Annotated in this window: 28 protein-coding genes, 1 pseudogene and 2 riboswitches; of the genes and pseudogenes, 15 read left to right on the forward strand and 14 right to left on the reverse strand. The window is 71.8% G+C overall.

Features of this window, described 5'->3' with window-relative positions:
* The first annotated feature begins 159 nt into the window (after window positions 1-159).
* The 10 genes from G6R24_RS02125 to G6R24_RS21790 all read left to right on the forward strand — a co-directional run bounded on the left by G6R24_RS02125 (window position 160) and on the right by G6R24_RS21790 (window position 15,794).
* Window positions 160-1,164 carry an AAA family ATPase gene (locus tag G6R24_RS02125; protein ID WP_374628380.1) on the forward strand — a complete coding sequence of 335 codons (1,005 nt, stop codon included), beginning with the start codon at window positions 160-162 and terminating at the stop codon, window positions 1,162-1,164.
* A gap of 569 nt (window positions 1,165-1,733) precedes the next feature.
* Window positions 1,734-3,320, forward strand: a complete 1,587-nt coding sequence (locus G6R24_RS02130; RefSeq protein WP_225438026.1) for a DUF58 domain-containing protein — start codon at window positions 1,734-1,736, stop codon at window positions 3,318-3,320.
* On the forward strand, window positions 3,317-5,836 hold the full coding sequence (locus tag G6R24_RS02135) for a transglutaminase-like domain-containing protein (protein ID WP_163547482.1): 2,520 nt from the start codon (window positions 3,317-3,319) through the stop codon (window positions 5,834-5,836). Before G6R24_RS02130 ends, G6R24_RS02135 begins: the two co-directional genes overlap by 4 nt.
* 20 nt (window positions 5,837-5,856) lie before the next feature.
* A complete protein-coding gene (locus tag G6R24_RS02140; RefSeq protein ID WP_163547483.1) occupies window positions 5,857-6,066 on the forward strand; it encodes a hypothetical protein in 210 nt (69 codons plus the stop codon).
* Window positions 6,067-6,144: 78 nt separating this feature from the next.
* Window positions 6,145-6,894, forward strand: a complete 750-nt coding sequence (locus tag G6R24_RS02145; protein WP_225438027.1) for a PIG-L deacetylase family protein — start codon at window positions 6,145-6,147, stop codon at window positions 6,892-6,894.
* A gap of 144 nt (window positions 6,895-7,038) precedes the next feature.
* Window positions 7,039-7,134: riboswitch (glycine riboswitch) on the forward strand.
* Window positions 7,135-7,264: riboswitch (glycine riboswitch) on the forward strand.
* Window positions 7,265-7,324: 60 nt separating this feature from the next.
* Window positions 7,325-10,327, forward strand: coding sequence for an aminomethyl-transferring glycine dehydrogenase (gene gcvP, locus G6R24_RS02150; protein WP_163547485.1), 3,003 nt, complete (start codon window positions 7,325-7,327; stop codon window positions 10,325-10,327).
* A 513-nt stretch (window positions 10,328-10,840) separates the two neighbouring features.
* Window positions 10,841-11,593, forward strand: a complete 753-nt coding sequence (locus tag G6R24_RS02155) for an FkbM family methyltransferase (RefSeq protein ID WP_163547486.1) — start codon at window positions 10,841-10,843, stop codon at window positions 11,591-11,593.
* A 678-nt stretch (window positions 11,594-12,271) separates the two neighbouring features.
* A complete protein-coding gene (locus G6R24_RS02160; RefSeq protein ID WP_163547487.1) occupies window positions 12,272-13,342 on the forward strand; it encodes a glycosyltransferase family protein in 1,071 nt (356 codons plus the stop codon).
* A 141-nt stretch (window positions 13,343-13,483) separates the two neighbouring features.
* Window positions 13,484-14,761 carry an MMPL family transporter gene (locus G6R24_RS21785; protein ID WP_225438029.1) on the forward strand — a complete coding sequence of 426 codons (1,278 nt, stop codon included), beginning with the start codon at window positions 13,484-13,486 and terminating at the stop codon, window positions 14,759-14,761.
* Entirely contained in the window at window positions 14,694-15,794 is a 1,101-nt protein-coding gene (locus G6R24_RS21790; RefSeq protein WP_225438030.1) for an MMPL family transporter, read from the forward strand. The genes G6R24_RS21785 and G6R24_RS21790 overlap by 68 nt, the downstream gene beginning before the upstream one ends.
* 104 nt (window positions 15,795-15,898) lie before the next feature.
* Here the strand turns inward: G6R24_RS21790 and G6R24_RS02170 are convergent, their stop codons facing one another.
* Genes G6R24_RS02170 through G6R24_RS02195 form a run of 6 tightly spaced genes read right to left on the reverse strand, consistent with a single transcriptional unit; the run spans window position 15,899 to window position 25,988 of the window.
* On the reverse strand, window positions 15,899-17,425 hold the full coding sequence (locus G6R24_RS02170; protein WP_163547488.1) for a glutamine synthetase family protein: 1,527 nt from the start codon (window positions 17,423-17,425) through the stop codon (window positions 15,899-15,901).
* The gene (locus G6R24_RS02175) at window positions 17,422-19,410 is read right to left on the reverse strand and encodes an IucA/IucC family protein (protein WP_163547489.1); all 1,989 of its coding nucleotides are present in this window, start codon (window positions 19,408-19,410) and stop codon (window positions 17,422-17,424) included. The genes G6R24_RS02170 and G6R24_RS02175 overlap by 4 nt, the downstream gene beginning before the upstream one ends.
* Window positions 19,407-20,978 (reverse strand): lysine N(6)-hydroxylase/L-ornithine N(5)-oxygenase family protein, encoded by a 1,572-nt coding sequence (locus G6R24_RS02180; protein ID WP_476727346.1) that lies wholly within the window; start codon window positions 20,976-20,978, stop codon window positions 19,407-19,409. Before G6R24_RS02180 ends, G6R24_RS02175 begins: the two co-directional genes overlap by 4 nt.
* Complete coding sequence (locus G6R24_RS02185; RefSeq protein ID WP_225438031.1) at window positions 20,975-22,846, reverse strand: IucA/IucC family protein; 1,872 nt, start codon at window positions 22,844-22,846, stop codon at window positions 20,975-20,977. Before G6R24_RS02185 ends, G6R24_RS02180 begins: the two co-directional genes overlap by 4 nt.
* A complete protein-coding gene (locus tag G6R24_RS02190) occupies window positions 22,843-24,465 on the reverse strand; it encodes a pyridoxal phosphate-dependent decarboxylase family protein (RefSeq protein ID WP_163547490.1) in 1,623 nt (540 codons plus the stop codon). Before G6R24_RS02190 ends, G6R24_RS02185 begins: the two co-directional genes overlap by 4 nt.
* Entirely contained in the window at window positions 24,462-25,988 is a 1,527-nt protein-coding gene (locus tag G6R24_RS02195) for a diaminobutyrate--2-oxoglutarate transaminase family protein (RefSeq protein ID WP_163547491.1), read from the reverse strand. Before G6R24_RS02195 ends, G6R24_RS02190 begins: the two co-directional genes overlap by 4 nt.
* Window positions 25,989-26,528: 540 nt before the next feature.
* Here G6R24_RS02195 and G6R24_RS02200 point away from each other — a divergent pair.
* Window positions 26,529-27,977: a type III PLP-dependent enzyme domain-containing protein gene (locus G6R24_RS02200; protein WP_163547492.1), complete on the forward strand. Its 1,449-nt coding sequence runs from the start codon at window positions 26,529-26,531 to the stop codon at window positions 27,975-27,977.
* Here the strand turns inward: G6R24_RS02200 and leuS are convergent.
* The 3 genes from leuS to G6R24_RS02215 form a co-directional block, all read right to left on the reverse strand.
* Entirely contained in the window at window positions 27,940-30,444 is a 2,505-nt protein-coding gene (gene leuS / locus G6R24_RS02205; protein ID WP_163547493.1) for a leucine--tRNA ligase, read from the reverse strand. The two genes, G6R24_RS02200 and leuS, sit on opposite strands and share 38 nt — an antisense overlap.
* A gap of 336 nt (window positions 30,445-30,780) precedes the next feature.
* Window positions 30,781-31,869, reverse strand: coding sequence for an ATP-binding protein (locus G6R24_RS23570; RefSeq protein ID WP_338083876.1), 1,089 nt, complete (start codon window positions 31,867-31,869; stop codon window positions 30,781-30,783).
* 174 nt (window positions 31,870-32,043) lie between these two features.
* Window positions 32,044-34,257 (reverse strand): SpoIIE family protein phosphatase, encoded by a 2,214-nt coding sequence (locus tag G6R24_RS02215; protein WP_163547494.1) that lies wholly within the window; start codon window positions 34,255-34,257, stop codon window positions 32,044-32,046.
* A gap of 174 nt (window positions 34,258-34,431) precedes the next feature.
* Here G6R24_RS02215 and G6R24_RS02220 point away from each other — a divergent pair, with 174 nt between their 5' ends.
* The 3 genes from G6R24_RS02220 to G6R24_RS02230 all read left to right on the forward strand — a co-directional run bounded on the left by G6R24_RS02220 (window position 34,432) and on the right by G6R24_RS02230 (window position 41,437).
* Window positions 34,432-38,811: a hybrid sensor histidine kinase/response regulator gene (locus G6R24_RS02220; protein ID WP_225438032.1), complete on the forward strand. Its 4,380-nt coding sequence runs from the start codon at window positions 34,432-34,434 to the stop codon at window positions 38,809-38,811.
* A 171-nt stretch (window positions 38,812-38,982) separates the two neighbouring features.
* Window positions 38,983-39,621 (forward strand): response regulator, encoded by a 639-nt coding sequence (locus tag G6R24_RS02225; protein WP_163547495.1) that lies wholly within the window; start codon window positions 38,983-38,985, stop codon window positions 39,619-39,621.
* 460 nt (window positions 39,622-40,081) lie between these two features.
* Window positions 40,082-41,437, forward strand: coding sequence for a serine/threonine protein kinase (locus G6R24_RS02230; protein WP_163547496.1), 1,356 nt, complete (start codon window positions 40,082-40,084; stop codon window positions 41,435-41,437).
* On the opposite strand, the gene G6R24_RS02235 is transcribed toward G6R24_RS02230, so the two are convergent.
* On the reverse strand, window positions 41,422-42,087 hold the full coding sequence (locus G6R24_RS02235) for an alpha-ketoglutarate-dependent dioxygenase AlkB (protein ID WP_225438033.1): 666 nt from the start codon (window positions 42,085-42,087) through the stop codon (window positions 41,422-41,424). The genes G6R24_RS02230 and G6R24_RS02235 overlap by 16 nt on opposite strands.
* 207 nt (window positions 42,088-42,294) lie before the next feature.
* Here G6R24_RS02235 and G6R24_RS02240 point away from each other — a divergent pair, with 207 nt between their 5' ends.
* Window positions 42,295-42,765 (forward strand): MarR family winged helix-turn-helix transcriptional regulator, encoded by a 471-nt coding sequence (locus G6R24_RS02240; protein ID WP_163547497.1) that lies wholly within the window; start codon window positions 42,295-42,297, stop codon window positions 42,763-42,765.
* Window positions 42,766-42,828: 63 nt separating this feature from the next.
* Here the strand turns inward: G6R24_RS02240 and G6R24_RS02245 are convergent, their stop codons facing one another.
* The 4 genes and pseudogenes from G6R24_RS02245 to G6R24_RS02260 all read right to left on the reverse strand — a co-directional run bounded on the left by G6R24_RS02245 (window position 42,829) and on the right by G6R24_RS02260 (window position 46,795).
* Window positions 42,829-43,110, reverse strand: a complete 282-nt coding sequence (locus G6R24_RS02245; RefSeq protein ID WP_163547498.1) for a metal-sensitive transcriptional regulator — start codon at window positions 43,108-43,110, stop codon at window positions 42,829-42,831.
* A gap of 34 nt (window positions 43,111-43,144) precedes the next feature.
* Window positions 43,145-45,097, reverse strand: coding sequence for an allophanate hydrolase (gene atzF / locus G6R24_RS02250; protein ID WP_163547505.1), 1,953 nt, complete (start codon window positions 45,095-45,097; stop codon window positions 43,145-43,147).
* Between the two features lie 9 nt (window positions 45,098-45,106).
* Window positions 45,107-45,978: pseudogene (biuH, locus tag G6R24_RS02255) on the reverse strand (biuret amidohydrolase).
* Between the two features lie 37 nt (window positions 45,979-46,015).
* Entirely contained in the window at window positions 46,016-46,795 is a 780-nt protein-coding gene (locus G6R24_RS02260) for a GntR family transcriptional regulator (protein WP_225438034.1), read from the reverse strand.
* Window positions 46,796-47,003: the final 208 nt, after the last annotated feature.

Raw genomic sequence — 47,003 nt, forward strand, 5'->3', positions numbered from 1 at the left:
GTCCCCGCCAGCCTCAAACTCCCGCCAGTACCGGGTTCCTCCAACGCCTCACCCGTCACCTCGACCGCAGCCGGATCCTGACCAGCTCGCCTGGTCCTGCCCCAAGGAGCGCACGGTGATGAGCAGTCAGATCTCCTCCGATCCGACCGGCGGTACGGGGTGACGGGGCATGGCGATGGCACCGGTCCACTGCGCGGTGACGAGTTCGGGATAGCGGAGTTCGCCGCGGTCTTCCGGGACGTCGTCACGAACGTCGAAAAGGTGATCCGGGGTAAGCGTGACGTTGTTGAACTCGCCACGATCTGCCTGTTCGCCGAAGGCCACCTGCTTGTGGAGGACGTTCCCGGGCTCGGCAAGACATCGCTGGCTCGCAGCCTCGCCGCCTCGGTGAACGCCGGCTGCCAGCGCATCCAGTTCACCCCTGACCTGCTGCCGGCCGACATCACCGGAACCATGGTCTACAACCAGCGGACCCAGGAGTTCGGCTTTCGGGCCGGTCCGGTGTTCACCAATATCGTGATCGGCGACGAGATCAACCGTGCCTCCCCCAAGACGCAGTCGGCGTTGCTGGAGGTGATGGAGGAGGGCCGGGTCACCTCCGACGGCACAAGCTATCCGGTGCCTCAGCCGTTCATGGTCGTGGCCACGCAGAACCCGATCGACATGGACGGTACCTACAGCCTTCCCGAGGCCCAGCTGGATCGCTTCCTCATGCGACTGCGGATGGGATACCCCTCCCTTGACGCCGAACTGGAGATCCTCGAGGGCAGGCAGGTGGGCCGCGCGGTGGACGACCTGCAGCCGGTGATGCGGGCCGAGGACGTCCTGGCCCGATCGGCCCAGACACTGGCCGTGCACGTCGCCCCCAACCTGCGCCGGTACCTGGTCCAGCTGGTCGCTGCCACCCGGACCATCCCCGACATCGTCCGGCTGGGGGCGAGCCCACGAGGCAGCATCGCGCTGCTGCGCGCGGTGCAGGTCCGCGCGGCCGCACACGGGCGGGTCTTCGCCACGCCCGACGACGCCAAGGCGGTCGCCGGTGCCGTGCTCGCCCACCGGCTCGTGCTGAGCCCGGAAGCGGAGCTACGGCGTGTGGTGGCCGAGGACGTGGTCGACGAGATCCTGCAGTCCGTTCCCTCGCCGCGTCGGCTGCTCGGGATCTGACCGTGCCATCCCGGGGACGACCATCGCGTCCCGACGACCAGACGACCACGATGCGCCGCGCCAGCAGGACCGAGGCGGACACCCGTCCACTACGCGCCGACCGGGCCGACCGGGCCGACCGGGCTGGGCACTCGGGGCCAGAACGTGGCCCGTGGCGCACCCCGCGGACGCCGCCGACCGGACCACTCGCCCGCGGGCTGGGCGAGCGGCACCGGCCGCGACCCACCGATCCGGTCGATGACCCTGCTACGGGTCCGGCCGCGGCACGCCCAGCTGAGATCGCGTCCGGATGGCGATCCTCCCTCGCCCCGTATCCCACGTCCCATCCCGTGCCCGGTCCTGACCCCAGCCCCGGACGCCCGCCCGGTCCCGCCATGCGGGCCGACGACCCGCCCGCATGGCGACCCGCCCGAGAACCGGCCAGCAGAGAGCTGGTCGAGGCCGGAACCGAGGGCAGAGCCCGGACGAGGACCCACCGCCGGACCAGCGCCGAGTTCGAGACCACCACCGGGATCGGTACGACGACCGAGACCACGACCGGGACCGGGACCGATACCGCACAGCCGGCGGTGGGCACGGTTACGCCGGGGAGGGCACGGGCGGGCCGCTCACGGCTGCGGCCGACACCGCTGGGATGGGGCCTGCTCGCCACAGCGGCGGTGCTGCTGGCCGGGGCACGGCTGGTGCACTACCCCGAGGTCGCGGTGCTCGGCGGGACGGCCGCCGCCGCCGTGGCGCTGTCCCTGATCGTTGCGGTGCGCCAGCCACGGGCGTCCGCCGAGCTGCGGGTGTCGCCGCATCGGGTGGCGCGGGGCGAACCCGCCACCCTGATGATCACTTTGCGTAACCACTCCAGGTGGACGGCACCTTCCTTCGTGCTGCGCCTGCCGCTGACGACGACCATCCCCCGTTCGGAGCAGGACATGGCTAGCGCCCGCCCGTATCCGTCCGATGACGGGTCCGCCGCGCCGGCGGGAGACTCGCTGGCGTCCGACAGCGAGCCGTCCGACAGCGAGCCGTCCGACAGCGAGCCGTCCGACAGCGAGCTGTCCCGTGGCGAGCTGTCGGATGGCGAGTCGTCGCGTCGCGATCGCGCCTCCGCGCGGGTGCTTGTTCCGATCAGCCGACTGCCTGGCGCTGGTACCCGCACCATCGACGTGGTCCTGCCGACCGAGGAGCGCGGGATGATCATGGTCGGGCCGGTCGAGATAACCCGGTCGGACCCGTTTGGTCTGGTCATGCGTAGCCAGCGGCTGCCCGGCACCGCGACCCTGCACGTCCGGCCCATCGTCGCACCGCTCGCACCGCTCGCCTCGGCTCCCTCGCGTGAACCGGACGGTCAGACCGGGCATGGCACGGCCGGGGGACTCGAGATCCACACGCTGCGGCCGTACGCGACAGGCGAGGACCTTCGCCTGGTGCACTGGCCCTCGAGCGCGCGGGCAGGCGAGCTGATGGTCCGCACGCACATGGACCCCACCGAGCCCGCGGCCACCGTGGTGCTCGATGTCCGACGTGACGCGTACCCCCCCGGTGGGGCTGGACGGGCGGCGTTCGAGGCGGCCGTCGATGTGGCGGCCGCCGCGGTGATGACCTGCGCGAGGGAGGTGTTCGGCGTGCGCCTGGTGACCACAGCCGGACTACGCGTCCTCGGCCGCCGCCGACGGCGCGACGCCGACCTGCTCCTCGACGAACTGGCCACCGTCGAGTGGGCCGACGACGCCACCCTGGACGTTCTCGGGACGCTGCGGCGCGGCGGACTCGGCACGCTCGTCCTGGTGACCGGTGGTTTCGACCGGGCCGCGGTGGCTGCCCTCACCCCGGTGGGCCATGCCTACGGCCGGGTGGTGCTGGTGCGGGTCGGGCCGAGATCCGAGGCGACCGCCCGAGCGGTCCTGCGACGTGACTCGGGTGAGCGGGCCCGGCTGCGGCCGGTGTCGCCCACACGGGCCAGCGGGGTTGTCTCCGGCCGGTCGCTGGTCGCGGGCGCGGTTGCCGCGCGGCGCGGCGCGGCGCACCTGAGCCGGGTCGGTGCTGGTCCGGGCCGGGCCGGGCGACTGACCGTCATCGATGTTCCCGACGCGGCGGCGCTGGCCGGAAGGTGGCCGGCGACCTGGCCGCGAGGGTTCGGTGTCGCGGGGGAGCGACGTCGATGAGCGGGCGTCACCGTCTGATCGCCGTGCTGCTGGCCGGTGGGCTGTCGTTCGTCGGCGGCCTCGGCTGGCGTCGGGTGATCACCGGGCCCGAGGTCCTGGTGGATGTCGCCGCCGCCGTGATCATTCCGGTGGTGCTGGTCGCGGTCCTGAGCGGCCGACACCAGCCGCCGTCACCGATCGTGACGGTGGTCGCGTGGGGCAGCGGCTTCGTCGCCTGGGCCGCGGCGACCGTCGCCGCTCCGGCGGGCGGGGTGTGGTCCCGGTTGCATCTGGTCGCGGTGGGGATGGTCACCGGGTGGGCACGTCTGCTCGACACGGCAGTCCCAGCGCCGGCCGAGCCGGAGCTGCTGATGGGACCGGTCGCGTTGACCTGGCTGGCGACGGCGATCGGCGCCGAGCTGGTCATCCGCACCCGTACCCGGTTGCTGCCCGCGCTACCCGGACTGGTGCTGTTTCTGGTCACGGTGAGTTATGCCGCCGCGTCGGGCGGCTCGGATCTGCCGTCCGCCGCCGGGTTCGCCGCGCTCGCCGCCCTGCTGGTACGGGTTCGTCACCCCCGGGTCGAGCTGCCCTGGCCCGGTCGGGTCAGGGCCGGGCGGCCTGAGCCCGGCAGCGTGCTGGAGGGCCCCGGCCGCCCGGCCGGCCGGTTGACCACGCTGGCCCGCACGGGGGGTGCCGTGATCGGTGTGGTCGCGGTGGGGATCGGACTGGCCGGCGGCCCGCTGCGGGTCGACGACCGCCCGCGCATCGATCCGCGCGCCTATCGTGCGACCGCCGCCACGGGCACGGGCACGGTGGAGCTCAGCCCGTTGAGTCGGCTCGCGGGCTGGACCGCCCATCCGCAGCAGGTCCTGTTCCAGGCCGCGCTGACATCCGCGACCGCCGGGCCGGCGGCGTTGCGGCTGGCCGTGCTCGATGACTACGACGGCGCCACCTGGACCTCCAGCACCCGCTACCTACCGGCGGGCGCAAGTACCGCCGGCTGTCCCGAGACCACTGGTCCGGCCACCCCCGGATCGGGCCACAACGGCGCGCGGGTCGCTGGCGCCGCGTCCGCGCCGGTGACCCAGGAGCTGACCATCGCCGGACTGGGCGGTCAGCTCGTCCCGGTGCTGGCCGAGCCCAGGCAGTTCGTCGTGCTCCCGGGCACGCCCGATCCGGGCACGCCCACCACCGACGGCGCGGTGACGGGCGGCTCCGCGGTCGCCGCGGGCCAGGCGACGCGGGGACGATTCGCGGTGGCGGCCTGTGACGGCGTGCTGGTGCGGACCGAGCCGCTCACGGCTGGTACCCGGCTGTGGGTGCGGTCCTGGCCGCAGGCCGTGCCCACAGCGGGCCAGACGCTCACCCTGGCCGCCTCCACCACGCCCGCCGACACCCGTGCGCGCGCACTGCCAGCCGGCGTGCCACCGGTCCTGCGCGGCCTGGCCACGATCGCCACCGCCGGTGGCACCTCGCCCTACCAGCGGGCCGCACTGCTGCGGCAGTACCTGCGGACGAACTTCGTGTTCGATCCGGCCGCCCCCGCGGGACACAGCCTCGCGCAGGTCACCCACTTCCTCGAGCAGACCAGGCGCGGGACCTCCGAGCAGTTCGCCACCGCCTTCGTGCTCGCCGCCCGCCTGCTTGGTCTACCCGCCCGGCTCGTCGTCGGTTTCAGCGTGTCCGGGGCGGAGACCGCCGCCGCCCGCCCGGTCCGCGGCGCCGACGCCCTGGCCTGGGCCGAGATCCACTTCGCCGGCGCTGGCTGGATGCCCTTCTTCCCGACGCCGATGGCGGCCGACGCGCGTGGCGCCGTTGTCGCCGGCGCCACGCAGGGTGAGTCCACGGCGCAGGCCGAACTCGTCAACGCGGTGCTGGGTACCACGGTGGACGTCCCCACCGGCCCACCGCGGCCCGACACCGGGACGGCGGCGCACCACCACCCGTCCGGGCCCTCGCCGGCCTGGTCCGACCGGGGACGGGGCATCCGGGTGGCGGGGACGGCGACCCTGCTCGTGCTGACCGGCTATCTCGGCCTGGCCTTCGCGCTGCCTGGACTACGCCACCGCCGGGCCCGGCGGCGCGGCACCGAACGGACGCGGATCGTCGCGGCCTGGCGTCACGCGCTGGATCTCCTGGCCCGATCGGGCCAGCCGATGCCGGCCGCCGCGAGTCCCGTCGAGGTGGTGCACGCCGCCAGCCAGACGGGTGAACCGGCCGGGACAGCGCTGCGCGGACTGGCGGAGCTGGCCACCGTCGCCCTGTTCGGTGATCCAGGCGACGATCGGCGACGGACCGTGACCGGCCGTGGCGCCGCCGCCGAGGCCTGGCGGCTGGCCGACGCGCTGGACCAGGCACTGCGCGCATCCGTGCCACGCCGTCGCCGCGTCGCCCAGCGGATCGCACCCGCCGCGGTGGCCGCCGAGATCCGTGCGGCCGCGGGCCGGCACCGGGCCGGTTCCGAAGATCAGAACACACCCCACCCGATAGCGAATGGTTCTCAGTCGATTACATCGGGTATTGCAGCTCGGTAGGTGACCTGGGAGGAGCAGTCATGGTCCAGAGACCGAAGCGAACTGACGCACCCCTGGCCTGGCCGGGGCACACCCGGCCCGCCGGGGCGGATACGTCCAACGAGGAGATGGCCCGACAGGTGGCGAGCCAGACCTCGTCCGACCGGATGGCGGAGGAGGTCTTCCGGCGGGAGCACGACGGGGCGCTGACCGACAAGGAGGCGGCCAAGAGCGAGCTGCTGCATCGGTGACCAGCCGCGTCGGCGAGCTGCGGGGCCGGTGGGGTGTTCGTCCGGCGTGGCGGGCCGCGGTGCCGTATGCAGGAAGGCATGGGACTCGACGCAGAGCGGCCGTTCACCGATGCCGGCACCCCCGCGTCGGTCTGGCAGCAGTGGGAGCCGGGCTGGCCGGAGTTCGACCTGACCGACCCCCCGCCGCGGGTGGTGGTCGTCGCCCCCCATCCAGACGATGAGGTGCTCGGCGTCGGGGGGCTGCTCGTGCGGCTCAGTGAGCTGGGCGCGCGGATCACGGTGGTGGCGGTGACCGACGGGGACGGCTCGCATCCCGGCTCGCCCACCCTCTCGGCGCGCCAGCTCGCCCAGCACCGGATCGCCGAGCAGCACGCGGCCCTGACGGCGCTGGGCCTCGGGCAGGCGCCGGTGCCCCGGGCGGAACTGCCGGACGGCCAGGTCACCGGGCACGAGGCCGCCTTGGCCGCGTTCGTGGAGCCACTGCTGACCGCCGATACCTGGGTTCTCACCACCTGGCGCGGCGATCGACATCCCGATCACGAGGCGACGGGACGCGCGGCGGCGCTGGCCGCGCGGCGCGCCGGGGCCCGGCTGGTGGAGTACCCCGTCTGGACGTGGCACTGGGCGGTGCCGGCTGATCCGGCGGTGCCCTGGTCGCGGGCGAGGTCGGTGTCCCTGCCCGAACGGGTGGTGCGCGACCGGCGGCGGGCCGTCGACTGCTACCGCACGCAGATCGCCCCGCTGTCGCAGCATCCCGCCGACGCCGCCGTGCTTCCCCCGCCGTTTCTGGCGCGGTTGCTGCGGGCGAGCGAGACCGTCTTCGTCTGAGGGCACCGGCGGCGGTGGCTACCGCGGTGGCTGCCGCAGCGGTAGCCACGGTGGCGGTGGCGGGCGTGGGAGTTACGGAGACGGGTGGCCGCGGGTCGCCATCGCGGTTAGTCTTCGACGTACAAACTGCATACCGCTGCCGCTCACACCCGTGCGGGAGAGTCCCGGTCGCTCTGTGCCGGGACGCCGAAGGAGCAAGCTCTCCCCATAAACTCTCAGGCCCCCAACCGCCGGGTCAGGCAACTCTGGAAAGTGGACGTCCAGGCGTCCCGCCGACGGTGAAAGTCGCCCCCGACCTCGTGCGCCGCCCGTCAGGGCGAGCTCGCGACCGAGGCGCGGCGAAGCTCTCAGGCCATATGACAGAGGGGGAGGCCCGTCGCGGCGCCGATGCGTCTCTGTCGGTTCCGCCTGACCTCCGGAGCGGCCTCTCATGCATGACGGCAGCGAGCAGAACGTCCCGCCGGTGGCGGTGCCACCCGGGTCCCATCCGCGTTTCGCCGACCGCCACATCGGCCCGGACCACAGCGCCCGTAAGGCGATGCTGGCCACGCTTGGTCACGACTCGCTGCGGTCCCTGACGGATGCGGCCGTGCCCGCGCTCATCGCCGACCGGTCCCTCGAGCTTCCGCTTGCGCTCGACGAACCGGCCGTGCTGGCCGCGTTGCGGGCACTCGGTCGGGCGAACCGGCCGGTGCCCTCGATGATCGGCCTCGGCTTTCACCCGGCGGTGATGCCCGGCGTCATCCAGCGCAACGTGTTGGAGAATCCCGCCTGGTACACGGCCTACACGCCGTACCAGCCGGAGATCTCCCAGGGCCGGCTCGAGGCCCTGCTCAACTTCCAGACCATGATCACAGATCTGACCGGGTTGGCGGTGGCCGGCGCGTCGCTGTTGGACGAGCCCACGGCGGCGGCCGAGGCCATGCAGATCGCGTTGCGCCGGGCCAAGGGCGGACGGCGGGTCTACCTCGTCGACGCCGACACACTTCCGCAGACGATCGCGGTCGTGGCGACCCGCGCCGAGGCCCTGGGCGCCACCGTCCACCTCGTGGACCTCTCGGACGGCTCGTCCGGCGGCGACGGGCTTGCGGCGGTGCCGGCGGAGCTGCTCGACGCGGCGTTCGGGCTGCTGGTGTCCTACCCGGGGCCCAGCGGAGCGCTGCGTGATCACCGGGAGGTGTTCGCGCGGGCCCGTGAGCGTGGCCTCATCGTCACCGTCGCCGCCGATCTGCTGGCGCTCACCCTGCTGCGCTCACCCGGCGAACTCGGCGCGGACATCGCGGTCGGAAGCACCCAGCGGTTCGGTCTGCCGCTGTCGTTCGGTGGGCCGCACGCCGGCTACCTCGCCGTGCGTTCCGGCCTCGAACGCACGCTGCCCGGTCGGCTGGTCGGGGTGTCCATCGACGCGGCCGGTGACCCGGCCTACCGGCTCACCCTGCAGACCCGGGAACAGCACATTCGCCGGGAGAAGGCGACGAGCAACATCTGTACGGCCCAGGTGCTGCCCGCGGTGCTCGCCTCGATGTACGCGGTCTACCACGGCCCGCAGGGCCTGGCGGGGATCGCGCGGCGGGTCCACGGGCTCGCGGTGCGCCTCGCCGAGGGGCTGCGCGTCGGTGGAGTCACCCTCGGTGACTCGTCGTTCTTCGACACGGTCATCGCCGCGGCGCCGGGCCGGGCCGGCGAGGTGGTGGCCGCGGCGCTGGAACACGGGGTGAACATCCGTCTCGTCGATGACGACCACGTGGGCATCTCCTGCAACGAGACGACGGTGGAGGCGGATCTGCGGGCCGTCTGGGCCGCCTTCGGGGTGCCGCCGGCGGTGGCGGCCGAGGTGACGGCGCAGGCCGAACTGGACGGGCCGATCCCGACGACGACCGCGGTCGCGCTGCCCACGGAGCTGGTGCGCACCGACAGGTACCTCGAGCATCCGGTGTTTCACGAGCACCGCTCCGAGACGGCGATGCTGCGCTATCTGCGCCGGCTGTCCGATCTCGATCTCGCCCTCGACCGCGGCATGATCCCGCTTGGTTCCTGCACGATGAAACTCAACGCCACGACCGAGATGGCCGCGGTCACCTGGCCGGAGTTCGCCGACATCCATCCGTATGCCCCGCTTGACCAGGCCGCCGGTTATCTCACCCTGATCCGCGATCTGGAGGAATGGCTCGCCCGGATCACCGGATATGCCGGTGTCTCGGTGCAGCCGAACGCCGGCAGCCAGGGCGAACTGGCCGGGCTGCTGGCCATCCGCGCCTATCACCGGGACCACACACCGGCCGGTGCGCCCGTGCGTGACGTGTGCCTGATCCCGTCGTCCGCCCATGGTACGAACGCGGCCAGCGCCGCGATGGCGGGAATGCGCGTCGTCGTCGTCGCGTGTGACGCTGACGGAAACGTCGATCTCGACGATCTCGCCCGCGCCGCCCGCACGCACACCGAGGTCCTGGCCGCGCTGATGGTCACCTATCCGTCGACGCATGGTGTGTACGAGGAGGGCATCGGTCAGGCCTGTGCGCTCGTGCACGAGGCGGGCGGTCTGGTCTACGTCGACGGGGCGAACCTGAACGCGCTGGTCGGTCTGGCCAAGCCCGGGCAGTTCGGTGCTGATGTCAGCCATCTGAACCTGCACAAGACCTTCTGCATTCCGCACGGCGGTGGCGGTCCGGGGGTCGGGCCGGTAGCCGTCGGCGAGAAACTGCTGCCGTATCTGCCGAACCATCCGCTGCGCGCCGAGGCCGGTCCGGCGACCGGGGTCGGCCCCATCTCCGGGTCGCCCTGGGGTTCCGCCGGCATCCTCATGATCCCGTGGGCGTATATCCAGATGATGGGGGCGGACGGTCTGCGGGAGGCCACCTCGGTGGCCGTGCTCAACGCCAACTACATCGCCCACCGGCTACGCCCGCACTATCCCGTCCTCTACTCCGGACGGGGCGGCCTCGTCGCACACGAGTGCATTCTTGACCTGCGGCCGCTGACGCGCGCCACCGGCGTCACCGTGGACGACGTGGCGAAACGCCTCATCGACTACGGCTTTCACGCACCGACGATGTCCTTTCCGGTGGCCGGCACCCTGATGGTGGAGCCCACGGAAAGCGAGGATCTGGGCGAGATCGACCGCTTCTGCGATGCGATGACTGCCATCCGGGCGGAGGCGGACAAGGTCGGCGACGGCACCTGGCCGCTCGAGGACAATCCGCTGCGCAACGCGCCGCACACCGCGGCGATGGTGACCGCCGACGAGTGGGCGCACCCGTATCCGCGTTCGGTCGCCGCCTATCCGGTGGCCACGCTGCGTACCGGAAAGTACTGGCCGCCGGTGCGGCGTATCGACGGGGCCTACGGCGACCGCAACCTGATGTGCACCTGCCCGCCGGTCGCCTCCTTCGCCGAACCGGTGGACGAGCAGCCGACGCTCGCGACCGTCGGCTGACACCCGACCGGTCGTCCCCGGGCGGTGGACGGAGGTCCCTGTGACCGACGCCCCCGCCGGGGATCGCCGTGCGGGCATGTCAGCTGCCCGCACGGCGATCCGCGCGTCGGCGGGCGCGCTCCGCCCGGGTGTTGGCAGGTAGCTGACCCACGGCGGGTTCTGTCCGGGTGGGGACGCAACGAGACCGGCACGCGTCCGTCCCGTCACTTGTTATTTTTTGCGTGATGCCGTGGTGCGTTGACGTAGTGAATCCTCGCGGAAAGTAGCCGAATTTGCGGCTCAGTGTCATTTCTGGTTGTTCTCGGCAACTCTTCCCCAGCGTGAGGTATTGCTCGCCGGCTGGCGTTCCGTGGTCGAGGAACCGCCCTGCGGAAGGGCCTGCGGGTCCGTTGGGCCACCCTGCTGTTGACCACGGATGGACCGGCGCCAATAGTTGGACCCACCCGTCCGGTGGAAATCGGGGTCTGCTGCACTCGGGCGGGTCGTAGCTGGGACAACGGAAGGGCGGGGCCAATGGATCCGCGAATGGAGAAACAGCTTGCCGCACTCCGCCGTAAGGCGGTGGATCTGGGGCTCGGGCCGGCGCTGAAGCTGGTTCGAGACAATGTTGTGCCGACTGCGCGGCGTAACCGAAACGATGATCGACATCTGGCGTTGCTGATGTCGTTCGTGCTCACCGAGACGTCGAACTGTATTGATGTGGGTGCGCACCGTGGCGATGTGCTGCGGACGATCCTGCGGCACGCGCCGCATGGAACCCATGTCGCCTACGAGCCGCTGCCGCACATGGCCGCCACCCTGCGGGCCGACTTTCCCACCGTCGACGTGCGTCAGGCCGCGCTATCCGACACGCCGGGCGTGCTGCCCTTCACCTATGTGCGCAGCCGGCCGGCCTACAGCGGGCTGCGCGACCGGGTGCCGGACACCGAGGATGTCGAGCAGATCGAGGTCACCGTCGAGGTCCTCGACGACGTGCTGCCGGTGGACTACCACCCGACGCTGATCAAGGTGGACGTCGAGGGCGCCGAGTACGGCGTCTTCCGTGGCGCCACCAAGCTGATCGCGAACAGCCGTCCGCACCTGGTGTTCGAGTTCGGTGCCGGGGCCCGCGACTACGGGACGTCGGCGGACGACATGTATCTGCTGATCGACGGTGATCTCGGCCTTCGGATCTTCGACCTCGACGGTGAGGGCCCTTACACCCTGCCGAAGTTCCGGGACACGTTCGAGACGGGGCGGCACTTCAACTTCGTCGCGCACCCCTGAGCCGGTACGCCCGGGTGGGCGCACGAACCCACCTATGATGTGATGAAGATCACATAAGTTCCTTCGTGTGGTGCTCCGCTCGTTCCCCCGCTTCGGGTCGCGCCGTGGCCGGCGCGCCTCCTGGGCGGGGGTGCGACCGGGACGGGGCAGGTCCGGGCGGGCTCATCTCGGCGATGCCGGCCTGGCATCGCCGGGTCGATGTGCGGGTAGTTCTCTCCCACCCACCCAGATGGTCCTGACGCCAAGTGTCCGCTCGGATGCTAATGGTGCCGATTTCGCCGAATCCGCCGCTCGCGGACGGCGCGGCGTGATCGCCACCTGCCGGGACGGCAGCGGCGGATACCAGCCGGTAGATGGGGGGAGTGACGGATTCGGTCGCAACACCGATACTTTGACGCTCCGGTACATGTCATGTGTCGGAGCGGTCGTACCCGGGAGACCGTGAAGTCGACGCGGCGAACCCGGCGTACGGGAGGTACTGGAAACGGCCAGGTCACCGGAATCCAGGTGATGGTCGGACCGTAGCGGACGGAGGTGGCTAATCCACGGTCGGCGGCACGACCGGAAATTCCGCCAGGCTGTGTGATTCACCCCGCTGTCCCCCGACGGATCCCCACCCCACCCGCTCCACTGCCGGGCGATCCGTACCCCCACAAAGGTCACGAGAGAGGGGCGTCCGTGCGAACGCTCGAACCCACCGGCCTCGACCTCGACGCGATCGAGGCGGACAAGCTTGCCAAGGGCATCACCCTGAGCCTGCTGATCCCTGCCCGTGGCCCGGAGGCCGCCCGAACACTCGGCGATATCATCGCGCGGGATCGGCAGCACTGGATGCAGGAACGCCGGGTCCTGGACGAGATCGGCGTGGTCGTCGATCCCACCTCCGACGGCGATGAGCATGATCTGATGCGCATCGCGACCGAAGCCGGCGCGAGCTGGGTCGTGCGGGGAAACTCGGTGCTGCAGCGGCATGCCGGCCGCGAGGACACGACGACCGGCGGAAAGGCCGGGGCGATGCGTAGCCTCGCCTATCTCGCCTTCGGAAACCGGCTGATCTTTCACGACGCCGACCTGGAAAGTTACGATCCCGCGACGGTGGGGGTTCTCGCCGCGGCCACGACCGCCGGCAATGCCCCGCTGTTCGTGAACGGTAGTTCGCGACGGGTGACCGGTGACGGCCAGCCCGGCGGACGCACGACCGAGATGCTGCGGTCGTTGCTGTCGAAACAGCTCGCCCGCTACGTGCCGTCGATCACCCGCACGCTCCAGCCACTGATCGGCGAGTTCGTCATCGACGCGGATGTCTTCGCCTCGCTGGCCTTCTCGCGTGGCTATGGGGTCGAAACATCCCTGAAGGTACTGGCCCTGGATCTGTTGGACTTCTCCGACAGCCTGCAGATCGAACTGCCGATCAAGTACCAGGTCGGCCAGCATTACCACGCGCTGGTAAAGCAGTTCCATGAGATCAGTTTCACAATCGATGTTCTTGAGGCCTACTTCCAGCGGCGTCGGGTCGACCCGCATGTGGCGATCTGGCAGATCGCCGACAACTACGACCTGTTGTTTCCGGGCCGTACCTACTCCCTGCACCGTCCGTCGGGTTACGACGACGCGGACTTCGTGCCGCGCATGGGGTTCTACCAGCCACTCGCGACCGCGCCGGCCTACCAGGCCCGGCTCCCCGAGATCAAGAGCTCCCGCCGACAGGCCCTGGACACCCTCGGCCGCCAGCTGCGGGCCTCCGCCTGACCCTGCTCGACGTGACCGGTCCGATCTCCCGAGTCAGGCACTGACAGGGGGACGGACCGGTCATTGCGCGCACAAGCGACCTTGACGTGGCGTACCGGTCGCGAACAGTGTCTCCCTGAGAGCCCGATCGAGGAGGACACCGTGTTCGCGATCCTGGTGGCGTTGACCACGCGACGGACGCGGCTGGTGCTCGCCGGCACGGCGGTCCTGGTGGTTCTCGGGGCGCTGCTGGGCAGCACCGCGTTCGGCAAGCTGCAGACCGGCGGGTTCGACGACCCCCGTTCGGATTCCAGTCGCGCCGTCGACGTCCTCGACGCGCACTTCCACGGACGAGCGAACGTGCTGCTGCTCGTCACCGCCCGGGTGGGCGAGGTCGACGACCCTCGGGTGGTCGCCGCCGGTCGGGTGGTCGCCGCGGACCTGGCCGCCCAGCCCGGCGCCCGCGACGTCGTGTCCTACTGGTCCGGCGCGGGCAGCGCGCTGCGCTCGCAGGACCGCCGTTCGGCCCTGGTGGTGGCCAGCGTCGCCGACGACGATGACGCGTCGGACGTGGTGAAGCGGTATGCCTCCCGGGCGTTCGACCCCCCCGAGGTGACCGTCGAACCCGGGGGCGCGGCCGCGATCAACAACGACATCGGCGATCAGGTCTCCAGCGATCTCGCGGTGGCCGAGTCGATCGCCATCCCGATCACCCTGGTCCTGCTGGTCGTGGCGTTCGCCGGGGTGGTCGCGGCGCTGCTGCCGCTGGCCGTGGGTCTGCTCGGGATGGTGGATGGCCTCGCGATCCTCGCGGTCATCGGTAGCGCCACCGATGTCTCGATCTTCGCGGTGAACCTGACCTCCGCGCTCGGCCTCGGCCTCGGCATCGACTACTCGCTGTTGATGGTCAGCCGATTCCGCGAGGAACTGGCCGCGGGCCATGACCGTGCGTCGGCGGTCTCGATCACCGTGCGCTCCGCCGGTCGAACCATCTTCTTCAGCGGCGCCACGGTGGTCGTGAGCCTGGTCGTGATGTTGCTGTTCCCGCCGTTCTTCCTGCGCTCCATGGCCTATGCCGGCATCTCGGTCACGGTGGTGGCGGTGCTCGCCGCGGTGGTCGTGCTGCCCGCGCTGCTCATGGTGCTGGGTGAGCGGGTGAACGCCTGGCACGTGGGTGGCCTGATCGGACTGGTCCGTCGGCGCCGGCAGAAGGCGCCCGAGGCCGCACCCGAGGCCGCGGAGTCGGCGTTCTGGCGGCGGGTGGCCTCGACCGTCATGGCCCACCCGGTCCTGACCGGACTACCGGTGATCGTGATCCTGCTCGTGCTCGCCACCCCGTTCCTGCACGTCCAGTTCGGCACGCCGGACGAGGGTGCTGCGGCCGGGAGCCGCCGCCAGCCGCACGGTCGGCGACGCGCTGCGCGAACGCTTCCCCGCTGACCTGTCCGGATCGATGGAGGTGGTCGTCCAGCAGGACGGGCGCGGCGCGCTCGATCCCGCCGCGCTGTCGGCCTATGCGAACACCCTGTCCCGGCTGCCTGACGTCGCCCGGGTGGACTACGCCCTCGGCACCGTCGTCCGTGGGAGCCGGACCGCACCCCCCAACGCGACCAGTGTGCGTTTCCGCGCCGCGGGTGACGACCTGTTGCAGGTGGTCCCCGCGGTGGACTACGCGTCCACCCAGGCCCGGGCGCTGGTCCATGCGACGCGTGCGCTGCCCGCGCCCAGCGGCAGCACCGTCCTGGTGGGGGGTGCGCCCGCCGTCCTCGTCGATGGCCGGTCGGCGATCGGTGATCGGCTGCCGCTGGCACTCGGGCTCATCGTGCTGGCGACGTTCGTCCTGCTGTTCCTGTTCACCGGCAGTGTGCTGCTGCCGGTGAAGGCGATTCTGCTCAACGGACTGTGCACCTGCGCGGTGTTCGGCGCCGCGGTCTGGATCTTCAGTGACGGCCATCTGTCCGGTCTGCTCGACTTCACCCCGGGCCCGCTCGACACCTCCATGCCCGTGCTGCTGTTCTGTATCGCCTTCGGCCTGTCGATGGACTACGAGGTGTTCCTGCTGTCGCGGATCAAGGAGGTGCGTGACACCGGGGCGAGCAACGTCGAGGCGGTCGCCACCGGCCTCGCCCGGGTCGGCCGGATCGTCAGCACCGCCGCCGCCCTGCTCGCGGTCACCTTCGTCGCGTTCGCCACCTCCTCGGTGCGCTTCATCCAGATGTTCGGGGTCGGCACGGCGCTGGCCATCGTGCTTGACGCCACCCTCATCCGGGGGGTGCTGGTCCCGGCGTTCATGCGGGTCGCCGGCGGCGCGAACTGGTGGGCGCCCGGCCCGCTGCGGGCGCTGCACCGCCGGTTCGGACTGCATGAGCATGTCGAGGACGTCCCCCAACCGGTGGCTCCGCCGCCGGCGCCCCGCGACAGCGCCACCGCCGACACCCCCGTCCGCTCGTCAGACCCAGCCCACCAGCCCTGACCCGCCCGCCCTGACCAGCCCGCCAGTCCTGACCCGTCCGTCCGCTCGTCCGCTTGGGTGGTGCTCGGAGCCGTCCGTCCGGGCCACGCCCGGAGCCGGCGGGGTCAGCTGCGCTCGAAGCCGCGCTGGCGCTCCCGGTCGGTGACGGTCCGCTCGTGGCCGGTCAGTTCGACCTCGGCCGCATGGGCTAGGTGGGCGACGACCCGTTCGCCGAAGGCCGCCCGGGCGACGGGGCTGGACCGCCACCGGTCGACGGCGGCGCGCAGCGTCGTCGGCAGCGGAGGCAGGCCGGGCATCGTGAACGCGTTACCGACCCGTCCGGGCTCCAGTTCCAGCCCGTGGCGAACTCCGTACAGGCCGGCGGCGAGGATACCGGCGACGGCCAGGTACGGGTTCGCGTCCCCACCGGGCACCCGGTGCTCGATGCGCAGGCCTGCCCCGGCACCGACCACCCGCACCGCGCAGGTCCGGTTGTCCCGGCCCCAGCTGATCCCGGTCGGGGCGAACGCCCCGGGAGCGAGGCGCTTGTAGGAGTTGACGTTCGGTGCGAACAGCAGCGTGAAGTCGGCCAGGCAGGCCAGCTGCCCCGCCACGAAGGAGCACATCAGGGGTGACATGCCGACGGTGTCCGTGCGGGCGGGCCGTCCGGGTCGGTGAGGAGGCCGCCCGGTCCCAGCGCCGGCTCCGTCACCGGGTGCGTCGTGCTGGTCGGGGGCGGCCGCGAAGACGGGTTCCGCGCTGGTGACGTCGCGCAGGGACAGGTGGATGTGGCAGGAGTTGCCCTCGCCCTGGTCGTACTTCGCCATGAAGGTCAACGCCTGCCCGCCGGCCGCGGCGATCCGCTTCGCGGTGATCTTGTACAGGGCGTGGATGTCGCAGGCCGCCAGCGCCTCGGCGTACCGGAACACGATCTCGTACTGGCCCGGATGGACCTCCCCCCGGGCCGATTCCACCGCGATGCCGGCCTCGCGCATCGCCAGCCGGATGCGCCGGGTCAGATCGTCCAGCCCCTCCGTGCCGAACAGGGCGTAGTCGATGTTGTAGCGGCTGGCCGGGGTGAGTCCGGCCCACGAACGTCGGGCCGCGCGGTCGTAGGACTCGCGGAAGGCCAGAAACTCCAGTTCGGTGCCGACCAGGGCCTGCTGGCCCGCCTCGCGCAGCGCGTCGAGCTGACGGCGAAGGATGGCCCGGGGAGAGACGTCCACCACCGTCCCGTCGGGCCAGTAGGCGTCCGCGAGGACCACCCCGCACGAGCGGCGCCACGGTGCCCGGCGAAGACTCGTCAGATCGGGGCGCAGCCGCAGGTCCCCGAAACCACCGTGCCAGGGGGTGTGCGGAAAGCCGTCGTCGGTCCGCATGTCGACGTCGACGGCGTGCAGGTAGGTGCAGGCCCCGAGCCCCTGGGGGAGCACCTCGTCGGCGAAGTGCTCCGGGGACACCGCGCTGCCGACCAGCCGGCCCTGCAGGTCGACGGTGGCCACGACCATCTCGTCGATCGGGTCGTCACCGTGCATCAGTTCGTGCAGCGTCTGGGTTCCTCGACGGTCGGTCGCCTCGGCGGGTGCGGCGGCCGGGGGGGTGAGCTCCTGCCCCGACCGGGCGGGTGGAATCGGCGCCGGCAACGACGTCATGTGCTCTCCGTTCGTCCCGTCCATCTGGGCGGCGCCGGTGGGATGGGGCGGCCGGGCACACTGGCCACCGGATTGGCGACGGTACCCCGCATCAGGTCGAACCCGCCGTCACGTGCGGGTCGGTCGTGGAACCCGGCACCGGCGAACTGCTCTCGGTTCAGACAGACCCGGTCGAATCGGGGGATGAGCAGGTCGACCTCGCCGAAGCGGGCGGCGAGCTCGGGGAAACGGGCGTGGTAGTCGTCCATCGTCGCGCGGACCAGCCCCCAGAACTCCTCCTCGTCGACCTCGAGATGATCGGCGACGAGGACCGAGAAGTAGCGGAAGTGCCCGGCGAAGACGGCGGAGAGCACCGCATGTGCGAGCTCGCGGCCGGGCCAGCGACGGCAGTGCTCGTCCACCGCCGCCGGCAGCGGCCCACGCTCGGGGAAGTGGCCGTCGACCAGTTCGACGTCCGCCCCGAAATCCTTGATCGCGATGCGCCGGGGGATCTGCTCGGCGTCGAAGACACACAGCACGTTCTCGCCATGTGGGGTGAACGCGACGCCGTAGCGGTACAGGAAGTGCAGCAGGCCGGGGAGCAGCGCGGTGAACAGCGCCCGTAGCCAGACCCGGGGTTCCTGGCCCGATCGGGCCACGAGTTCGGCGAGCAGCGATCTCCCGTCCGAGCCGATCATGAGCAGCGACGCGAGGCTGCGGGCCCGCTCCCCCTCGGCCAGGTAGGCGTCCACCGGCTCCCGCCAGATCACCCCGAGCAGTTCGTGCAGGCGATACGGCGCCGCGGGCAGGGCCTCGTAGGCGCTGTGGCTGACGGCGGCCCCGGCGACCTCGGGCAGCGGCTGGAGACCGCTGACCTCACGCAGGAACGGGTCGGCGGCGCACAGTGCGAGCAGCCAGCGGGACACCGGCGGCCCGGCGAGGGCGTCGGCGGCCGACATCCCACGCCAGACCAGCGTGTTGCGGATCATCAGGGCGAGTTTGACGTTGCGCCGCCTCGGCCGGTCGACGTTGGCCAGGGTGCGCACCGCCTGCATCGGGACATAACGGTCCGGCGCCTCGCCCAGATGGACCAGGCGTCCCGTGGCCAGTTCCGCCGCGAACAGCGCGACGACCACGTTCTCCCACTGCCAGGGATGCACCGGAAGCCACACGTACACCGGCCCGGCCGGATCAGCGGCGGCGGCGGGCCGCGCGCTGCCCGAGGACGCCAGCTCGGCCAGGGTCGCCCTGAGCACCTCGGCGAACCGCAGCCGGACCGGCTCGTCGAGTTCCTGTGCCAGGAACCCGACCTGGCTCGGCTGACCGGAGAGTTCGGACCAGACAGCCAGGTCCGGATGGGCGGCGACCCACACCAGCCGGAAGGGACGATGGCTTTCGGGGCTGTAGCGCTCCACCGCCGCGGCGAAGCCGATGCGCCCCTTGTTCGCGACCAGGCAGGGGTGGCCGCTCTGACATCCCTCGAGGGCGGTGAGGGACAGGTCCGCGAGCCGCGCCGCGGGCCGTGCGCCGGCCAGCAGCCGCGCATCGGCGGCCTGGGTCGCGAGCAGGTCCCGGATGACATCGGCGAGGACGGGATCGGACCAGCCGAGCAGGGACTGCGCCTCCCGCAGGAACATCACCGGATCGTCCGCGGCCTGGTCCGCGCCGGCGGTGGGAGTCCGCGCCACGCTGGCGGATTCGATCCACCAGGAACCGAACGTTCCGCGCCGGGCCTGGAAGCGGTAGTCGGCGTGGGCGGTCGGCACCCGGTAGGCCCGCACCGGACCCCGCCCGATCGCGGCATCCGCCGGTCGGATGTCCGGGGGGCTCGTCACCCGGCCCGACCGGCCGGCCGCTGGCCCGATCTCCGGTTCGGCCAGGGGGGCGATCAGCTCCTCGTAGGCCAGCTCGGCGAGAAGTCGGACCAGCAGGGCCCGGCCGGCCTGCCGCCAGCGCGCGGCGGTCTCGCCCGCGGACGTCGGAGGGCACTCGACCGGGCCCGTCACGGTCGTACCCGATCGAGGATCCCCGGATCGGGCCGGGTGGCACCTGGGACGTCGGCGGTCCGGATGCTGGCCGCGGTGTCGGTGTCGGTGGCGGTGGCGGGGGCAGCGCCGGTGCCGGGGTGGGTGGCCGCTGGCGGTGGCGCGGGCGGCGGGGCGCCGAAGGTGGTGAACGCGTTGGGCGGCGGGAGCCGGTGGGCGCGCCCACCGGTCAGGTCGTCGAGGATCACGGCGGATCGCCACGCACCGAGACCCAGATCGGGGGCGCCGACCCCATGGGTGTGCAGCTCGGCGTTCTGGACGTAGATGCGTCCGGTGACCTCGGAGGTGGTCGCCACGCGATAGCGGTCGTCGACCACGAACCGCCCGTTGGCGTCGAGCTCGAGCAGGCCCGCGATCGGACCCAGCAGGCTGGGGCGACGGGCGGCGTACCCGGTGGCCAGCACGACGGCGTCCGCGGCCAGCGCGAAGGGGACGTCCTGCTCCCGATGGCGGCAGGCGAGGGTGATCTCGTCGCGCTCGTGGCACTGGCTCGCCGTCTCGACCGTGACACCCGGCAGCAGCGTGGCCCCAGGCTCGCCGCCGTCGATGGTGCGCTCGTAGAGCAGGTCGTAGATCTGCGCGATCGTGTCCGTGTCGATCGCCTTGTGCAGCTGCCACTGCGCCGGCACGAGGGCGTCCTTGCGGTGCTGGGCCAGACCATGGAAGTAGCGCACGTGGTCGGGGGTGAACTGTTCGAGTCCGAGCTTGGAGTACTCCATCGGGGCGAAGGCGGGGGTGCGGGTCACCCAGGTCAGATGACGGCCCGCCGGCGCGGGGCCACGCAGCAGGTCGGCGACGATCTCCGCCCCCGACTGGCCCGATCCGACCACGGTGATCCGGGGCCGGTCGGCCAGTTCCGCCCGGCGCTGCCGGTAGTGCGCGCTGTGGAAGGCCCGATCGGGGGAGACACCGGTGAAGGCGGCCGGAACGGCCGGTTCGGTGCCGATGCCGAGGACCAGATTCCGGGCGTGGATCACCCGAGCGGACCAGGCCCTGGTCGGTTCGGGGGACGCGTCCCCATCCTGGGGGGAACCGCTGCGGCGCAGCGTGACCCGGAACAGGCCGGCGGTGGCGTCCCAGTGGACGGCCTCGGCCCGGACACCGAAGTGCGTCGAGGGCAGACCGCGGGCGACCCAGCGGCAGTAGGCGTCGTACTCCCGCCGCGGAATGTGGAAGCGTTCGTAGAAGTAGAAGCGAAACAGCCGGTCGTGGGCCCGCAGGTAGGACAGGAACGACCACCGGCTGGTCGGATCGATGAGTGTGACCAGATCGGCCAGGAACGGCACCTGCAACGTGGTGCCGTCCAGCAGCAGCCCCGGATGCCAGCTGAAGGCCGGCGCCTGGTCGACAAAAACGGACCGCACGGCGGGCAGGCCGTCGGCGAGCGCGGCCAGCGACAGGTTGAACGGACCGAGCCCGATCCCGACGACGTCGTAGACGGTGTCCTGCGGCCGGGACGGACCGGACCCGGCCGGCTCGCTGGCCGGCACGCTCCGGTCACCGCCGGCGGTCGCAACGGGGGATCTCACGGGGCGCCCTCCAACAGCGGATTCGGAATCTGCACGTAGACCGACTGGGTGGTCACCGGCCCGATCAGTTCGTCACGTCCGTCGACCAGGGTCCGCAGATTGCCCTTGCTGGGCAACGTGGTGGCGCCGAGCAGAGCCGACAGCAGCCGGCGACGAGCTCGCGGCGGGCGGTGGTCAGCCTGGCCCGTGCGGGCGGTGCGGTCCAGCCGCGTGAGCAGCGCGCGGACCCGGCCAAGGAGGCGGTGTTCGTCGGCGACACCGGCCGCTCCCAGCGCGCCGACGACCGCGAACACGTTGTTCACGAACAGGTAGTAGATGATCCGATCGATGATCAGCGTGTCCGGGAACACCACGTCGAGCCCGGTGGCGAAGCCCGGGAGCAGACGGCGCGTGGTCTCGACGGCCGACTCGCCGATGTAGTAGCCCTGGCTGTCGCGGTACCAGCCGGCCACCGGCCAGCCATCGTCGTCCAGGCTGACCAGGGTGTTCTGCAGATGCGCCTCGATCCCGACCCCGTGGTGCAGGTAGAGGTCCAGCACGGGGGTCACCAGGACGGCCAGGTACCGGTCGAACCACGCCTCGGCGAGGCTCCCGAGCGACTCGGTGTGGCGGGTGTGGCGGGCGATCAGCAGTGCGGGAAGCATCGCGGCGCGGGCCCGGCCGAGGCCGTCCACCGCCCGATCGGGCCGGATGGTGAGCAGGGCGGACAGGCACACCGCCCGATCGGCGGGCCCGAACGGATTGGTCCGCAGGGCCGTCTCCAGGCCCGGTGCGTCGACGGCGACCCAGTGCGGCTCCCCGATCAGATGGAAGGCGGGATGCCGGGCGGCGAGGGCGGCGCCGAGCCCGGCGTCGACCAGCCGGGTGATCGTCTCGGCCAGGCGCAGCTCGTCACGCAGCAGGACCCGCCGGGAGTTGGTGATGCGCAGGCCCAACGACAGTTTCAGCATCACCGCGCGGTCCGGCCGCCAGACCGACCGCACCGAGGTGGTGGCGTGCCAGGCGGCACCGGCGACGCCGAGGTCGACCAGCCGGCCGTCCGCGAGCAGCGCGCCGACCGGCCCGGCCGGGTCGGAAAGCAGCTCCCGGGCCTGCCAGGGGTGCGCCGGGATCGGCACGAACCCAGCCGGCGGTGGGCCGCCGTCGTACAGGTCGGTGAGCAGCCGGATCAGGTCCGTGTGGGGGGCGGCACCGGACATGGCCAGAACGGTGGGGTGCGCGGCGAACCAGTGCAGGGCGAACGAGCCCCCCCGTTCGGGGGAGTAGCGGGCGATCGCCTCGTCGGAGGCGCCGTGGCGGCTCTGCGCCGCCGGGTGGAACGGATGTCCGGTGAGGGATGCCTGCTCCGCGACCAGAAAGGGCGCTTGGCGGACCGGCAGGGCCGACGCCGACGCTGCCAGGGCCGGTGCGGGCAGGGCCGACGCCGGGTGCGGGGATGCGCGGCGGGCCTGGAGATGGCCGGCGATCCGGGCGGTCGCCTCGGTGATGCGTTGCAGGGCGGTCAGGCTCGCCGTCGACGGGCCCCGCTCGCCGGTGATCTCCTCGACGATCAGCGCCGCGAGCAGGCCGGCGCTGATCGGTCCGGCCGAGGTCCCGTCCGCACCGACCAGTTCGGGCTGGTCGAAGCGGTGCCAGCCGGTCGGTGAGCGATAGGTCAGTCGAAGGCGCACGCGCAGCCCCGAGGCCAGCAGCGGCACCCAGACGGTGTCCGAGTCGGTCCTGGCCGCCGGCAGGAGATCGCTTTCCCGCAGCCAGCAGCGCAGCAGGGTCTCCGCGGTGATGTCGGCGGCGACGACAGCCACGTTCGGCTGTCCACCGAGCGCGCCATCCGCACCCGTGCCCACGTCCGCTCCGGCCTGGTGGCTCACGGCGCGGTTCTCCTGGGGGGCGGCTCCTCGTCCGTGGCCTGGCCCGGTTGGGCCAGCAGATCACCGGTCGTGGCGATCAGGCGCAGCAGCGCCGTCACATCCGCCTGGGTGGCAGCCGGGTTGAGCAGGGTGAGCTTGAGCTGGACCGATCGTCGCGGCCCGGTCCGGGTGCGGCCGATGACGGCCCGACCGTCATGGAGCAGCCGGCGCCGGATCCGCGCGTTCACCTCGTCCGGATCGCCCGGGCCGGTCGGGCGGTAGCGAAAGACGACGGTGCTCAGCGTGACGGGGAAGGCGAGTTCCAGCCGCGGATCGGCGGCCACCTGCCGCTGCGCGTGCAGCGCGAGCTCGTGGCAGGCGTCCACCCGGCTGCCCAGACCGCGACGGCCGAGCGCGCGCAGGGTCACGGCGATCGGGAAGCTGTCGGGTCGCCGGGTGGTGCGCAGTGAACGGTCGAGCAGGCTCGGGTAGCCCGCCGCCTCGTCGTCGTCCGCCCGCAGGTAGTCCGCGTGGGCGGCCCGCAGGCTGGGCCAGCCGTCCGGACGGGGGGTGAGGAACACCCCGGCCGGCGCCGGCTGCCACCCCCACTTGTGCAGGTCCAGCGCGACCGAGTCGGCCTCGGTGAGGCCGGTCAGCAGCCCGGCCAGGCGCGTGGAGAACAACGCCCCGCCGCCGTAGGCCGCGTCGACGTGCAGCCAGCCGCGGGTGGTGGGATCGACGGGGGGCACGTCCGGGCGATGCGCCGCCGCCGGCCCGCCGGTGGCCCAGGGCCTACGGCGGTGCTCCGCGAGCGCCGCCGCGATCTGGGGCAGGGGGTCGATCGCGCCGGCGTCGGTGGTGCCGGCCGTGGCGACCACCACGGCCGGCCCCTCGTGTTCGGCCAGCGCCTGACGCAACAGGTCGACCCGCATCCGGTCGTGCTCGTCGGTGGGAATCTCGACGACCCCCGGGTCGGGCAGGCCGAGCACGGCGGCGGCCCGGTCCACCGACAGGTGCGCGGCACTCGAGCGGAACACCCGCGGCGCACGTCGGTCGTGGTGCGCCGCGCGGCCCAAGGCCGCGTCCCGGGCCAGCAGCAGGCCCAGCAGGTTGGACTCGCTGCCGCCGGTGGTGATCGTGCCGGTGGCCCGCCGGGGATCGAAGCCGACCAGCGTCGCGAGGGCGGCGACGACCTCGGTCTCCACCGTCGTCGCCGCCGGCGCCTGATCCCAGGAGTCCAGGGAGGGATTGAGCGCGCTGACCGCGAGGTCCGCGGCCACGGCCACCGGCAGCGGTGGGCAGTGCAGATGGGCGGCGCACCAGGGATCCGCCGGTGCCACGCTGCCCGCGGCAAGCGCGGTGACCAGGTCGGTCAGCGCCGCCGCGGCGCCGATCCCGTCCGCGGTCAACAGCCCGGACGGCTCCGTCGGCTCCGTCGGCTCCGTCGGTTCCGTCGGTTCCGTCGGGTCGCTGGTCCCCTCGGGGGAGGCGCCCAGCGCCGCGAGGATGTCGGCCCGCACCCGCGCGGGCCCACCGGCGGGCAGCGGGCCGCCTCGTCGGCGTTGCCCGTCGTCCAGCGCGGCCAGACACAGAGTGACGAGTTCGGCGAGTACCAGCGGGGGCCCGGCTGGACTACTCATGTGGCCTCGCGGCCGGTGTCCGGTCTCTCCCGTGATCCGCAGCCGGCGTGCAGGCGCCGCCCCGGGCCCGATCCGGGCAGACCGGGCGGGCCGGGGGCGGCCGGTGTGGCCGGCGTCGAGCCGAGTCGGCGCACCGCGGCGTCGACCGCGTCGGCCAGCATGGCCAGGGCCCGTTCGATCTGCGCCTCGGTGATGATCAGGGGTGGTAGCAGGCGGATCACCGCCGAGTGCCGGCCGCCGAGCTCGATGATCAGGCCTCGGTGCAGGCTCTCCGCCCGGATCAGGGCGGCCAGCCGAGGGTCGGCCGGATACGCGCCGGCGCTGTCCGGTTCGCCGCTCGGGTCGACGATCTCGGCGCCGAGCATGAGCCCGCGGCCGCGCACATGGCCGATCTGCGGGCGCCCATGGGCGATCTCGGCGAGCCCGGCCAGCATCCGCGCACCGAGGCGCGCGCAGCGGTCGTCCAGCCCGTCGAGCCGGACCCGACGCAGGGTGGCGCGCCCCGCGGCCATGGCGAGCTGGTTACCGCGGAAGGTGCCGGTGTGCGCCCCGGGCAGCCAGACATCCAGCTCCGCCCGGTAGGCGATCACCGCGAGGGGCTGGCCGCCGCCGATCGCCTTGGACATCACCAGGATGTCGGGGGTGATCCCGCTGTGTTCGACAGCCCAGAACCGGCCCGTTCGGGCCACTCCGGTCTGCACCTCGTCGACGATCATCGGGATGCCGCGCCGCCGGGTGATCTCGCGGACCGCCGTGAGCCACTCGTCCGGTGCCGGCACCACCCCCCCCTCGCCTTGGACGGGTTCGACGACCAGGGCGGCCGGACTGGTGACCCCCCCGAGCGGGTCATCCAGCAGTCGTTCGATGTAGCTGATGGACAGCTGGGCACCGCCCGGACCGGTGTTGCGATCACTGGCCTCGCCCACCCCGAACGGGCAGCGGTAGGGGTGCGGGAACGGCAGGCGGACCACCGACCCCGACGCGGGCAGCGGATTCTTCACCGCGACGTTGCCCGTGACCGCGAGCGCCCCCGCGGTCATGCCGTGGTAGCCGCCGGTGAAGGCCAGCAGGGTCTGGTTGCCGGTCGCGGTCTGGGCGAGCTTGATCGCCGCTTCCACCGCGTCGGAGCCGCTCGGGCCGCAGAAGTGCAGCTTCGCGTCCGGACCGAGGCCCGCCGGCAGGCTGGCCCGCAGCTCCTCGACGAAGGCGTCCTTCTCCGGGGTGGCCAGGTCCAGGGTGTGCAGGGGGGCGCCGCTGGCGAGCGTCTCGCTGATCGCCTGGATGACATCCGGATGGTTGTGACCCAGCGCCAGCGTGCCGGCGCCGGACAGGCAGTCCAGATAGCGCCGCCCGTCCGCGCCATGGATGATCGCGCCTTCCGCCCGGACCGGGACGATCGGGAGGGTGCGTGCATAGGTGCGAGCAGCGGACTCTCGGCTGCGCTGGCGCGTAAGGATCGCGGCCGCATCGACCGCCGGAACGGAAGAGCCGGCATTTGTGCCGCTGTGAGCGGAAATCGTCAAGGGGGCGACTCCCTTTTGAGCGGACCTGTTTGAGGGAAGCCTAACCTAACTTATCGGAGAATGGTGTGACGCGCGTCGGCGACGGCAGGTTCGGTCGTGCTTGGCGCGGCCACCGCTGGGCGGCGATCAGCCCATAGTCCGCCTGCATACCCCACCTCGTCGCGCAAACGCTCCACGAGGTGGTGGAGCACGCCGCCGGCCGGGAAGTGTGCGGTCAGTCTCATGCGTGTGGGTGGTCACCGGGGACGGACGCACCGAATCCGTCGGTGTTGGGCGTGTGATCCAGTTGCGGCCGCAATCTGACAGTGGTGATGCGCGGATGCGGTGATCCGGTGATCCGGTGGGACCACTCCGGATGCCCGCGGTGACCAATCCGTGCGGATTGGCGGGAAGCGATGTTCGTTTGCGCGCTATTTCAGCGTATCGCCCCGATGGATGGTCCGCAGGGGGCAGGCTGCGGCCCAGACCCGGGACCCATCGGTTGTCGTGCGACGCGAAGCCCACCGGACACGGTCCCGAGCCGCGGAGAGGAGCGCACGGATGGAACTGCCGCCGTCGGCCGCCGGACTGCCCGCCCTGGCGGCGCACAGCCTGCCCAGCACGGTGCTGGACGCGGTGCGCCAGGGCCGGGCCGGCACGGCCGCCAGCAGCGCCTATCTGTATGACCCGGCGGTCGCGGCCGGTAATGCCGCGGCCCTGCGGGAGTGCCTGCCGGACTGGGCCGAGATCTGCTACGCGATCAAGGCGAACGGATTCCCGCCGGTTCTCGACGCCCTGCTGGCCGGCCCGCGGCGGGCCGAACCGGCCACGTCGGGTCAGCCGGGCCTGGGAATCCACGGTTTCGAGGTCTCGTCGACCAGCGAGGTGCGCCACGCCCTGGCGGCCTTCGACCGGGCGGCCGCTGGGCGTGCGGCCGTTGACCGGGTGGGATCGAGGCGACCCGGGGTGGCCTCCAGCCGGCGGCGACTGGTCAGTTCGGGCCCGGCCAAGTCGGCCGCCCTGCTGACCGCGCTGGCCGAGCTACCGGATGCGGCCCAGCACGTGGACGCCGTGATCAACGTGGAGAGCGCGGGTGAGCTGCGCCGGCTGGAGGACCTCGCGGCCCGCCTCGGCCGGCGGGTCACCGTGGCGCTGCGGGTCAATCCCCGGCAGGTGCACCTCACCGGGTCGCTGCGGATGGGCGGACGGCCGAGCGCGTTCGGCATCCCGGAACCGGAGGTGCCCGCCGTCCTCGAACTGGCGGGGCGCCTGCCCCATCTGGACGTGGCCGGCTTCCACGTCCACGCGGTGGCCGCGAACCTCGATGCGCTGGCCCACCTGGACTATGTCCGCTGGTGCCTCGACTTCGCCATCCGCACGGCCCGGACCGCCCGGATGGAACTGCGTGTGGTCGACGTGGGGGGTGGCTTCGGGGTGCCGTTCGAGCCCGATCGCCGGGGCGAACGCCCCTTCGCCCTGGCCCGGTTCGGGGAGGGGCTGGGCCGTCTGAGGATCCCCGCCGACGTGCGTGTGATCTTCGAGCCGGGCCGGCTGCTCGTCGCCGACTGCGGCTGGTACACCGCCGAGGTGATCGATGTGAAGCACTCCTACGGCACCGACTTCGTCGTGCTGCGCGGTGGCATCCACCACTTCGCGCTGCCGATCTCCTGGGAGATCGTGCACAACTTCGCCGTGGTGCGCCGCGGCGGCACCGCGGCGGCGCCGGTGCCGTCGGCGCCGCGTGCGGTGACGGTGGTCGGGGAGCTGTGCACCCCGGAGGACACGCTGGCCCGCGACATCACGGTCGACTCGGTGCGTCCCGGTGACGTCGTCGTCTTCCCGATGGCCGGCGCCTACGGATACGAGTTCGCCCTCACCGAGTTCCTGGGGCATGCCCGGCCCCGCCGGGTCGTCCTCGCGCTCGCACCGGCGGACGAGACGAGCGGGGACGACCCGGGCGGGGACACGGCGATCAGAGCACCAGGTTCACGACCCGCGGCACCCGAATGATCATCTTGCGGACCTCGGCGCCGGCCAGCAGCCCGCGGATCTTCGGCGCGTCGAGGGCGAGGTCACGCAGTTCGTCCTCGGTCACCGCCGTCGGCACCTCGATCCGGTCCCGGACCTTTCCGTTGACCTGAATGACACAGGTCACGGTCTCCTCGACGAGCAGCGTCGGATCGAACGAGGGCCAGCCGGCGTCGGTGACCGACGGCTGGTTCCCCAGCAGCGACCAGGCCTCCTCGGCGGTGAACGGCGCGACGACGGACAGCATCCGCACGAGCGAGGACGCTCCCTCGCGCACGGCGGCATCCGGGGTCGCACGTGCGTCGTGGGCCTTCTTCACCGCCGTCGTCAGCTCCATCAGCCGGGCGATCGCCACGTTGATCCGCTTGCCCTCCATCGCCTGCGTCACCGCGGCGATCAGCGCATGCACCTGCTTGCGGACCGCCGGATCACCGGTGTCCGACCCGCCGCCCGCGGGAGCTTCCGGGGCGGAACCATCCGTGGTGGGCTTACCTATGTCGTGCACGAGCCGCAGCACCCGGTTGAGCCATTTGGTGGAACCGCCCGGGGACACATCGGCCCAGTCGATGTCCTCCTCGGGGGGGCTCGCGAACAGCATGGTGATCCGGACCGCGTCCGGCCCGTACTGGGCGAGCTGGTCCTGCAGGTTGACCAGGTTCCCCAGGCTCTTGCTCATCGCCTTGCCGTTCATGATGACCTGACCCTGGTTGGTCAGGCGGGTGAACGGCTCGGTGAACGGCAGATAACCCAGGTCGTGCAGCACCTTGGTCATGAAACGGGCGTAGAAGAGATGGCCGGTGGCATGTTCCTTGCCGCCGACGTACTCGTCCACCGGCAGCCAGGCGCGGACCCCGGCCGGGTCGAACGGGCCGTCGGTGTAGGTCGGGTTCGGGAAACGCAGGAAATACCAGGACGAGTCGACGAACGTGTCCATCGTGTCGGTGTCCCGCGTGGCCGGCGCGCCACAGGTGGGGCAGGTGACCTTCAGCCACTGCGTCGCGGACTGCAACGGCGAACTGCCGTCCTGGGAACGCAGCTCATAGCCGGTGGTCGGCAGCCGGACCGGCAGCTGGTCATCGGGCACCGCAACCTCACCGCAGGATTCGCAGTGAATGATCGGAATGGGGGTGCCCCAGTAACGCTGCCGGGAGATGAGCCAGTCGCGCACGCGGAACGTCACCGCGGCGGTGCCCGCGCCGCGGGCCTCGAGATCCGCGATGACCGCGGCCTTCGCCGCCGGCACGGTCAGCCCGTCCAGCGGACCGGAGTTCACCAGCCGACCGTCGCCCGAGGTCGCGACGCCGGTCGTGGCCGGGTCCGGCTCGTCGGTGGCGACGACGACCCGCACGGGCAGCCCGAGCGTCCGCGCGAAGTTGAGGTCACGCTGGTCGTGCGCGGGTACCGCCATCACGGCGCCGGTGCCGTACTCGGCCAGCACGTAGTCGGACGCGTAGATCGGCACCGCGTCGCCGGTCAGCGGATTGCGGGCGGTCCGGCCGAGGGAGACGCCGGTCATCGGCCGGTCTGTGGCCAGCCGCTCCAGCTCCGGTGTGGCGCGGGTGCGTGCCTGGTAGTCGGCGAGCGCGGCGGCCTGCTCCGGCGCGCACAGCTCGTCGGCCAGCGGTGAATCCGCGGCCACGACGAAGAACGTCGCCCCGTACAACGTGTCAGGACGTGTGCTGAAGACCCGGACGGGCTCGGCGCGGCCGTCGACGGCGAAGTCGATGTGGGCGCCGACCGAACGGCCGATCCAGTTCCGCTGCATCGCCAGGACGTCGTCCGGCCAGTTGCCGGCGAGCTGGGCCATGTCGTCCAACAGACGCTGGGCGTAGTCGGAGATGCGGAAGAACCACTGGGTGAGTTTCCGCTTGATGACCTCGGTGCCGCACCGCTCACATTTACCCTGGATGACCTGCTCGTTGGCGAGCACGGTCTTGTCCGTCGGGCACCAGTTCACCGGGGCCGCCTTGCGATAGGCGAGGCCCTTCTCGAACATCCGCAGGAAAATCCACTGGTTCCAGCGGTAGTACTCGGGGTCGGAGGTGTGCAGCCGGGTGCGCCAGTCGAAGGAAATACCGAGCCGCTTGAACGACTCCGCCTGCACCTCGATGTTCTGGTACGTCCACTCGGCCGGATCCAGGTTTCGGCGCAGCGCCGCGTTCTCCGCGGGAAGGCCGAACGAGTCCCAGCCGATGGGATGGACAACGGCACCGCCGCGCAGACGCTCGAACCGGGCGATCGCGTCGCTGATGCTGTACACCTCGGCGTGGCCCATGTGCAGGTCCCCGGAAGGATAGGGGAACATGCTCACGACATAACGCCGCCGCTTGTCGTCGTCCGCGGGCAGAAGGTCGGCCACCTCGAAGGAGTGCCGATCCTGCCAGAGCTTGAGCGTGGCCTCGTTGTCCACGGACGGTTCGAAGACGTCGGTGGTGTCGTTCTGCGCCATGTAACAGTCCTTGTCGGGGGAGTCGGCCGCACCGACCCGCACGTCCAGCCGTTGTTGAGGTGATCGGTCGACAGTTATAATTCCGCTGACATGGCTTTCTGCTGGCTATAAATCCCACCGGATCTCGCGACTTCCAACCTGGAGCGCAAGTATACCCGCAGGCCAAAGGCGCGGTTTGCCGCGCGCCGCGCACCGATGGTCCTTCGAGCCGCCGGCCGGATGACCGCCGTGGCCCGTGATCGTCAGGTCGGGCGAATGATCGTCAGGTGGGCTGGTCGCCGCGTCGGGCGCGGCCCGCCGGCGGACGTGCGCGCTCGGCCGGCACCGCGGCGGACCTCAGAGCAGCCGGGTGACGATCGTCGGATCGGCCTCGGTCGTCTTGTCCCGGCCGTCCCGGACATCGCGACTGTCCCGGACATCTCGGATATCGCGGCTGTCCCGGCCGCCGTGGCCCGGCTGGGAGTCGCGGGCCAGCCGGGACTCCCGACCGGGGCGGGCCTGGGCGCCGCGGGGATCGGAGCCGGGGTGGGGCCGCGCGGTCAGCGACCGGGCCGGGTCGCTCAGCCGACCCATGGTGAACAGGGTCGAGCGGGATGACGAGAAGGACGCGGGTGGTCGGCTGGGCGCCGCGATCGTGCCCGCGGCGGCCGGGCTCCCGGCGGCGGAGACGGGCGGCGCGCCACCGGGGCGCGCGCCGCCGAGGGGATACTCGGTGGCGCCCGGCGCGGGCGCCGACCTCGGCGTAGTCGCGGGCGGCACCACCTGGTCAGGCAGCGAGCCGGTGTCGTCCCGGGAGCTGGTGTCGTCCGGCGCGGGGGTGTCGTCCGGCGCGGTGGCGCCCTGGGGCGGGGTGGTGCCCTCCCGCGGGGCGGCCGGCGGGTCGGATCGGTCGGACGAATCCTGGGCCCGCGCGGTCGGGTCGGGGGTGGTCGAGTCTGCGGTCGTCGAGTCTGCGGTCGTCGCGTCGGTGGTGCTCGCGTCGGGGCTGAGCGGGGGCACCGGCAGGTCGAACCAGAGGTACTTGCCGGACTCCGCGGCCACGGTTCCCCAGCTGCCGGCCAGGGCGTCGAGGACGAGCAGGCCACGGCCGCCCTCGGCGTCGGCGTCGGCGGTGCGGCGCTGCGGCAGCACGGTGGACGTGTCCGACACCGAGGCGTGGATGAGACCGGGTCGCATCTCGATGAACAGCCACAGCGGTGGCTCGCCGTACTTGACGGCGTTGGTCACCAGCTCGCTCACGAGCAGCTCAGCGGTGCTGCCGACGTCCTCCGGGATGGAGGCCAGCCGCATGCCCTCCCGCAGGACATGCCGAGCCTGCGGAACGGCCGAGGGAAGGTACGGCAGTTCGGCGAGAATATGGGTTGCGGGCGGGCATCGCGTCGTCGCCTGCCGCACCACGTCCATCGGAACCGAAGACGCGCTCATCGACCACCAAGCCTGAACAACGAGGACATCGAGGTCTGGTGTACCCGCCCGGGCCGGATTGAAGCGTCGGTATCCGGATCGCGCCGATTAACCCGATGCCAGGCGGGCATCCAACCCGGTTCAGGCCTGTTGACCTGGGCGGATGTCGGGCACCGGGGGATCGCCACCGGGGGTTTACTCGGGTACGCGGGCGACGAGGATCGCGACGTCGTCGCGCAGGTTGCCACCGGCGAAGCGTTCGGCGGCGGTGCGGACCCGGTCGGCGATGCCCTGCGCGGACAGTCCGGCGCAGTCGCCGACGGCGGCCAGCAACCGGTCCTCACCGAGTAGTTCGTTGCCGGCCCGGGCCTCGATGACACCGTCGGTGTAGAAGATCAACGCCTCACCGGGACGCAGCGTGACATCAATGGCGGGGAAGGCCACCTCGTCGTCGTCGAGCACGCCCAGCAGTGTCCCGGGTCGGCCGACGAGCACGGCCTGCCCGTCGGCGCGCAGCACGACCGGCTGCGGGTGCCCGGCGAGGAAGAGCCGTAGCCGCACGCCCGCCGCCCCGGTGCCGCTCACGGACGGGTCCGGTTCGGACAGCACGGGGCCGAGCACGGAGGCCGCGGCCAGCGTGCAGAAGCGTCCCTGACCGTTCGGGTGGGCCGCGGCGGCGTCACGCAGCGTCCGGTTCAGTTCGAGCAGGACCTCACCGAGGTCGGTGCCGCGACCGGTGAGCAGCCGCAGCACGGCGCGGGCCACCCCGGTGACGGTGGCGGCCTCGGCGCCCTTGCCGCAGACGTCACCGATCGCGATCGTCCAACCGAGCGGGCCCCACAGCAGGTCGAAGAAGTCACCGCCGACGTCGAGGCCGGCGGACTGCGCGGCGCCGTAGGCGGAGCCGAGGTCGAGGCCGGTGATCTCGGGCAGCTCGGGCGGACGCAGGCCGGCCTGCAAGGTGCCGGCGAGTTCCACCTGCCGGCTGTAGAGCCGGGCGTTGTCGATGGCGAACGCGGCCCGGCGGGCGAGGTCGGCGAGCAGGTCGATCTCGTCGGCGGCGAACGCGTTGCCTTCGGGACGGCCCAGGGCCAGCACGCCGAGTACCCGACGGCGGGCCCGCAGCACCATGACGAGTGCCGGACCGCCGAACGCGGCCAGGGAACGGGCCCGGTCTCCGCTGGCGCCACGCACCGCGGCCATCAGCGGGCCGGTCGGGTCCGCGGCCGCGTCGGCGAGCGCGCTCTCCATGCTCTCCTCGGCGTGGGTGGCCTGCCACAGCGTCGGATCGGCGTTCTCCCGATGAAGGTAGACGGTGCACCACTGGGCGAGGCGCGGGACGGGCAGCCGTGCCAGCAGGGCCATCGAGTGGCCGATGTCGAGGCTGCCGGCGAGCAGGTCGGACGCCTCGGCGAGAAACGACAGCATGCCGATGCGACGTTCCTCGGCTCGGCGCATGTCGCCACCGCCGAGGGCCAGGGCCATCCAGCGGGTGGCCAACCGCACCCGTTCGACGTCACCGTGGGTGAGGCCCACCGTCGACTCCGGCCACAGCAGCAGTTCACCGAGGCTGCTCTGGGTGGGGTCGAGTGGGAAGGCGAGGGCGTCGATGTCCTCGCCGAGGGCACCGAGGGTCGCCACGACCTCGACCCGTCCACCGTCGCGCCCGGGCCGGCGGACCTCACCGGCGTTGACCGCGAGCGCGTCGACGAGCTGCGCCAGCAGTTCGTTCACCTCACCTTCGGCGGTGAGCGCGCGGGCGGTGTCGCGGGCGATCAGCCGTGGCGGCCGGGCCTGCGCCGGCACCACGACGGCCACCTCGGTGCCGTCACCGCCGGTGCCGCCGCTGTAGGTGCCGTCACCGCCGGTGTGGCCGGGGCCGGCATCCTCGTCCGTCAGGTCGACGGAGAGGGTCTCGACGGAGGTGGTCCCGACGGAGGTGGAGGGGACGTCGGGGGGTGTGAGCAGGAACCAGACGGTCTTGCCGCCACGGCCGTGCTCGGTGCCCCAACTGGTGGCCAACGCGTCCACGAGGGCGAGGCCACGGCCGTCCTCACGGAGCCCGTCGATGCCGAAGTCGGCCTCCTCGGCGAACGCGGACGGCGGCCGGGGCACCTCGACCTTCTTGACCCGGGACATCCCGATGCGTACGGGATGGCGGTCCGCGACGCCGATGCGCACGCCGGGGCCCTGTGGGCGCACGTCGACGGTGGCGGCGGTGCCCGCGTGCACCACGACGTTGGTGACCAGTTCCGTCACGAGCAGTAGTGCGGAATCCAGCAGATCATCGTCGAGACGTCCGCGTAGGGTTTCGAGTACGAACCGTCGCGCGGACCGAGGGGAGTCGGGCGTGGGCGGCAGCGTGATGGCATGCGTCGACGTCGCCGGACCCCCTCCTGCGCCAGTCATGTCGCTTAGTCTCTCCTGCGTTGTCCGTCGTGAGGCGGATACTGGCGGCTGGTGTCACCTGTCCACCGACGTCCGCCACGTCGGTGCCCCATGGAGATCGCCCCCTGGTCCGGGCAGCTCCGCCCGGCCTGTCGTCCGAGACGATCGTGCCGACCGAGCTCAGCTAGGAGACCGATGAGTGCCACTGACGACGACCAGTCCCCGGCCCGCCGCGACTCTGCTGTGCCCGCCGATGCGCCCGCCCCCAGTGCCGATCCTGCCGTGTCGAGCGCCGACGCCTTGTTCGTTGGTGCCGGTGCCGTTGGTGCCGGTGGTGCCTCGTCCGGCCGCGACGTTACCGCGACCATCGTCCCCCATGCACCACACGACCCGCATGCACCCCAGGTCGGTGGGGATGTCGGGGTGGCCCGGCCGTCGTCGGACGATCTGATCGCCGATCTGCTGGTCGGGCTGACCAGGCTGGGCGAGGGCGACTTCTCCACCCGGCTCTCGGTGCCGGGTGCGGCCCAGGGCGGTGTGGCGGGTGAGGTGCTGCGACGGTTCGACGAACTGGCGGCGCTGCAGGAGCGCCACGCGCGCGAACTGGCCCGGGTCAGCAAGGTCATCCGCCGGGACGGGCGGCTCACCCTGCGGATGGAGGATCTGGGCAGCCCGGGTGGCTGGTCGGACATGACGCAGGCGGTCAACTCCCTCATCGACGACCTGGCCCGGCCGACGCACGAGGTCGCCCGGGTCATCGCCGCGGTGGCCGAGGGCGACCTGTCCCAGCATATGGCGCTGGAGATCGCCGGCCAGCCGGTGCGCGGCGAGTTCCTGCGGATCGGTACCACCGTGAACACGATGGTGGACCAGCTGTCCTCGTTCGCGGACGAGGTGACCCGGGTGGCCCGCGAGGTGGGCACCGAGGGCAACCTGGGCGGACAGGCGAAGGTCAAGGGGGTCTCCGGGGTCTGGGCGGACCTGACCGAGTCGGTGAACTCGATGGCGGGCAACCTGACCAGCCAGGTCCGCAACATCGCCCAGGTGACCACGGCGGTGGCCCAGGGCGACCTGTCCCAGAAGATCACCGTGGACGCGCGGGGTGAGATCCACGAGCTCAAGTCGACCGTCAACACGATGGTCGACCAGCTCTCGGCGTTCGCCGACGAGGTCACCCGGATGGCCAAGGAGGTCGGCACCGAGGGCAAGCTCGGCGGCCAGGCCCAGGTCAAGGGGGTCTCCGGGGTCTGGCGGGACCTCACCGATTCGGTCAACGTGATGGCCGGCAATCTGACCACCCAGGTGCGCAGCATCGCCGAGGTGGCGGCGGCGGTGGCCCGCGGCGACCTGACCAGGCAGATCACCGTCGACGCCCGCGGTGAGGTCGCCGGCCTCGCGCACACGCTGAACACGATGGTCGACCAGCTGTCGTCGTTCGCGGACGAGGTGACCCGGGTGGCCTGGGAGGTGGGCACCGAGGGCAACCTGGGCGGGCAGGCGCACGTGCGTGGGGTGTCCGGGGTGTGGCGTGACCTGACCGAGTCGGTGAACTCGATGGCGGGCAACCTGACCAGCCAGGTCCGCAACATCGCCCTGGTGGCCACGGCGGTGGCCCGCGGCGACCTGTCGCAGAAGATCACCGTCACCGCGCAGGGCGAGATCCTCGAACTCAAGGACACCCTGAACACGATGGTCGACCAGCTGTCGTCGTTCGCGGACGAGGTGACCCGGGTGGCCCGCGAGGTCGGCACGGAGGGGGCGCTCGGCGGGCAGGCGCACGTGCGTGGGGTGTCCGGGGTGTGGCGTGACCTGACCGAGTCGGTGAACTCGATGGCGGGCAACCTGACCAGCCAGGTCCGCAACATCGCCCTGGTGACGACGGCGGTGGCCCGCGGCGACCTGTCGCAGAAGATCACCGTGTCGGCGCAGGGTGAGATCGCCGAGCTCAAGGACACCGTCAACACGATGGTCGACCAGCTCTCCTCGTTCGCCGCGGAGATCACCCGGGTCGGCTGGGAGGTCGGTGTCGAGGGCAAACTCGGCGGCCAGGCCACCGTCGCCGGGGTCGCCGGCACCTGGAAGGACCTCACCGACAACGTCAACCAGCTGGCGACGACGCTGACGATCCAGCTTCGTGCCATCGGCGACGTGTCCACCGCCGTCACCCGTGGTGACCTGACCCGGTCCATCACGGTGGAGGCCGAGGGTGAGGTCGCCGAGCTCAAGGACAACATCAACCGGATGATCGCCCGGCTGCGGGAGACCACCGAGGTCAACGAGCAGCAGGACTGGCTGAAGTCGAACCTGGCCCGCATCGGCGGCAAGATGCAGGGCCAGCGCGACCTCTACGCGGTCTGCCAGATGATCATAAGCGAGATGGCGCCCGCGGTCGGCGCCCAGCATGGCACCGTCTACCTGTTGGACTTCATCGAAGGCGACAAGCTGCGCTACGTCGCCGGCTACGGTTCGGTGCCGCGCCGCCGCTCGGACGGCACGTTCCTGTTCGGCGAGGGTCTGATCGGCCAGGCGGCGCTCGAACGCAACCGGATTCGGGTCGAGCACGTACCCGCCGGCTACCTCAACATCCGCAGCGGGCTCGGTGAGGCGCCGCCGTGTGACCTCGTCGTCGTCCCGGTGGTGTTCGAGAACCAGGTACTCGGTGTGATCGAGCTGGCGTCGTTCACACCGTTCTCCGAGCTGCATCTCATCCTGGTCGACCAGCTCGTCGACACCATCGGCGTCGTGCTCAACACGATCATGGCGAACGCGCGGACCGAGGAGCTGCTCGCCCAGTCCCAGCGGCTCACCCAGGAGCTGCGTTCGCAGTCGGTCGAGCTGCAGCGCACCAACAACGAGCTGGAGGAGAAGGCGGCGCTGCTCGAGGACAAGAACCGCGAGATCGAGCTCGCCCGGATCGGCCTCGAGGAGAAGGCCGAGCAGCTCGCGCTGTCCTCGCAGTACAAGACCGAGTTCCTGGCGAACATGAGCCACGAGCTGCGAACCCCGCTCAACAGCCTGCTGATCCTCGCCAAGCTGCTCGCCGACAACCCCGACCGCAACCTCTCCCAGAAGCAGATCGACTTCGCCGAGACGATCCACTCCGCCGGTTCGGAACTGCTCGGCCTGATCAACGACATCCTCGACCTGTCGAAGGTCGAGGCCGGCAAGATGGACGTGGACGCCACCACGGTGCGCACCGGCGCGCTGTGCGACGCGGTCGCCACCGTCTTCGGGCCGGTCGCGGACGAGAAGGGGCTGGCGTTCGAGGTCAGCCTGGCCGCCAACGTGCCGGACGAGTTCGTCACCGACGAGCAGCGTCTGCAGCAGGTGCTCAAGAACCTGCTGTCGAACTCGGTGAAGTTCACCGACAGCGGCACGGTGCGTCTGGACGTCACCCTCGTCCGTCCCGACACCCCGCACCTGGCCAGCCACCTGCGCTCGGCGGGCACCGTCCTGTCGTTCGCCGTCAGCGACACCGGGATCGGGATCGCCGCCGAGAAACTTCGCATGATCTTCGAGGCGTTCCAGCAGGCCGACGGCACCACCTCACGTCGCTACGGCGGTACCGGGCTCGGCCTGTCCATCTCCAAGGAGATCGCCCGCCTGCTCGGCGGTTCGATCGCGGTCTCCAGCGTCGTCGGCCATGGCAGCACGTTCACGCTGTACCTGCCGTCGGCGCCGTTGGCGCAGATGCCGGCGTTCGGCGTCACACCCGGTGAGCCTGACGATGTCCTCATGATCGTCGGAGCTGCCGACAGTGGGCCGGGCCGTGCCATCGGCGAGTTGCTGCCGGCCTCCTCGCCCGGCGGGGGCGGCGAGGCGCCGGCCACGGTCGAACGCCCCGCGGTGGCGGTGCCGGAGCTTCCCGCCGGCACCGGGCTCACCCCCGGCCCGGCCGGCCCGGGTGCCGCTGGTGGTCAGGGTGCCGCTGGTGGTCAGGGTGGCGCGGCCGGCGGGTCGGGCGGCTCGAGCGGCGTGCACACCGTGTGGTCCTCGTCGGGCGCTGGTGGGGTCATGAAGGGCTCCGCCGGGGGTGTCGGCCTCGGCGGGACGGGGCGGGGTTCGGACACGAGCGCGGGCGGTTCCGCGGAACCGGGTAGCGGCTGGCGAGCGACCGAGAACACGGGCATCCCGTTCCTCACCGAGCCCGCCGATGTGGACGGACGGGCCCCGGCCGACGCCCACGACGGGCCGGATCCGCTGATCGACACGACGGTGCTGGTCGTGGACGACGATGTCCGTAACGTGTTCGCGCTGACAAGCGCCCTGGAGATGTACGGGATGCGGGTCCTCTACGCCGACAACGGCCATGACGCGATCCGCACCCTGCAACAGGACACCGGGCCGGTGCATCTCGTTCTGATGGACGTCATGCTTCCCGGGATGGACGGCAACGAGACGACGTCGATGATCCGTGACATGTCGGCGTTCGCGGATCTTCCGATCCTCGTCCTGACCGCGAAGGCGATGCCCGGAGATCGCGAGAAGAGCATTACCGCCGGTGCGTCGGACTACATCACCAAGCCGGTTGACCTGGAACACCTCCTCGGGGTGATGCGCGCGCATCTGTGTTGATCAGATCGCGTATGGTGCCCATTCGGGCGTGTATCGGTGGGGCGGTGCATCGTCCACCCGGGCAGTCGGCGATGGTGGTGTGGGCGTGCTGGTGTGGTGGCCGCGTCCAGTACGGGCCGGCAGGGCGACCGTGCCGGCCGGCAGGGCAACCGCGAAGGAGGAGGCAGGCGGGTGACCGAGCGGACCGGCGGTTTCGTCGACGGCGAAGGCGGGCCGACCACGGAGCGACCCCGCAGCAAGATCCTGCTGGTCGATGACCGTGCCGACAATCTCATGGCGCTGGAGGCGATTCTCGCCTCGCTGGACCAGGATCTGGTGACCGCCTCGTCCGGCGAGGAGGCGCTCAAGCGGCTGCTCGTCGATGACTTCGCGGTGATCCTGCTTGATGTTCAGATGCCCGGAATGGATGGTTTCGAGACGGCGCATCGGATCAAGCAGCGGGGTCGGACCAGGGATACGCCGATCATCTTTCTGACGGCGATCGACCGGGAACCGCATCACGCCTTTCGCGGGTACGCCGTGGGTGCGGTCGACTACATCGCGAAGCCCTTCGATCCGTGGTTGCTGCGCGCCAAGGTCAGCGTCTTCGTCGAGCTGTTCGAAAAGAACGAGCGGCTGTCGGAGCTCGCCCATCAGCGGGTGCGGGACTTCGACCTGATGACCGAGGTCGCCGAGCGGCTGATCGCGCTCGACGTGCTGCTGGAGGCCAGCAGCGACGCCACCAAGGAGGAACGGCTCGCGGCCGCCGGCGCCGAGGTCCGTGGGCTGGTCGCCCGGTTGCAGCCGTTCGCCCGCTCCGCCAACAGCTGACCCGGTGCGTCCCGATGGGCGCCGTCCCGGTGGGCTCGGCCGAGTCGGGCGCCCCCGCGCGGGGGTGGGCTGGCTGGTCCGTTCGGGTGGGCCGGTCGCGGTGACCGTCCGTTCGGCGGGTGGAATCCGTCACACCTGAACGGCCGGTCACGGCGGTGACGGTTCCCGCCTGTGGTGTCTGTCCGCCCAGATCCGTCTACGGACGGTCAGCTCGGACGACACGGCGCGGACTGAACCTCCCAGAACGTCACTGTTGACCGTCCACTTCGGATGGTCTGGTGGGAGGGATCGCCGGCCGGCGGGGAGCATGCACCAAATGGTTGCGCCGTCCGGCTTCGGTCAGCGCCGATAACATGGATTTGTCGGGCAGATCCGCAGCCGTGCCCCGTGCGGCCGCCTTTTCCGCCGTAGGAGGTTCCGTCGTATGGCAATGGCCAGGCGCGCTCCCTATGGATCCACTGTGAATGATCCGGCCACCCTTGGTCCGTACGAGATAGACCGTAGGATCTCGGACACCGGAAGCGGCACGGTCTTTCTCGGCCGTAGCCATGGTCGTCCGGTCCTGATCAAAACGATCGCCACGGACCTCGCGCGGGATGCCTGGTTCCGCCAGCGGCTGACGGCCGACATCGAACGCCTGCGCCAGCTGAACCCGTTCTGCCTGGCCGCGGTCCTGGGCGCGGACATCATGGCGAAGACGCCGTACGTCGTGGTGGAGTACGTGGACGCGCCGACCCTGGCCGCGAGCATCGAGGACGAGGGGCCGCTGGCCGCCGCCGACACCGTCCGGCTGGCCCTCGGGCTGGCCGCCGCGCTGGCCACCCTGCACCGCCACGACCTTGCGTTCACGGATCTGAAACCCACCAACCTGGTGCTTTCCCGACGTGGCCTGCGACTGGTCGATTTCGGTCTCGCTCGTGTTCTGAACACGTTTTCAGCGGATCGTCCCGGTCAGGCCGGTCGGGGCATGGGAAACCTTTCCTTCCTGAGCCCGGAGCAGCTTCTGGGCCGGGCCGCCACAGTCGCATCGGATGTTTTCACCTGGGGTGGCGTCGTGTTGTACGCGGCGACCGGTCAGGCGCCGTTCGGCGGCGGCCCGCGGCGTGCGATGTTGCAGCGAGTGGTCTACGCCGAGCCGGATCTGTCCGTCCTGCCGGCTACGTTGCGTGAGCTGGTCGGCGCCGCGATGGGCAAGGATCCCCGGCGTCGGCCCACCGCCGGCGAGCTGTTCGGTGAGCTCGCCGAGCTTGTCCCGCTCGAGCCGACGGTGCCCCGCCAGCCCACGGCGACGGACCTGACCGAGCCGACGCGGAAGACCGAGCTCGCCTCGGTGGACCGTGCGCCGATCGACCGCAGCGTCCTCGATGATCTACCGACCCAGCGCGCCGGGCAGCGGCCCACGCCGGTCATCCTGACGAAGATCCCCAGCTCGGCCCGCGCCACCGCGGCAGCCGTGGCCGCGCCGGCACCGGCGTCCGTACCGGCACTGGCGCTGGCAGCGACCGCGGCGCCGGTGGTGACCGTGGCATCGGCCGCGGTCGCCGGTCTCCTGCTCACCCTGCCCGGGCCGCAGCGCGGCGCAGGTCGCGGACGCGGGACAACCGGCCGGCTCGGAGGCGACCGCCGGCGAAGCGGGGACGTCCGGAAGGCCGGAGGTGCCCGCGGTGTCCAGCGGGCCGCGGCCGCGGCTGGCTGGTGTGGTGGCGCTTCTGACGCGGCGCCGATCCGGCGGATCAGGTCCGATCACGACGGCCCTCGGGTTGCTGGCCGGCCGGCGCACCTCGCGGCGAGGGGTGGACGTCAGCGGCTGAAGTGACGAGCGGCGCCGTAGCCGGGGCCCTGCTCGGGGCGCCCGGTCCGTGACGTCCACCGCCACTGCACCGAGATCCGCCCGCCGATCTGGCCCGGCACCCGGGGCACGCCGTGCAGCCAGTCCGCCTGCGCGCGTCCACCCAGCACGATCAGGTCGCCGCCGGCCGGCGCCAGATCCCGCCCACCCGGGTTCTGCGGGTCGTTGAGCAGCCGCCGGCCGGGGGGAAGATGACGGGACTTCACCAGGAACGGGCGACGGGCGCCGAGGGTGAGGATGGCGATGACCGTGTCATCGAGCCAGCGCATCTCCCGGTCGCGGTGCAGGGCGACCGCGTCGTTGCCGTCCCGGTACAGCGACAGGCCGAAGCCGTCGAACTCGACCCCGTAGGTGCGCCGCAGCGCCCGGTAGGCCGCCGTGAGCGCGGGGAACGGCACCGGCCCGCCGCGGGGAATCCACGTGCTCAACCGGGGTTCGGTGACCGTGCGTTCGTAGCGCCACATGGTGCCCTGCCGCCAGGGCAGGCCGGTGCGCATCTGGTCGTACAACGTGTCGGCATCGCGCAGCCAGCCACGCGTGACATCGACCCAGGAGCGTTCATCCAGCCAGATGCGCGTGGCGGGCGCCGTGGAATCCACCGTCGCGACATCGGTCACCCTGGCCAGGATACCGACACCGGATGATCCGGTCGGTTCAGGGCGGCCGCCGTGACGATGGCCCGAGCGGGCGGTCACGTCCGCCGACGGCCGAGTAGCCTCGCTGATCCAGGAGATCAGCCACGGAATGGATGTCAGGATGCGCTGCACAGCACCGCGGTGCCATCGGCCCGGCGGGCCCGCCACGACCGGCGCACCACGGACCCGATGAGCGACCAGCGCGGCGAGTCCCCGGATGTGCGTCAGCTCACCGAGGTGGTGACACGGCTGCGTCGTGTGCTGCGGGCCAGCATCCGCACCGAGTACACCTGGGAGTCGTTGCCGATGGCCCAGGTCGAACTGCTGCAGTGCGTGGCCGAGCGGGACGGCACCCGGGTCGGGGAGCTCGCGGTGCTGCTGCGGCTGGCACCGAACAGCGTCTCGACCCTGGTGCAGCAGCTTGTCGACGCCGGCTACCTGCACCGGGAGCGCGACCCGGCGGACCGGCGCGCGGCCCTGCTACGGCTGACCCCCGCTGGCAGGCAGGCACTCGGCGGCTGGCAGCAGGCCCATGAGCGGCGGCTGGGCTCGGCGCTGGCCCGCCTCGGCGAGCAGGACCGCGTGGCCATCGTCGCGGCGTTGCCCGCGCTGACGAACCTCGTCGAAGCCCTGGGCGACCGCGGCGACGCCGCCCGCTGACCACCCCACGCGGCAGACCCGCCGGACCACCGGCGCGCGGGACGGGTCAGTGCCCGCGGCCGGTCAGGACCTGATCAGACGGGCGATGGCGGCGGAGGCCTCGCGGAGCTTCTCGTCGGCGACCGGGCCGCCCTCGGCCGCCGCGTGGGCCACGCAGTGCGCGAGATGGTCCTCGAGCAGGCCGAGGGCGACGGACTGCAACGCCCTGGTCGCCGCCGACACCTGGGTGAGGATGTCGATGCAGTACTTGTCCTCGGCGATCATCCGTTGCAGGCCTCGGACCTGGCCTTCGATGCGTCGTAGTCGGGCGGTGTACTCGTCCTTGGAGTCGGTGTAGCCGTGCATCCGCCGTGCCCTCCCCCCACTGATCCATACCCCCCTACGGTACGTCCACGGTGGACGGGGGTGGACCCGCGGTGGCGAGGTACGGCCGCCAGCCGCCGAGGTCGGTGATGTCCTCGGCGCCCTCGACCGCCGCGGACTCGCACAGAAAGCCGAGGGTGGGTCCGCCGACGAGCTCGACGGTTCCGATCGCCAACGGCGAGCCGACGCCGAGCAGGAAGCGGCCGGCGGCCTGCGTGGACAACCGCCAGACCTCCACTTCGATGGCCGATCCGCCCCGGGTCGTACGCAGCAGCCCCGGACGTCGTGGCGGCCCGCCGGCCAGCGCGTACAGGCGGTAGCGCGGCAGCGTCCGATCACGTCGGACGAGGACCGCTCCCAGCCGGGTCAGCTCCCCGTTGAGCGGCAGACCACTCAGATGCGCCCCCACCACCGCCAGATCGACGACATCCGGTCCCGACCCCGCCGGGACCAGCGGTGTCGGTGGGGCCGGCGGTGTCGGTGGGGTCGGCGTGATGGCTTCGGCCAGGGGATGACCGGTGGCTCCGGTCGGCAGGCCGGTGCTGGCGTGCAGGCGGGCGGCGAGGTCGGCGAGGAACGCGTCCTGGCCCGCGGGGGCCAGCAGGGTCGCCCCGTGCGGCAGCCCGCCATGAAAGCCGACGGGGACCGCGACCGCGGCCAGGTCGAGCAGGTTCGCGAAGGTCGTGTACCGGCCCAGGCGGCTGTTCAGCCCGATCGGGTCGGCCAGCACCGCGGCGACCGGGTAGCTGGTGGGCACGGTGGGCAGTACCAGCGCGTCCACGTCCTGCCAGAGCGCTTCCGCCTGCCGACGCAACACGCGCAGCCTGGTCAGGCCACGATGGACCTCGACCCCGGTGATCGCCGCGCCGGGCTCGATCACGGCCCGGACGGTGGGGTGGACCTGGTCCGGACGGGCCAGCACGAACTCGCCCACGGACGCGAACCGTTCGGCCAGCCACGGCCCCTCGTAGAGCAGCCGGCCCGCGGCGAGAAACGGTTCGAGATCCACCGGGACGAGTTCGACGCCGAGCTCACGCAGCAGTGACAGGCCGTGCTCGTGCACGGCCCGGGCGCCCGCGTCCCCGAAGAAGGTCAGTTCCCGGGGCCGGGCCATGGCCACCCGCGGGTGGCGCCCGGAGCTCGACACGGTCGGCCACGCGGGCCCGGCGACGCCGGGCAGCCTGCGGGAGTACGGATCAGCCGGGTCGTAGCCGGCCATGACCGACAGGGCCAGCCGCGCGTCCGCCACGCTGAGCGCGAAGACACTCGGACAGTCCAGCGAGCGGCACGCCGGCACCAGACCGCGGGTGCTGACCAGCCCACGGGACGGCTTGATGCCGACGACGTTGGTCAGCGCCGCCGGCACCCGGCCCGACCCCGCCGTGTCGGTCCCCACCGCGAAGGTCACCAGTCCGGCGGCCACCGCGACACCGGAGCCGGAGCTGGAACCGCCCGCGATCATCTCCGGGTCGAACGGAGACACCGGTGTGCCATAGGGAGAGCGGGCCCCGGACAGGCCAGTCGCGAACTGGTCGAGATTGGTCTTTCCCAGGCAGACCGCGCCGGCGGCGAGCAGCGCGGCCACGGCGGGGGCGTCACTGGTCGGCTCGCGGGCGAACCCGGGGCAGCCGGCCGTCGTCGGCAGCCCGGCGACGTCGATGTTGTCCTTGACCGCGAACGGTAGTCCGAACAGGGCAGGCAACCGCGAGTCGGCGCCTGCCCGCCCACCGCCCGCTGGCCCGAACAGGGCATCGCGCATCGCGTCGAGCGCCGCGGCGCGGGCCATCGCCTGCGGCCGCGGCACCATCGAGATCCACACCGCGTCGTCGCCGCGGGCCTCGATCCGGTCGTAGACCGCGGCGGCAGGGTGCCGCGGTGGTAGCCGTCCCGCAGGACCGTCGCCTGAAGGTCGGGGACCGGTATCAGGCCGTCTGGACGCGGGCCGGTCATGAGTTCGGTCGTCATCGATCGGTGCGGGTCAGCCGGCCAGCTGCGCGGCGCGGGTCGCGGCGTCGACGGCGGCACCGACCGCCGTGGAGTCCGCCACCGCGCCGAAGACACCGCCCTGCATGGTGACCATGTGCAGTGCCGCCGCGTGGTTGGCCGGGTCGGTGGCACCGGTGCAGTCCGACAGCAACAGGCACTCGTACCCGCGGTCGTTGGCGTCGCGCATCGTCGTGTGCACGCAGACGTCCGTCGTGATGCCGGTCAGGATGATGTGGGTGATGCCGTGCCGGCGCAGGACGAGCTCCAGATCGGTCGCGTGGAACGAGCCCTTGCCAGGCTTGTCGATCACCACCTCGCCGGGCAGCGGCGCCACCTCCGGGACGATCTCCCAGCCGGGTTCGCCGCGGGTGAGGATGCGCCCGCGGGGGCCACGATCACCGATGCCGGCGCCGATCCGCTTCGAGCGCCACAGCTTGTTCGGCGGGCAGTCGGCCAGGTCCGGGCATGCCCCTCCCGGGTGTGCACGATGAGGAAGCCCAGTGGCCGCAGCAACGCCAGCAGTCGGGCGGTCGGCGCGAGGCCCGCACGGGTGAGGGCGAGGTCGTAGCCCATCGCGTCCACATAGCCACCGTGCCCGCAGAAGTCCACCTGCCAGTCGATGTTGACCACGGCGGTGGTCGCCGGGCTGAACGACCCGTCATAGGGCCAGGCGTACGGCGCCGCCTCGACCGGGCCGATCCGCAGTGACCCGGCCGCGGCGAGGCGTCCGGGCTCCGGCAGCGCCGGTCCGACGGAGACGGCCGGGCGCGTCTGGCCCGGCTGGCCCGGCTGGCCCGGCTGGGCCAGGACATCGGCATCGGCATCGGTGGTCGCGGTGGTCGCGGCTGAGGGAGCGAGGGTCATGACGAAGGTGGCCCTTTCTGACGGGGACGGTTCGAGGTCAGGGCCGCCCGGACGGGCGGCTGCGGCGCAGCACCATCTGGGTGATCGCCTGGGCCGCGCGCTTCTCGACGACGTCCATCGATTCGCCGACGTGCTGGCGCAACGCGACGACGCTGCCCTCGAGATCACCGGCGAGCACCCGGTCGACGATCTCGAGATGCTGACTGATCGTCAGGTGCACGCGGTCCGCGGTCACGAAGTCATGCATCCGCACCGGCCGAATCCGGGCGTTCACCGAGTCCAGGAGGTTCGCCAGTTCCGCATTACCGGAGGCGCGGCTGAGCGTGAGGTGGAAATCCTCGTCGAGCGCGACGAAGTCGGGATCGGGGGCCGGCGGGCTTTCCCGCAGCGCCCGCCAGGAATCGCGCAGTGGTTCGAGCAACGCCGGATCATGGGCCGTGCCGGTCTCCACGGCCCGCAGCAGCCCCCGCAGCTCCAGGGTGACCCGGATCTCGTACAGATCCCGCAGGCCGCCGAGGTCGGGTTCGGCCGGGTAGTAACCGCCGTCGGGCCGCTTCTCCACCAGGCCGTCGCTGGCCAGCCTGGTCAGCGCCTCCCGCACCGGCGTACGGGACACCCCGAGCAGCGCGGCGAGCCGCTCCTCGGTAAGCCGGTCCCGGAAGGAGAACTCGCCGGACATGAGTTGACTACGCAACGCGACATAGGCATGGTCGCGCAGGTTGCCGGCGGCGGGTCGCGCGGACCCGGGCCGGGCGGCGGTGGGCCCCGCCGCGGTGGCGCCCGTGGACATGGGACCAGTGGGGGACGTCGAAGTCATACCGCCGAGCATCCGCCATCGCCGACCCGAACGCGCCGACCGGCTGCGGACGGCGACGACCCGACGCCGATGCCGACGTCGGGTCTGCCCGAGGGCGCCCGACGACGATCGTGGCGACCTTTCCCGCAGCACTGCATACTGACCTGTATACAGGACCGTGTACATGATGAGAACGGTAAAGGACCAATGCGTTTCTCATCAACCGGGA

It is taken from the genome of Candidatus Frankia nodulisporulans (genome assembly GCF_902806475.1).
Taxonomy (GTDB): domain Bacteria; phylum Actinomycetota; class Actinomycetes; order Frankiales; family Frankiaceae; genus Frankia; species Frankia umida.

Excerpts from the sequence above, each read along its gene's own strand:
- G6R24_RS02135 (WP_163547482.1), top strand. The coding sequence starts at position 3,317 with ATGAGCGGGCGTCACCGTCTGATCGCCGTGCTGCTGGCCGGTGGGCTG.
- G6R24_RS02140 (WP_163547483.1), top strand. The coding sequence starts at position 5,857 with ATGGTCCAGAGACCGAAGCGAACTGACGCACCCCTGGCCTGGCCGGGG.
- G6R24_RS02145 (WP_225438027.1), top strand. The coding sequence starts at position 6,145 with ATGGGACTCGACGCAGAGCGGCCGTTCACCGATGCCGGCACCCCCGCG.
- gcvP (WP_163547485.1), top strand. The coding sequence starts at position 7,325 with ATGCATGACGGCAGCGAGCAGAACGTCCCGCCGGTGGCGGTGCCACCC.
- G6R24_RS02155 (WP_163547486.1), top strand. The coding sequence starts at position 10,841 with ATGGATCCGCGAATGGAGAAACAGCTTGCCGCACTCCGCCGTAAGGCG.
- G6R24_RS02170 (WP_163547488.1), bottom strand. The coding sequence starts at position 17,425 with ATGACGTCGTTGCCGGCGCCGATTCCACCCGCCCGGTCGGGGCAGGAG.
- G6R24_RS02190 (WP_163547490.1), bottom strand. The coding sequence starts at position 24,465 with ATGAGTAGTCCAGCCGGGCCCCCGCTGGTACTCGCCGAACTCGTCACT.
- G6R24_RS02200 (WP_163547492.1), top strand. The coding sequence starts at position 26,529 with ATGGAACTGCCGCCGTCGGCCGCCGGACTGCCCGCCCTGGCGGCGCAC.
- leuS (WP_163547493.1), bottom strand. The coding sequence starts at position 30,444 with ATGGCGCAGAACGACACCACCGACGTCTTCGAACCGTCCGTGGACAAC.
- G6R24_RS23570 (WP_338083876.1), bottom strand. The coding sequence starts at position 31,869 with ATGAGCGCGTCTTCGGTTCCGATGGACGTGGTGCGGCAGGCGACGACG.
- G6R24_RS02215 (WP_163547494.1), bottom strand. The coding sequence starts at position 34,257 with ATGACTGGCGCAGGAGGGGGTCCGGCGACGTCGACGCATGCCATCACG.
- G6R24_RS02220 (WP_225438032.1), top strand. The coding sequence starts at position 34,432 with ATGAGTGCCACTGACGACGACCAGTCCCCGGCCCGCCGCGACTCTGCT.
- G6R24_RS02240 (WP_163547497.1), top strand. The coding sequence starts at position 42,295 with ATGAGCGACCAGCGCGGCGAGTCCCCGGATGTGCGTCAGCTCACCGAG.
- G6R24_RS02245 (WP_163547498.1), bottom strand. The coding sequence starts at position 43,110 with ATGCACGGCTACACCGACTCCAAGGACGAGTACACCGCCCGACTACGA.
- G6R24_RS02260 (WP_225438034.1), bottom strand. The coding sequence starts at position 46,795 with ATGACTTCGACGTCCCCCACTGGTCCCATGTCCACGGGCGCCACCGCG.